Below are 57671 nucleotides of genomic sequence, written 5' to 3'. Positions count from 1 at the left end.
CATTGACCTCCGTGACAGTGACCGTGCAAGAATCCCTGACCGTCCCACCCGAGCGCCAGTTACGAGACGCAGCAGCTAGAGAGGTGGCTCAATGTCGGGACCGGATCCGGCGGTCATTGCCGACTTCCTTTACTTCCTGGAGATGCGCTATGATAGCGCCCGTAACACCCGTGAGGGTGATCTTGTCTGGAAGCTCGGAAATATCGAGCCGGGCGACCGTGTACTCGACGTCGCGTGCGGCTGGGGGCGCATGGGACGTTACCTGGTGGAGCACGGTGCCGACGTCGTGGGCATCGACATCAGCCCGGCGATGATCGCCGCGGCGAAGGCGAGCGCACCACAGGCTGAATACCACGTGCGTGACATGCGCGACCTCTCCGGGCTCGGACAGTTCGACGTGGCGTTGATCTGGTGGTCCTCCTTCGGTTACTTTGACGACGAAACCGATCGCGCAATTCTTCGACAGGTGGCCGGATTACTCCGTCCGGGCGGCCGATTGCTGGTGGAGACCATCAACGGGCCGGTGCTGTATCAAGAGGCAGCCGCCAATCCCGGCGGGAAGACAATGGCAATGACCCGCGACAACAATGTGATGATCGACCACCGGCAGATGAATCCGGACGGGCGGCGCATTGTTGGCGCCCGAACGATGTACCGAGGCGGCCGGGTCACCGAGTATCCGTACGACGTGCGCATCTTCACTCCGGCCGAACTCGAATACTGGATGCTGACCTCGGGATTCAAGCAGGTCGAGCTCTTCGACCGCCGCGGAAACGACCTGATGATGACTTCCTACGGCATGGTCGCCGTGGGCACGGTCTAGTTCCATCGAGGCACTGAGCTGCACGAACAGACACGGGGGAACGTCATGTGCGGATTGGCCGGCATCGCATACTTCGATGGACGCACCGATGCAGATGCGATGGCAGCACTGCTCGAGCGCATGGCGGACGTCATTGCCCACCGGGGCCCCGACGCGCGCGAAATCATGAACGAAGGCGCCGTCGGCATGGCGTTCACCCGGCTCTCCCTGGTCGATCCGGAGGGCGGCGCACAGCCGCTGTGGAGCGCCAACCGGGACCTTGTGCTGATCGCCAACGGCGAGGTCTACAACCACCGCGAGCTCGCCGCCGAGCTGGGCGTCGGCGCGATGCTCTCGACGGACTCGGACTGCGAAATCCTGCTGTATCTCTACCAGAAGTACGGCCTGGACTTCCTCGACCGCGTCCGCGGCATGTTCGCCATCATCCTGTGGGACCGGGCACGTGGACAGCTGATCCTCGCCCGGGACCGATTCGGCATCAAGCCGCTCTACTACCACCGCGACGGCGCGCGGATCGTCATGGCCTCCGAGATGAAGGCGCTCTTCGCGGACCCGGGTGTCCGCCGGGAGGTCGACTGGGCGGCCGCGCTGTCGAGCCCTTTGTTCAACGCGGCCGTGGCGATCACCCATGCCGATCCCACCACCTGGTTCAAGGGCATCGAGTCGGTGCCCGCGGCAACCGTCCTGCAGATCGATCTCGCCGACGGCGCGACCAGGACGCATCGGTACTGGGACCTCCCCGACCCGCTGGAGAACCAGCCCCTTTCGGATGCCGAGCTGATCTCCGAGTACCGGAGCCTCCTGTCCAGTTCGGTCGCCGAATGCGCGACGGCAGACGCGGAGCTCGGCGTCTTCCTCTCGGGAGGCGTCGACTCCGCCGCCGTGGCTGCGCTGGCCCGCCGGACGGCCGGTGAAATTCACACCTTCACGGCGCTCAATGCCAGTACCTTGCTCAACGGGGACGGTCCGAACTCCGCGGATGTCGCCCGGCAGCTCGGATTGCCGAATCATCAGCTCGTCTTCGACAGCACCCGAATCCCGGGTGCCGACGAGTGGAGGCGGCTGGTGTGGCTGCTGGAGAACCCGATGTGCGGACCCGAGCAGTTCTACAAACACGAGTTGCACCGGTACGCCAAGGTCGTGCGCCCGCAACTGCGCGGCATGCTGCTCGGCGCGGCCGCCGACGAGTTTTCCGGCGGCTATTCCACGACGATCGCCGCGGAGCCGAGCTGGTCGGGTTTCATGGCCAGCCTGCGGGCCATGGCCCGCAACGAGGGCTTGCGCAGGAACCCGTCGCTGGCGCCTTGGTTCAACGGTGCCGGAGAGTCCCTGGTGTCCGAGGGGGCGCTCGGGGTCGCCGCGGATTCGTACGCCCAGTACCTGCGGTACGAGTACCAGAAGCTGCAGCAGTACAACTGCTGGCACGAGGATCGCACGGCGGCCGGCAGCGGCATCGAGGCGCGCGTGCCGTTCCTGGACCATCGCCTCGTCGAACTCGTCGTGTCGTTGCCGAGGGCTCGGCGCGAGGCACTGCTGTGGGACAAGCGAATCGTGCGTGACGCGGTGGGTGACGTAATCCCCGCGGTGTTCGCCCAGCGGGAAAAGGTGCCCTTCTTCTGGGGTCCCTACGAACGCTTCACGTATCAGGTGTTCCGTTCGATGCTCACCCAGGGCGACGGGCAGCTGGTCGAGGAGGCGCTGGCCGCGCCGGACGCGGAGCGCTACCTCGACGCGGGGAACATCCGGGGCGCGCTCGATCGTCTGGTCGCCGCACCGGACGCGGCCGGCACTGAGCTGCTCCTGCGGCTGGTGAACCTCGGACTGCTGGCCTCGATGACCGCTTCGATGCCCGCGCCACCGCTGCAGACAAGGCAGTCGCTGACCGTGATCGCACCGGACAGCGCCGATCCGGCCGATCCCGCGATGCCCGCGCGGCTCGGATGCGCCGCGGTGAGCTTTACCGACGACTCCATCGCGGCCCTGGAGGATGAGGTGCTGGTGCTGACGTCGCCGGCCGAACCGGGGACCCTCTACCTGAGCGTCCGCGGGGAGACGGAGTTCGTCATCGACTCCGATACCCCCTCCTGGATGACGGTGTTCAGCCGGGTCGACGGCCGGGCCAGGTTCGCCGACATCGTCGCGGGCCTTGACGACGAGACGGCCGACGAAGTTCGCACGGTGCTTGCCGAGGCGGCCGGGATGGGCCTGATCCGGGTGACGGCCTGACGGTCGCCTCGGCGGTTCGGAACGCGGCTACGGGGGTAGTTGGCCAATGAGCCTTCATGATCTTGACATGGTTCCGGTGCGAACGCGCGAGTCTTCGGCGGGCACCGCCAGATCCGCGCCGGTCGACGCGCCGCGGGACGCTCGGTCGATCGCCACCCTTGCGTGGCCGCACATCGACGGCCGGCGCAGCGTCGCGGATCTCGCGGCCCTGCTGGAGCAGCGCGGCGCCGGGACCTTCCGCCAGCTCGCACACTCACTTTCGGAACAGCTGGGGTGGCTGGTGGAGGCGGGTGAGATTGAGCTCGTCCGGGCCGAGTCGGACAACCCATGGAAGTCGGCCCGGGCGACGCTCGTGACGAAGGCCCGGGCGCCGCAACGCGAGCCCCAGGACTCGGCCGCACCATACCGCAGCGGGTTCGCTGGCTGGTACGAGCGCGCGAGTGTGCGAAGCAAGCCACGCCGGATGCTGGAGGGCGGCGAGCCGGTCTACTTCAGCCCCGAGCTGGTGCCGATCGCCGCCCACCCGCTGGTACTCGAGCGGGGAGAGCAAGCGGTGCGGCAGATTCTGGTGCATCGGCTCTTTACGTATCTACACTTCACGACCGAGCTCGAGCAGGTGGCCGTCCTCCCCGTCGCCTCGGCGATCGCCCGGGGCCGGGCAGGCATCGACCTGCCGGAGCAGATGCGCTCCGACGCCTACAAGATCGTGACGGACGAGGCGTGGCATGCCCAGTTCTCCTACGACCTCGTCCGTCAGGTCGAGGCCGAGACCGGGATCCACCTGCCGGAGCTGCCACTTCCGGCCTTCATCGGTCGCCTCGACACGATCGCGTCAACGCTGCCGGATCGCATGCGGGGATTGACGGCGCTGCTGTTCTGCATCGTGAGTGAGACGCTCATCTCGGCGATCCTGTCGGATCTGCCCCGGGATTCCCGTCTTCCGTCGGCGGTTCGCGAGGTCGTCAGGGACCACGCGGTCGACGAAGGGCGCCATCACACCTACTTCAAGGACATGCTCTCGCGGCTATGGCCGGAGCTCTCCGTCGCGGAGCAGCGGATCGTCGGTCCCGCCGTGCCGCAGATCATCGACGCGTTCCTGAGGCCGGATCTCGCCGCGCTCGTCCCGGGCCTGACGCGGATCGGGCTGACGGCCGAGGAATGTCGCGGCGTCATCGCCGAGTCGACGCCGGAGCACCTCATCCGGCGGGACATCGCGGCGGCGGCACGGCCCGCGACGAGGTACTTCACCGAAGTGGGTGCCCTGGATCATTCGCGCACTCGGGAGGCGTTCGAGAGCGCCGGACTCCTATGACCCAGTCGTAACCGGTTCTTCGTACAACGCCGCACCGCAGGCGGTCGAGAACAAAAAGTCGCGGGGAACCGGAATCGATCCGGTCCCCCGCGCTCAATCAGCCCAGCATGCGCAGGACGCTGCTCTGGGAAACCGGCCTCGCCGGACGCTTGGCGCGCTTGATCATTGCGTTCACCCCCTCCCCCTCGTAGACGGGAGACAGGAGCATGAAGCACTGTTGCCACACTTCAAAGCCCCCGTCACCTTCAATTTTATACTATGACGTTCATGTATGCGATGAGCAACGAGTAATTGTCTTCCCCAGATATTCTGGCCCCGCGCGCAGGACGTCGGCCGGCCACGCAAAACGAGCTGGGGATTGACGTAGTCAACCGCCCAGCTCGTTTCGTTCGGGATATGGACCGGCAACCGCGCGTTTATCGCGCGGACGGAAGGACCATCTAGTCGCGATTGAGGATGTCGTCGATTTGGTCCTCGTTGTCGTAAAGGGTGCGAAGCTCCTCGCGAATGAGTTCCTCCGGCATTCGGGCCCGATCGACAGAATTGTAGGCCGATTCGTCGCCAGCCGTCACGATCTCCAGGCGCAGGCCCGACGGATCGAAGAGATTGATACTCGTGTGCCCGTCTCCCAGATACAGCGGGCCCAGGTACTCGATGCCGAACTCGTCGAGCCGGCTGCGCACCTTCTCAAACTCTGGCCGTTCGGCATGAAAAGCGATGTGCTGGAGTCCGGCGACGGAGTCACGCACGGCCGTGGGGGTTCCGGGCGGGTATTCGAAGAGACTGAAGACGCTGTCGTTGCCCATGTCCAGGCAGTAGTGCCGGATATTGTCGTACTGCGGCGCGCCCGGCGGCCGCCGGAACGCGGCCTTCTCCTTGTCGGGATCGTCGTCGGACACGAGCGGGTGGTCCGCGTCGGCGGCCGGGTGGGTCTTGCGGGCCATGACCAGCTGGAAGCCCAGAACCTTCACGTAGAACTGGAGGCTCGCCGCCATGTCGTGGGTGCCGACCGCCAAGTGGTCGACTCCGCGAATAGAGAACTGCGGCGTACCGCTACCAAGCATGTAGATTCCCCTTAGAATGCGGTCAGGCAGCTGTTATACGGGCGAACCGCTTCCCGTCGATATCCACGATCCGGCAGTCCACGCGGTCGAACCCGCCGCCGCGGAGGATCTCCTCGAGCTCGTGCTGGCCGTACACCACGGTCCGCTCCTGGTGCTCGGCGAAGTACGCGACGCGCTCCACCAGCTCGGCGTGGGGCAAGGTCGACAGCCCGTCCCAATGCCTCCCGGCCGCCTCCGCCTTGCGCCGCCACGCCTCGGCCGCCGAACCGCCCTCGCCGGGCGCCGCCTCCGAGCGCTCCCGAATACGCACGGTGGTGACAATTGAGCCGCCGTCGCGCAGCGACTCCCGCCATCCCCGGACGAGCTTCAGCATGGCGTCCGGCGCGAAACGGGGCAGGAAAGAGTCGCTGACAATCAGGTCGTAACCGCTTTGCGGCCGATGCGCGATGGCATCCTCACACAACAACTCGGGGGCGGGCAGCGCGGCCCGTCGGGCATACCACGCCGTAGCGCCGAGCGGTGTCGGGCACCAGTCCAGAACCGTGAATGCTGGCCGCCCGCCCAGCGCGAATGCGGCATGCGCAAACAACGAGTAGTCGGCGCAGCCGCTCACCATCACCCGCGGGGCGGAACGGCCGCCGACCGCGGCCGGTAGGGCCTCACACAGGTAGGCATGATGCCACGAGGGGTTGGAGACCAGATTCAGCATGCGCAGGTACTGCCACGTGCCGTGATACCAGCCGCAACTGCCGTCCGAGCTGTTTCGGCAGCTCCATTTGGAAAAAGCGTCCAGCCAGGCAGAACTCTCGGACAACGGCTCTGAAAGCAAGGATCCCCCCGTTGAGAACCAGCTGCCACGGCGTCCGGTTGCGGTGGCCACTGCGCAGTCTAGGCCAACACGTCCGTCCACTCAATGGCCGAGTCGCGTGGGCCAACTTCCGAGGCGTTGACGATCGTCTCTACCTGTTCTAGAGTCCCCCACGAATACACGGGGATCGTACGGCTTCATGAGGGCATGCGCTGTACCGCCACCGTGCTCAGCCTCACCCTCAAGCCGAACGGGGTTGATCTTGGCTACGCCGCTACGCTTCGGAACGATGCTTTTCCCGCTGAATCCGGTAGGCCAGAGCCCCACCGTCGCGCTCGAAAAGGACCTCGAACTCATCGAGTGGATAGACCGCTGGGGCTTCGCCGAAGCCTGGGTCGGCGAGCACCACTCCGGCGGATTCGAACTGGTCAGCTCCCCTGAATTGTTTCTCGCATTCGCCGCCGAGCGAACGAAGCATATCCGGCTCGGCACGGGCGTTCTTTCGGTGCCTTATCACAACCCGTTCATGACGGCCCAGCGAATGGTTCTGCTGGACCATCTGTCCCGCGGGCGAGTCATGTTCGGATTCGGGCCGGGCCAATTGGCCTCGGACGCGCGGATGCTGGGTATCGAGGCCGGCGAGCAGCGGCGGATGATGCGTGAAGGCATCGAAGTCATCCTCAGCCTGCTGACGGGCGAAGAGCCGGTGACGTTCAAGTCGGACTGGTGCACGCTCAACGAGGCCCGGCTGCAAATCGCGCCGTACACTCAGCCCCTGCCGGAGATGGCGGTCGCGGCGTCGATCTCGCCCGCCGGGCCGGCGACGGCCGGGCGGCACGGGCTGGGCCTGCTGTCTATTGCCGCTTGGCACCCGGACGGCTTCGGCAAGCTCCGCGACCATTGGTCGGTCGTGGAGGAGCAGGCGGCACTGCACGGCAAGACCGTCGACCGGGCGAACTGGCGCATGATGGCGCCCGTCCACATCGCGCGCACGGAGGCCGAGGCCCGCGAGAACGTCAAGCACGGCCTCGGCCGGGTGTTCGACTACCTCAGCCACATCATTCCGCTGCCAACGCTGAATGCGACCACGTTCGACGATCTGATCGATCAGATCAACGGATTGGGCGGCGGCGTCATCGGTACGCCCGCCATGGCCGTCGACACGATCGGCCGGCTCCAGGAGCGCTCCGGCGGGTTCGGCTGCTACATGCTGCAGGGGGCCGAACTGGCCAACCGGCGAGCCACGCTGGAGTCCTACCAGATCTTCGCGGAAGAGGTCGCCCCGCATTTCCAGGGCCAGCTGGACGCTCCTGTCGCCTCCAATCGATGGTTGATGGAATGGCCGTCGGCCACTCCCGGCATGACCCAGTGGGTAAGCGACACGACCGGCGCGATCCGGCGCGAGATCCAGGAGTACGAGCGCTCGCAACCAGACGCCGTGGACCGCTAGCGTGCTCGCCCTGCGGGCCGACCGGCTGTTCGACGGGCTCTCGACGCCAGCCATGATCGACCCGACCGTCGTCGTCGACGGCGGGCGCATCGTCTCGGTGACGCCGGGCGGAACCGTTCCGCCCGGCGCCGAGGAATTGATGTTTCCTGGCACGACGATCCTCCCGGGCATCATCGACACCCATGTCCATCTCGGGTTCGACGCCGGCTCGGATCCGGTAGGCCCACTGCTGCGGGCCGACGAGGACGAGCTCCTTGCGACAATGCGCAGGAACGCATCGCGAGCGCTGTCGGCCGGCATCACGACACTTCGTGACCTCGGCGGACGGGGCTTCACCACGCTGGCCCTGCGGGACGAGGCCCGAAGCCGGCCCGGGCACCTGCCGAACATCCTGGTCGCCGGACCGCCCATCACCTCACGCGGCGGCCATTGCCACTTCCTCGGCGGCGAGGCCACCGGCGAGGACGGGCTGCGGGCCGCCGTCCGCGAGCTTGTCGCGCGCCGCGTCGACGTGATCAAGGTGATGGGCACCGGTGGCTCGCTCACTCCCGGCAGCGACCCGCTGCAGGTCCAATTCGAGGACGGCGAACTGCGCGCCGCGGTGGAGGAGGCCCACGCCGCCGGCGTGAAGCTGACCGTCCACGCGCATGCGCGCAGCGGCGTCCAGTCGGCGGTGCGATCGGGAGCCGACGGCCTTGAGCACGCGAAATTTTGGGTGGAGGACGGCATCGCCCCCGATCCGGCGACGCTCGACGACATTGCGCGGCGCGGCATCTGGGTGTGCCCGACCATGGGCGCGCTACCCGGCTCGCCGCCACCACCGCCGGCCGTGGCGCGGCGACTGGCACTGGCCGACGATCTGATGCGCGAGATGCACCGGCGCGGGGTCCGTCTCGTGGCTGGCTCCGATGCGGGCATCTCGCCGGCAAAGCCCCACGACGTCCTGTCGTACGGCATCGAGGAGATGGCCCGCGCCGCGGCGATGACGAACGGCGAGGCGCTGCACTCGGCGACCGCGCTGGCGGCCGACTGTTGCGGGCTGCCCGCCAAGGGAAGGCTGGCCCCCGGCGCGGACGCCGACATCATTGCGGTCGGTGGCAACCCGCTCGACGACCTCGGCGCGCTGCGTGACGTCCGAGCCGTTTTCCTCGGCGGCCGTCGGGTCCGCTGAGCCTCGGGCAGCCGTCGCCGACCGCCCTCCGGGCGGGCACCGCGGTACGGTCATGACGTCGTTCCCACGCTCAGAGCTGGCCAGGATCGACCTTGAATCCGAGCATTAAGCGCCCAACCGTCTCCATGACCGTCTGGCCGACCATGACGTGTTGCGTGACCGCGTGCACGTCGCGGAATCTGCGCTGCAGCGGACTGTGCTCGAAGTTCGACGTGCCGCCGCCGAGCGTGTACATCAGATCCACCGCCTTGGCCGCAGCACCGGTCGCGTGCGCGGCCGCCTGCCGCAGGGCGGCCCGGGCGGGCAGGTCCACCCCGCCACTGCTCACCGCGCGGCTCCACGCCTCGTCGACGGCCTCGCGCAGGAACGCCCGCGCCGCCCGCACCTCCGCCTGGGCCTGGCCGATCTGCAGCTGCACCAGCGGCCGCTCCTCGAGCCGGCGGACCGCATACGTGGGGGTCTTGACGCCAGCCAGGTCGAGGATGTCCTGCACCGCACCGCGGGCCAGGCCGAGCGCCGCGGCGGCTATGGCCGCGGCAATCATGCCGAGCACCGGAAACCGATACAGCTGACCGTCGGCGAACGGCCGGTCGCACTGCAGCGGAATGGTGTACTCCTGTGGCACCCAGTGGGATTCCACCTCGATGTCGTGGCTGCCGGTCGCCCGCAGACCCATGACCTTCCAGGTGTCATGGATCCGGGCCCGATCCGCCGGGAACAGGAACAGCAGCCGCCGGCCGTCGTCGGTGACGCCGCCGCCCATGAACCAGGTTGCGTCCTGGCACATGCTGACGTACGGCCAGCGGCCGGTGAGACGGAACCCGTCACCTTCACGGCCGGCCTTGCCCAACGGCGCGAACGGCCCGACCGAGATCGCCTCCCGGTCACCGTAGATCGACCGGGCGACGTCCGGCGCCAGATGGCCCGAGGCCATCCCGCTGGTGGCCCCGATCATCACGGACCAGGCAGTCGCGGCGTCCGCCGTGGCCAGTTCCTCCACCACGGTCAACAGCCTGTCCGGCGTTCCCTCGAGTCCGCCGATACTGCGCGGGACGCAGAAGCGGAACAGGCCGGCGTCACGCAGCCGCGCCATGATCTCCGGCGTCACCCGGCGCCGCTGCTCGGCCGTTTCGGCCGCCGCCCGGACCGCCGGAAGCAGGTCCTTGACCTGATCCACGACGTCGACGGACTCGCCGTTCGGCTGATTGCTCGTCACTGTGCTCCCTCACTCCCTTCGAAGCGGGCAAGATTGTTCAGCCGGCCGGTGAGTACGGTGATCGCGCGCCCGCCCAGAAGGACCCGGTCGGCCTCGACGACCACTTCCAGATGACCGCCGCGTGCGGACGCCTGCAACGCCGTCAGTCCGGGCCGGCCCAGTCGCTCGGCCCAGTACGGCCCGACCAGGGTGTGCGCCGTCCCGGTGGCCTGATCCTCGATGCCTTCCCGGGCGACGAACCATCGGGTCGTGATGTCGTACCGCCCGCTGCCGGCCGCCGTCACGGCCAGGCCGATCGTGGGCAACCGGCTCAGGGCCGTCAGGTCCGGGCTGGCGGCGAGCACGTCGGCCACCGACGCCACCCGGACGAGACAGTGCCGCTCGGATCTGCGTACCTCGGCCGGCTCGACGCCCAGCGCTGCCACCGCCCAGTCCGGCAGTTCCCAGGGCTCGGTGGCCTGAGCGGGAAAGCCGAGCCGGAAGCCGTCGGCCACGCGGTCGACCGTGACCGGGCCGAGCTCGGTGTCAAAATTGAGCGGCGGCCGCAGTCCAAGCGCGTCGCACAGCACTGCGGCCGCCGCGAGGGTCCCGTGCCCGCACGACTTCATCTCGACGGACGGGCTGAACCACCGCAGGCGCCACCGGCCGTCCGGCTGCCGCTCGGCGAACGTCGTCGCCGGCGCGCCGAGGTCCGCGGCGACGGCCTGCCGCCAGGCACCGGATGCGGGTTCGTCCATGAGGACCACGGCCGCCCGGTTTCCGCCGCCCCGGTCGGTGACGAAGGCATCCACGAAATGGACCGCCAGTTCCGCCGGGCTCATCGCTCGTCCGCCGTGAGCGGAGGGATGTTCTGATTGTGGCGGAAAATGTTTTCCGGATCATATGCGGTCTTCAGCCTGCGCAAGCGCATGAGCCGGTCGCCCTGGTATGCCGCCAGGACGCCCGCCGGGTCGTCGCGCTCGCTGAGAAAGTTGACATAGACCCCGCCGTTGCTGAACGGCCGCATGGCGGCGCCGAACGCACGGGCCCAGGCGACCTCGCGGGCGCGGTCCTCGCCGGGCTGCCAGGTGGCATCGATCTGTAGGTTGTAGCGCGCGTCACGATGCCCGAACGCGGTCGCGTCCGCGGGAAGACGGCTCGGCATCCCGCCGCACGTGTGCAGGACCACGCGGGACCGCGCCGACACCGCCCGTCGGGCGTGCTCGACCATGGTCTCGATGGCCTCGTCGCTCAGATCGGGCAGGAAGTGCGACTTCGAGTAGTGCGCCAGGCCGAAGCGCGCGCCGCCGTCCAGCATCGTCTGCAGTTCGCCGTACCGAATCGTGGAGTACCTGGCCGCCTCGGGCCGATGGACGCTGGTGAACGCCTCGATCGCCAACCGTGCGTGCTCGGTCGGGCCGGAATGACAGAAGCCGACCCGCAGCACCCGTGTGCCGGCGGGCCAGGCGAGCTGCTGCGGCGGCGGTCCGATCGATATGACCATGCAAAACGTGTCGGGCGCGGTGTCCATCACCTCGTGACAGTGGCGCAGCACGGCGGCCGCGCGGGCGAGGTCGTAGACCAGGAACCCTGCGTACACGTGGCTGACCGGGTGCAGGCGGTAGGTGAAGGACGTGACCACGCCGAAGTTGCCCCCGCCGCCGCGGATGCCCCAGAACAGGTCCGGGTTCTCCGCCTCGTCCGCCCGAATCCGCTCGCCGTCGGCGGTCACCAGTTCGACGGACTCGAGGTTGTCGCACGCCCAGCCGAAGCGCCGCGACAGCCAGCCGAAACCGCCACCGAGCGTCAGCCCGGCGACACCCGTGCTGGACACCACTCCGCCAGGCGTGGCCAGGCCCGCCAGCTGGGTGGCACCGTCCAGATCGAGCCATGTGGCGCCCGGCGCGGCGACGGCCCGGCGGCGCGCGGCGTCCACGTCGACGCCGCGCATCAGTGACAGGTCAATCATGACGCCGTCGTCGCAGAGGGCCGTGCCAGCGATGTTGTGGCCGCCGCCGCGCACCGAGACCTCCAGCCCGCGACGGCGTGCGAACGCCAGCGCGCCCACGACGTCGCCGGCGTTGCGGCAGCGCAGGATCAGCGCCGGACGCCGCATCACGTCCGCGTTCCAAATCGTTCGGGCGGCTTCGTAGCCGGGATCCGATGCGCTCAGCACCTCACCGGTGAAGGACCTCGTCAGGTCGGCCATCGCGTGCACCGGTACCTCGAGCGTCATGACCTGCTCCAATCTCCGCCACGCGCGGAGCGTTGCCCGCTCATGCGACGACCACGTTCGTGTTCGTGCGGATGAGGTTCGCCGATGCCGCGTAGTCGACGCCCGGCACGCCGAACCCGTAGATCGCCTGCATCTCGCGCTCGAAGGCGGCGACGTCACCGACCTCGGCGACGTCGGCGGTGCTCACCATGTCCCACCGCTGCCACAGGTCCGCCTGCACATCGGGACGCGTCTCGATGTCGTCCAAGCGCAGGCGACCGCGCGCGTCGGTCGGCGCCAAGCCGGGGTCCAGCATCGCGTCCAGCAGCCGGCGGCCCTGGTCGAACGTGTCCTCACCGGCGTCCCGTGCTGCGGCGACGCGCATGAGCAGGATCATGTAGAGGTTGCTCATCGGGATGACCAGGCTCGACTGGGTGATCAGCGCCCGCATGACCGCGATCCGGGCCGCGCCGCCGCACGAGTCTCGCAGGCGGTGGTCGATGAGCTCGGCCGTGGACTCAAGGTGGTCCTTGGCCCGGCCCATGGTGCCGTCGCGATAGGTCGGCCGGAGCCGGGGCGGCCCCTCGTAGGACAGCGCGACGGTCCGCATCCCGTCGGCGGCGAGGCCGCGTTCCCGAAGGGCGTCGATCCACGCCGACCAGTCCTCGCCGCCCATCACGGCCACCGTGTCCGCGATCTCGGCCGGGGTCGCCACGTCCAGCGTAGTCGTCACCACCCGCCGGTTTTGCAGGTCGAACGACTTCTCCCGAAACGGCGTTCCGATGGCCTTGAGCACGGAGTGCCGGACGGCGCCGTCGCGGCGGTCGCGGCGACGGCCAGCGGCCAGCGCATACACGACCAGGTCGACCTGGCCGAGCGTCCGGCGGACGAGTTCGCACACGCGGTGCTTGGTCTCGTCCGCGAAGGCGTCACCGACGACCGTCGCGGACACGAGCCCCTGTCCGGCCGCCTCCTGCTCAAAGGCGACCGCGCGGTACCAGCCGACGGAGCCCGTGCGCTCGGCGCTGCCGGGGCGTTCCAGGCAGACCCCGACCGAGGCCGAGCGCAGGCCGAACGATGCGGCCACCCGCGCCGCCAGCCCGAGGCCGCCCGAGGTGCCGATGACCAGCAGCCGAGGAGCGGTCCCGGCCGGCCGGCCCGGAACCGCCCGGCGAATCCAGGACCGGACGTGCTCCGCGCAGCCGTCCGGGTGGGCCGTCGCGGACACGGCGCCGCGGAACAACGGCCGGATCGGGGTCACGACGCGAGCGCCGGATCGTCGTCGGCGAGCAGCTCCGGGCGCCGCACAAGCTTGCCGTTCACGGTGCGTGGCAGGGCCGGGCGGACCGCGATTGTCCTCGGCCGCTTGAAGTTGGCGAGCCGCTCGGCACACCATTGGTGCAGCGAGCCCGGGTCCACCGCGCTGCGGCTGCCGACGTACGCCTCGACGGCGCCTCCACGGTTGAGCACGACCACGTCGTCCACTCCAGCGGCCGCCGCGAGCACGGACTCGACCTCGGACAGCTCGAACTTGAGCCCACCGACGACGACGACTGAGTCGGATCGTCCGAAGACCCGCAGGATGCCCCCGTCGAGCGACCCGCGGTCGCCGGTGTGCAGCCGGCCGTCGCGGTATCGCCCGGCTCCGCTGTCCAGCAGGTAGGGCGAGGAGGGCAGCGCGACGGTCACCTCACCCTCGTCCACGACGATCCGGTGCCGTCCGACGACCGGGCCGACGGCCGGTGCGTGGTCGCCGGCCACGTCCATGGCGACGACACCGAGCTCGGTGAGGCCGTACGACTGCCCGGGCACCAAGCCGTGGGTCGCGACGAAGCGGTGGAACGTCCGGTCCGGCATCAGCTCGCCGCCGGACACGACCGCCCGCACGCCCCGCAGCGTGTCCGCCGGCAGGGTGGCCAGCAGGTCGACGTGGGCCGGCACCCCGCTGATCAGCGTCGGTCGCAGTTGCTCCAGCGCCGCCCGCAGATCGCGCGGTACCGCCGACCTCGCGAACGCCAGCGTCGCGCCCGAACGCAGGCCGTGCAGCACGGCGCCGATCAGCCCGAAACTGTGTGCGAGCGAGTTGAGCACCAGCAGGATGTCGCCCCGAACGGTCCAGCCGGGCACGGCGGAGAACACGGTGAGTTCTTCGAGCAGGGCGTCCGCGTGCCGACCGATGACCTTCGGCTCGCCGGTCGAGCCGGAGCTGAACTGCACGAGCGCGCGCCGCGACACCGGCTCACCCGCCGGTTCCTGGCCGATCACCTCGAACTCGCAGCTCGGCGTGAACCTGGTCATGGCGTGGCCGGTGCCACCGGCGATTATCGTGGCCGGCCGCACATCCCGAAGGTATCGCCGGCGCTCCGCCTCGGTGAGCCGCGGGTCCATCAGCTGCAGCTGGGTCCCGCGGCGCAGGACAGCCAGCATGAGCCCGACGGTCTTGACGCTCGGCCCGAGTTGTACGCAGACGGCGCCCTTCGGCGTGGCGTCGAGGAGCTCGTCCCACTCCTCGACGATCGAGCGCAGGTCCCGGTAGGTGACCGAGCCCCCGGGAAAGACGATGGCCTCCGACCGATCCGGTTGTGCGGTGAGCAGATCATCGAGCCACTCGAGCGTCATCGTTCCACACAGAATTCTTCGACGGGGTATCCGACGTGCCGCCGGTCTTCCGCCAGGTAACCGAGGATCTCGGTCCCCGCCTCGAGTTCGGTCACGTTGCGCACCGCGGCGCCCGGGCCCAGCACGCGGACGTGCCAGTCGTCCTGCACGGTGAGGCAGACCTGCCGCCCGTCCGCGGAGGTCGCCGTGATCTGCAGCAGCGGCCGGCGCTCCAGCTTGGCCCGGCCGACGACGAGCCGCCGCGTCACTCCCTCGGTGTTCACGGCCAGCACGGACATGCCCGAGCGCAGCTCGGAGAGGTAATTCGTGCGGTTGTCGCCCTGCATGACGTACGAGTGCAACGCGCCGGCGTTGACCCGGAACGGCCGGGTCGGCATGTACGGCAGCGGATGGGTCTCGCTGCAGCACAGGATGAATCCATGCGCGAACGAGCCGATCAGGATGCCCTCGTTCTCGTCGAAATGGCTGCAGGTGTCGATGCAGACCCGGTCGCCGAGACCGACGTGCTCGATGCCCTCGACGCGCAGCGCCACGAGCTTGAGCGGTGGCGAGACTTCTGCCACGACGGACCTGAGGTCGATCACCTCGGCCGGCTGTTCGGCCGCGAGGAGCAGGCCCTCAGACCCCTTCTCCAGAACGCCAAGCACGATCTCCGCTTCCACGGCGTCCTTGACCACGCAGATGAGCTCGCCGCTGGACTTGTCGGCGGCGGCGATCACGATCTCCAGCGGAATCTTGGTGGGATCCGTAAACTCGACAATCGTCCGGGCCATCCGGGAGGCGCTGGTACAGGCCAGATCGAGGGAACTTTGATCCCGCACCCGCACGAACACGGCCACGGCCGTCTGCAGTTGCTGGGCGGCGGCCAGGTCGTCCCGCGAGTCGACCGGCAGCAGCACGACGTCAGCCTGATAAGCGGCCGGATCGGCGATCGCGGCGGGATCCGTCCGCCAGTCCTCGACCACCGGCCCGGCGTAGACCCGCAGGACCGTCGGCGGCAGCTCCGCGAGTCGGTCGGGGTCGGCGTCGACGATCGCTTCGACGCGTGCGTGCAGTGCGGCCTGGCGCACCGCGGCGGCCGCGTCCGACGCCTTGCGCAGATCAATCCAGGTGCTTCTCATCGATTTTCCTCCGGTCTGGAAGTGATCAGCGGGGCGTGGAGGCCGGGTGGACGACTCCGGCCAGCGCGCGGACGACGCCGGCGGGATCAGGGTCCGCCCATACCCGCCGGCCGATGGCCAGGCCGGCCGCGCCGGCGGCGATGGCGTCCTGGGCCAGCTGGACCAGGCCGTAGTCGTCGTCCTCGTTGCGGGGGCCGCCCGAGATGAGGAGGTGCGCGGCGCAATGCTGCACGAGCATCGACAGGTTGTCGATGGCGTGCGGCGGCGACGTTTTCACGATGTCGGCGCCCAGGTCGACCGCCACGTTGGTGATGTGCGCGAGCACGTCCGGGTCGAACGGATCGGCGATCTTCGGCCCGCGCGCGTACACCATGGCCATCAACGGCATCCCGAATCGGGCGCAGGCCGTCGCAACCGTGCCGAAGTCACGCAGCTGTTCGGCTTCGGTGGCCGAGCCGAAGTTGACGTGGATACTGACCGCGTCGGCGCCCAGCCGTACCCCATCCTCGACGGTGCCGACCAGGACCTTCGCGTTCGCGTCCGGCCCGTGGCCCGTGCTGGCCGACAGGTGCACGATCAGCGCGCACCGGCCGAGCGGGACGCCGGCCAGCGACGCCGCACGGCCCTTGTGCACGATGATGGCGTCGGCGCCGGCGTCGGCGACGTCGGCGACGATCCGGCGGAACTGCCGCACCGTGGCGATCGGACCGTCGGAGACCGAATGGTCCATGGGAACGAACAGGAATCGGCCGTCGGCGCCGAGGCGCTCCATGCGGCGCCGCTTGCCGAAACCAACACCGCCGGTCTGCTCGGCATCGACGTCACGGCGGCCCAAATTGGCCCGTGTCTGCGCAGTTGAGGTGCTCATGCTTACCCCCATGTCGGTATCGCCGCTCGACTAGGCAGCGGGTCGGCCAGCAGGAATCTCCGAAAATGCGCCGGCCAGGGCGAGAAAGCCGGCGAGCGGCCGAGGAAGCTGAACACCGGCCGGTAGCGCAGGAGCCGTCCCGGCGGCCCGCAGGTCCCCGTCCTCCGGTCGGCCGCCGACCAACACCGCGACGCAACACTCGTAGTCGGGTGCCGGCCGCTCCCCGTCGAGGCCCGTCAGCAACCGCAGGAGTTCGTGAGGGCGGTGCTCGGTCGCGATGTCGACGTAGATGAACAAGATCTGCGTCACGTCAGGTTCGAGAAGCAGCAGCTCCCCGCTCTCCATGGCGTCCTCGAACAGGTCGGAGGTGCCCGAGACGCAGAGCATCGGTCCGGTGATGCCGTACCTGGTGCTGACGTGGCCGAGCACGGAGGTCGGCACGGACTGGTAGAAGAGGACCGGCTGGGGTCGCCGCCGGGCGCCGACGGCCGCGCTGGCCCGGTCGGCCGTCGTCGTGTCGCCCAGCACAGTGCTCAGCACGACACCGAGCGAGGAGAAGTCCTTCCCGGATACCGTATCCAGGCAGCCGACCATGGCGCGGGCGACGAGCGGATTGAACCTCGACTCGAAGAAGCCGTGCAACATCGGCAGATCAAGCGGGCTGCGTCCGTCGTCCGGCACCGGGCAGCCGCCCGCGATCCAGGCGTCCACGTCCGCCGTGTCGTCCCCCCACGGCCCGATCGCCACCGCAGCCCGTACGTCGAAGCTCATGCCGGTCGCCTCAGGACCAGGGCGGCGTTGACGCCGCCGAAGGCGGCCGACACGCTCATCACCTGCCGCAGGTCGGCCGGGCGAGCTTCGTTGGGCACACAGTCGAGCGCGCAGTCCGGATCGGGGCCGAGAAAGCCGGCGGTCGGCGGGATGACGCCGTGCCTGAGGGCCAGCAACGAGATCACCGCTTCGAGCGCTCCCGACCCCTCCAACGCGTGCCCAGTCATCGACTTGGTCGACGTGACCGGAGGCATGGCGTCGCCGAACACGCTGCGCAGCGCAGCCGTCTCGGCCGGATCGTTGACGGGCGTGCCGGTGCCGTGGGCGTTGACGTAGTCGATGTCCGGACCGGAAGCGCCTGCGCGGGCCATGGCGGCCGTCATGGCCCGGGCCAGACCGGCGCCGTCCGGGTGCGGCCGGCAGACGTGGTGTGCGTCCGAAGCCTGTCCCCACCCGGCCACGACGGCGAGCGGTTGCCCGCCGCGGGCCCGTACCGCGTCGGCCGGTTCGAGGACGAGCACGCCCACGCCATCGCCGAGCAGCAGGCCCGATCTGCCCACGCTGAAGGGTCGCAGGGCGTCGCCGGTGGAAAGGGCGTGCCCGGAGTCGAACTTGGCGAAGAACTCCTCTTCCACCAGGTATCCCCCGCCGGCGAGCACCACCTGCTCCCGCCCGGCGGCGATCAGTTGACAGCCGTGGATGATCGCGGTGGTCGCGGCAACGCATCCGTGGATGAAGGCGCGGCGCCGCCCGGCCGCGATGCCGAGGCGGCCGGCGATCTCGGCCGCGTGGAACGCCGCCGTCGCGGCCGGCAGGCCGTCCACCGCACCGGAGCGCCAGTACCGGGTCAACCCCGTCCAGTCGCCCTGGGTGCCGAGCAGGACCGCCGCTCGCACGGTCGGGTCGAGGCCGGCCATCCCGATCGCGTCGCGGGCGACACGCACGAAGGTGTCGGCGAGCGAGGCGGTCGTCGGCTCAGCGCCGACAGCGGCGTAATGCGCCCGGAACCGCGTCACGTCGAATCGCTGGATCGGCCGGAATCCGGCGCTGCCGGCGAAGAGGGCGGCGCCCAACGGGTCCGGGCCGAACCCGAAGGCGCTGAACACCCCGAAGCCGGACACGGCGATCTCGGTGGTCACGAAGGCGCCGTTTCGGCACGGGCCGCCCCGTTGATGAGCTCCGCCAGCTCGTTGAGCGTCAGCTCGTCATCGAGCTGCGGCTCGTCGCCCGCCAACGCGACACCGTGACGCTCCTCCAGCAGATGCAGCAGCCAGGTGAGCATCAGCGAGTCGAGCACGAAAGGGGTGTCCGGGTCGGTGATTCTCGGCGAGTCCGGAATGACCTGGGCGAGCAGTTCCGCCAGGTCGGCCGCGGTTATCGACGGCGGCATCCTCACACCTCTGCGACGGCACGGGCGTCCAGATATTCAGCGAATTCCCGCACCGTCATCCGAGGCAGGCGCCCATAATCCTCGTCGGGTATGACGACGCCGAGACCCTCCTCGCAGTGCGCGCCCAGCTCAATCAGTGCAATGGATTCGAGATCAAGTCCACTCGATCCCAGCGCGACATCGGCCGACAGTTCATCGGCCGACAACTGCAGCTTTTCCTCAAGAACTCGAATTACAAAGTCCGTCGTAGACGCCATGAGATCCTCCCAGCAGGATTGGACTCATACCCCGATCACGTCAGCGCACGACGGCAGCCCGATCTGCGCCGTCGTACGCAATCTGCCTGGCCGCCGTGTGGCCGATGAAGGGCAGCAGCCACCGCGGGATCCGACCTAGATCAGTCGCAGGGACCGGAGTACACGATAGACCAGTTTCGCTCGCTGCATAGCCCCCGATCGCGATGTCGTCAGGCCGGATGGTCGTCAATGTCCTCCTGCCGAAGCTCTCGGCGGCAGTAGCGCGTTGACGAACACGGATGTACGATGCTGCCGAACGGATCTTCGCCTCGGACGCGATGACACTTGGTAACCGCATTAGGCGAGAGCAGGCGATGCGTGGAAACAACGGGGGATTACGCGCAGTACCGGGATGAACTGGTGGCCGCGGCGACCGCGGTCGCTAACTCGGAGTTACTGTCGCTCAGCGGCCACGGCAATGTGAGCATCCGGCCGGCGGGCACTGATCAGGTCTATTACACGGCAGCCCCGACGCTACGGGGTTTCGGCGCGCAATCGGTCGTCCGGCTCGACCTGTCCGGCGAGGTCCTGCAGGGAACCCTTCCGCCACTTTCCGCGGCGGCCGTCGAGATGCACCTCGCGGTGTACCGAAGCAGGCCCGATGTCGGCTGCGTGCTGCACACGCATTCACCGGCGGCGACCACGTTCGCCGTCGCCGGTCGGCCCATCCGCGCCTGGGCCGAGCCGATGGTCATCTTCGGCCTGGACGGCGGCGTCCCGGTCGTGCCCTACGCGTTGCGCGGCATCGCTGCCGCGAAGAACATCCGGGCGGCGATGACACCTGGCCACTACGCGATGCTGCTGGAGAATCACGGCGTCCTGACCTTCCACGAGAGCGCGAAGCAGGCCTTGCATGTCGCGATCCTGGTGGAGGAGGCGGCCCGGCTGGGCCTTAGTGCGGCCGCGCTCGGTGGACCCAAGGACATCCCCGGTCGTCCGTCATGACCGGCGGCGCGATTCAGGCGCCGAGCGGCCGCAGTGCACCGCTGGCCAGTCGCGCCGCGGCCGACGTGACGACCGCGCCGACCATGGCCCGGAGCCGATCGCGAATCGCATCCAGCGTCGCGGGCGGCAGCAGCGAGCGCAGCGCGCCGTCGCCCAGCGTGGCGAATGCCGCCGCCGCCGGAGAGCCGGCCGCCATGGACAGCCGGTCGGCGGGAGCAATCGCGGCCGCGGTCATCGTGGTCGCCGCGGACATCTCAACGACTCCGGACAGATACCGCACCATATCCGGCGCCGGGTCGGGCGCTAGGAAACGGTGGCCGGCCAGCATGTCCGTGGTATCGCTACTCGCCCATCCCTGACGTTCCAGCACCGCCGCGAGAGGCTCGCGGCGCCAGTCGCCAGCACCTGATGTCTCCCGCGTCAGCAGCCATGTCTTGCCGACGCGCCACTGGTAGAACGGCACGGCCGCGACGCCTTCGACGGTTCGTTCCGCCGGAAGCCCACCCGACCTATCGAAATGCACGGAGCGCCGGGGCCCCTGCCACGCATTACCCGTCATGCTGGGGAGGTCCAGGTGCTGCGCGAGATTGGGAGCCGCCACCAGGTGGCGCAAACCCTCGCGCCGCAGGAATTCCAGCACCAGCACGTCCTCCGGCAGCAGGGAGTCGCGCCGATCCTTTAGGTAGCCGCCCAGCGCCCGTGCCGACGACGCGGGCATGAGCAGGGCCTGCGTCTGCACGTACTTGTCAATTCCCTCCACCCATCCGGCCCCGATCAGCGCGGCCACGCGAACCAGAGAGGCGGTCTTGCATCCCCACTCCGCGAAGAATGAGATCGCACAATTCGGATGGATTCGCGCGGCCGCCTGCAGCGCGCCGACGAAATTGTCACCGAGCTCGACATCATCCTGCACGACCACATGATGTGTGGCCGTTTCGGGAACGTTTGACCAGGCGATGGCGGCCGACTGCAATACCGTCGGATCAGGGTTCGGCGCGTGTTCATACGAAACCGAAACATTTGTTGCGGCCAGCTCCGAGCGCAGGCGCTCGATGGTGGCGCCCCGCTCCCTCACACCCATGATCATCGATGAGATTTCGATACTCGCGGCGGACTCGGATGACGACTTGATGAGCATGAGGCGTGACCCTAGTGTCTACCGCGGGTATGGTCAAACATGCGATACTCGACCCACGCCGTGACGTGTCAACTTCAATTTCTCCTCATTTCACAGAGAGGCGGATGTGGTGCTCGACGAGCTTCTGCAAGGATGGGAGTCGGTACTGAACCGCCCGGTGAGCCCAGACGATCACCTGTTCGACGACCTGCACGCCGAATCGCTCGAGATTCTCGAGCTCCTCGAAGTCATGGGCGACCTGCTCGACTTGTATGTGACGATCGACGACCTCTATGCACATCCCACGCCGCGCGCCGTCGCGGGGCTCGCGATGCGTGGGGAAAGTCATGCCGGATGACCCGCTCAGCGCCGCGTTGACGTGGGGTCAGCGCGCGATTCTCGGCACGATCGACGACCTGGGCCCAAAGGCGAACTATTTCACCATTCGCCGGGTCCTGCCCTTGCCGACAGGCGACGAGGATCGCATTCGCCGCATGCTGCGCGACCTCGCCCGGGAGCACGAGAGCCTGCGCACCATCGTTGTGCGATCTGGCGGAACGCGGACACAGCGGGTCCTCGACGAGGGACCCGTTCCGGCGGCTGCCGAGGAACTCGCGCACGGCGAGGACGCCGTGCGGCGGGCCCGTGTCACCGCGGCGAACCTCGCCGAGACACCGTTCGACCTGACCGTGGAGCCGCCGATCCGGTACTCGATCGTGCGCGCCCACGACGGCGACGCCGTGCTGGCCCTGGCGGTGTCGCACTTCGCCGCGGACGCGTATGCCCTATCACTGCTGACCCGGCGCATCGGCCGCCTCGGCGGCGGGGACGACGGCGCGGAACGCCCGAGCGTCCAGACGGTCGACTGGCAGCCTCGGATGCAGGCCGCCGCCGAGGCCGCTCGATCGGCCGAGCGTCGCACCGAGCGAGCCGTCGAACGATGGACCAAGGTGCTGGCGGCCGCCGCCGCGCCGCAGACACTCGACGCCCGCCCGGGCGAACGCGCCGACCGCTTCGTCGAATGGAGTCTCGAGTCCGCTGACGTCCAGGACGCCACGGAGCGCTCGGCCCAGCGGACCCAGACCTCGCCGGCCAGCGTCGTTCTCGCAGTCTGGTGCCTCACCATCGCCATGCTGGACGGCCGCGACGACGTGGCACTCACGCTGATCTCGGGCAACCGGCACCGTGACCGGGAACGCGGCTACGTCGGTCCGCTGGCCCAGGACACGCCTATGCTCGCCCGCCTGTCCCGCGGCCAGTTCGACGACTTCGTGCGCAACGTCCATCGCGAGGCCCTCAACGCCTACGCCGACGGACGGTACGACCCGGCCGCACTGGCGAACGCGCTCGGCGCCGTGGACGACTCCGTCCGTCCGCCAAGCAAGGTGCTGACGTTCTTCAACGATGCGCGCGGCGCACACCCGGCCTCGACCGCCGGCCGCCCGCCGGCCGGGCCGGCCCTGCGCCGGATCGGCCAATGGGCACAGCTGGACCTCCAACGCTTCCTGGTGCTGCAACAGATCGGTCCGAGCTGCCGGCTCCGTTTGCTCGTCGACACCGATCTCGTTGCCGCGGAACGGATCCCGATCGTGCTCGCCGCCATGGCGGATGCCTTGACCGCCGCCGCGGACGGCACCACGGTCGAGCGGCTGACACGCATGCTCGAGGTGGCATGCGGCTCCCGCGAGGTACCGCAGGACCGGAGGACGATGTGACCAGCGACGTCGAGCTCGTCGTCGATCTGCACGCACAACTTGCCGAGGCGCCATGGTGGGACGAGGAGCACCGGCAGCTCGTCTTCGTCGACATCGTCGCGGGGATGTTGTACCGCTACCGCCCCGAGGACGGCGACCTGACCGCGCGCGACATCGGCGAGCCGGTCGGCGCGGCGCTGCCGCGCGCGCAGGGCGATGTGGTGCTGGCGCTGGGCTCGGGGCTGGCGCTGTGGGACGAGCACGGCGAGCACCGGATCGTCTGCCCGATCGAGGCGGATCGGCCGGACAACCGGCTCAACGACGCAAAGTGCGACGCCGCCGGCCGGTTGTGGGTCGGCTCGATGGCCAAGGACACGACGGCCGGCGCGGGCAGCCTCTACTGCGTCACGCCGGACTACACCTGCCGGCGGGTGCTGAGCGACGTCAGCATCTCCAACGGCATGGACTGGACCGACGACAACACCCTGATGTACTACAACGACAGCCGGACCCACCGCGTCGACCTGTTCGACTTCGATCTGGACACCGGCGCATTGTCCGGACGCCGGCCGTTCGTCGAGCTGGCTGCGGACGAGGGCGAACCAGACGGTCTGACGCTCGACGCCGAGGGCGGTGTCTGGATCGCGACGTTCGGCGGTGGCACAGTCCGGCGGTACCGGCCGGACGGGACCCTCGACGCCGTCCTGCGGGTGCCGGCGCGCAAGGTGACGAGCCTCGCGTTCGGCGGCCGCGACCGGGACGAGCTGTACATCACCACGGCCGCGATCGACCTCGACGCCGAGGAGCGGTCGCGATACCCGTCCGCCGGTGGGGTCTTCCGCTGCCGTCCGGGCGTGCGAGGCAGACCGCCCCACGCCTTCCGAGGCTAGTCAGGATCGTGCCGCTGACGTCCCCCAGGAGCGCCATGGAGCAGAACCCTTCCGCCCCGAGCGGATACCGTCTCTCAGCCGTCGTCATGACGCACCCGACCCGACGCCCGTTGCTGGACCGGCTCAGACAGGCCTGTCCGAGCATCCACTTCCGGGCCGTGGAGGACGCCGACGCGATGCCGTCGCCAGACGCGGCGCTGCGCACCGCACTGCGGGCCTGGCAATCGGTGGCCGACGGCGCCACGCATCACCTGGTCCTGCAGGACGACGTCGTGCTCAGCCCAGCCTTCGACGACAAGCTGGCGCGGGCGGTCGCCACCGACCCGTCTCGGACCTTCTCGCTGTTCTCGGAGTGGGGCTCCAAGACCGCGCAGACCATTCGCATGGCGTCGTTCAGCGGCTGCGGATGGGCGCCGGTCGCCGATCCCTGGCTGCCGGCGCCGGCCGTGCTCATGCCCGCGGCTCGCGCCGCGGAGTTCGGGACGTTCCTGGCCGCCAGTATGGCGCGCGGCGAACGACGAGACGCCTTCCTGCTGCTGCACTTCCTGCAGTCCCTCGGCGAGCCGGCCCTCGTGTGCGTCCCGAATCTGGTACAGCACGACGACCCCCTCCAACCCAGCCTGCTGCCCAACGGCAAGGTGCGCGGCCCCCGTCGCACCGCCTGCTTCTCCAGCGATCCGGCGCCCATGACTCGCTGGGCCGAGCGGGTCTTGCAGTTGCCGGACCACCTGCCGTACCACTCACCGCACGACCTCGTCGCGAGCGTTTGCTTCGATCGCGACCCGAGCTACGCATGGCGGACCGAGCCCGTCTTCGCCTGGCTCGCCCACCGCGGCTGGTCCCTGGAGCGGCTCGACACGGCATTCCGGCTCCTGGCCCGGCAGCATCGCCTCGTCGTCGACGAACTACCCATCGGCCACGACTCCCTCAAGGAATCGGTGCTCGGCGCATTTGCGACCGGCTGGATTCTCGCCGACCTGGGCGGCCCGCACTCGACGGCCCCGGACGTGCGGTCGGCCTCCGCGGTCGCCTCCCTGCAGACCATGGCGGCCGGGCCGTTCCGGCGGGTGCTCAGCGACCGGCATCTGCGCTCGCTGTCCGAACGGATGCTACCGCTGCTTGCCGACGCGATCGCCGCCGGCCGGAACGCGGCCATCACCACCGAATCCTGGGACGCGAGAGAACTCGTCGCATGAGCACCTACGTGCTGGACACCGGAGAGACCATCGTCGACGAAACGGCTCAGTGGCTCACGTGGGCGTCGTGGATCGGCGTACCGCCCTTCACCCTCATCGCGACGCTAGGTGGTCTTCTCGAGCGGGGGCGGCCGTTCAAGGAGGTGTTCGCGGCGTTCGACCCCGGCTTCGACATCGACGAGGAGATCGAGCGCCGGCGGGCGGCCGGCGAGACCGTACCGCTGACCAGGGACAACCTGCATCATGACGTGATCCCCGCCGTCGCCGCACTGCGCAGCGCCGGTCATTCGGTGCTCATCGCCGGCAACATGACCGCCGCCGAGCAGACCGAACTGGTCGCATTGGGCCTGCCGGTCGACGCCGTGCTCTCCCCGGCCGACCTCGGCGCGCGCAGCTCCGAGCCGGAATTCTTCGCGGGCCTGACGCGGCACCTCGGAGGGTCCAACGTGGACGCGCTGTTCGTGAGCCACCGGCTCGACACCACCGGCAAGGCCGCAGCGCGCGCCGGCATGCCGTATCTGTACCTCGAACGCGGACCGGTAGCGCGGCTGCGGAAAGGATCGGCGGCCGATCTTGCCGTGCGGCACCGAATCACGACACTCGCCGAACTGCCGCACCACGCCGGGCGCCCGGTGGTTGGCGCTGCCGCCACCATCGTCGAGCACGGCTGAGGCGGAGGAGAGCAATGACAGACACGGTGGCAGCGCCGGACGTCCGCCGCTTCCTGTTCGTCCTGGGCAGCAGTCGCGCCGGCAACAGCGAGGCCCTGGCCCGGCACGCGGCCACCGCGCTGCCCGCCGACGTCGAGCAGGACTGGAAGCGGCTGAGCGAACTGCCCCTAGCGGCGTTCTCCGACACGGACCACGCGGAGCACCCGGAACCGTCCGGCAACGAACGCATCCTGCTCGACGCGACCCTCGATGCGAGCGACATCGTCGTGGTGTCCCCGCTGTACTGGTACAACGTCTCGGCGAGCGTGAAGCTCTACCTGGATTACTGGGGCGGCTGGATGCGGCGGCCCCAGCTGCGATTCCGCACACGGATGCAGGGCAAGACGATGTGGGCCGTCACCACGACCGGTGTCGAGGACGCTGTGAAGGCCGGCCCGCTGTTGGAGTCGCTGCGGCTCTCTGCGGAGTACCTCGGCATGCGGTGGGGCGGCGACGTCGTCGCGCATGCCCGCCGGCCGGGCGGCATCCTCGCCGAGGCCGATGCGCTGGAACGGGCGCGGACCCTGTTCCAGGCGGGGCCGGCCTGGTGAGGCTGGGCCCGCGGACCGGGGCCGCGGCACCAGGCGCCACAGCAGCTCCGAGGCCTCCGACATGCGCCGGACCCCATATTGAGCAGGGCGTCGCCGTACGGGAACTTGGTCGCGATCAGGTGCCCGACGAGCTGCGCGAACAGTTCACTGGCGCTGGTGCCGAGCCGCAGCCACGCGGCCGGCGGCCCGTCCTGGAAAACGCCGGACCGGCTTCGATGTAGTCCGCGAGAGTTGTACCGCGACCTCGTCGCCAAACTCAACCACGACCTCAGCCGCCACCGCGGCTACGGCATGGTCGTCATGGACGGCGCCGACGACCCCGCTTACACCAGCGGTCACCGCGCGCTCGGCCACGACAACCGCCGGGTCATCGAAGCACCCTGCTTCCGCCACGCCGACCTACGCCAGCGACGGCGGCACGACGCTGCATCGGGTAGCGTCACCAGCCTGCGGACCACGCAGAGAAGTCGGCTATTGCATATCGGCGGTCAAGAATACTGTCCAAATAAAGTGAATTGTGAACTCTGGCGCAATCCTGGCCCAGCGGGTTCGATAGAGAGTCCCTGCAGCTCAGAGGCCATTCATTCACAGATCAGCCGGTTTATGCTGGAGGTGACCTGGGAGAACGTTGCTGAGCACGTCACTGAGGCCTCCGGCTCCCCTGAGGGTCAAGGGTCGTGGGTTCAAATCCCGCTGTAGGTGGATAGCTGATTGGCGTCCCACGGGGCCCAGTCCTTGAGGCCGAGGCGCTGCGCGTACGCGATGAGCAGGTCCTTGACGCGGTCGATGCCACCGCGCCGCGGAACGCTTAACAGGCGAACGTTCGTCGCGACGATCAGGAACTGCGGCATCCGGCCGGCGGCGACGCGCCACCGCCGCGGCTCCAGCCATTGGTCCAGTTCGCTCGAGAGGCTCTGGCACAGCCATTGGGCATCAGCGACGCCGCCAGCGATCCGGCGGCACTTCGCTTGGAGGACGCCGTAGCCGTTCCAACCCGCAGGAAACGACACCTCGCCGTCGAACGTGGCCTCCCGACCGCCGTCCGGGCCTGCCCCGAAAGCCTGGATCGCCGGCCCAACACCCGCACCGCAAGGGCCCGACACAACTCCTCGAACCGCCGCTCGTCGAGTCTGCTCAGCTCGTACGCCACCGAACCATCATGGCCTAAACCGTGAGATGCTCCGTCCCAGGCGGACGACGCACAGATCGAACCAGGTCGGGTCAGCGAGCTCCACAGGGACCGCCGATAGGACGCTGGCAGCTCAAACGACACGGAGCAAGGCACTTGCAAGGCTTGCGTCTGGCGGTCAAAGCGATGTTTGATTCGCAGGCATCCTTCATGCTCTCGGGCTAAAGTCGGCTTCGCCAGCCTTGACAACGAAAGCAACACTATGCCTGGCCCGGGTCACCGCGACGTAGAGCCGGTCGGGTGCCTTAAGGACGGACAGGTCGGCGGTCTTCAGGTATCTGAGCATCGGTTGAGTGGGGAAGATCAGGACGCGGTCGTAGGTGCTGCCCTTAGATATTCCGATATTGAGGGCTGGCAGACCGAGGGTTGAGGTGGTCACCCGGTCTCGCAGCACTTGGGCCCGTATTTCGCCATGTAAGCGGGTACATCCTCGGCGACGATCCTGAAGATGCCGTCGTGGCCTGCACGGCGAGGCTCCCGGTTGGGGCATCGAATCTTGGTCGACTGCTGTCTTACCGGAGCCTCGCCCTCATCGATGCCCGGGTCCGCCGTACCCACCCTGAGCTGCAAGGTCAGCTTGGAAATGGCTCAATGTGCGCTCAACAGTCCTGAAGCCCCTGATCCGCTACCCACGGCTGGCCGGGTTCACGCCAACCAGCACCGAAAACATGACGGTGACGAGTCGCGCATCTCGGGCACATTTCAGGCCCGCAGGTGGTGCTGTCATGATTCCCGGACCACCTCGTCCGGTGAGTTGTCGGGGCGCAGACCGCGCCGGGTGCCGGCTGCCGACCTGCTGCAGCGCCTCGATCTGTTGGTCGCTGAGCCGGGGGAACGCCCCCGGAGACGTCGGGCGTCTCGGCAAGGCAATGGCGTGCGGCACCGTTCACGACGAGCCCGCCAGCGCCTGCTCGACCCATCGATGAAGCTCGGCGGCCAGCGCGGCACCGGCCCGGCGGCAGATGACGCGGCCGGCTGCTGTTGCGCGGCCGCGGCCGCCGATCCGGTCCCGTCGAGTTGACGCACTCGCCGTCGACTGGGATGGACGGGGAAGTCAGGCCGATGCGCGGGGCCGGCTCAGCAGGTGGATCGCGTCATCCAACAGGGCGAGCAGCTGTGGCCGCACGTCCGCTTCTGGAACGGTCCAGCGCGCACATGGCCGCACATCGGGCGCGTCGTTTTGGCTAGATCGGAAGTCACGCGGAGTGACGAGATCGACGCCTGTCGGTGTGCTGAACTGCCGCACCGGTCCTCTTGTCAGGCGTGACCCGTCGGTACGGGCGGCGAGAAAGCCTGCGGCCAGGGCAGTCTCCTAAAGGTTCCGGGCATGCTACGGCGAGCTGGGTGGGCTGCTCAGCACCTCGTGCATCCGGCGGCGCAGCCCGAAGACCGCCACCACGAACAGCGCCGCAAGGGCCACGCGGGCCAGCAGCAGCGGAATCATCCACTCCAGCCGTAGCTCGAACCAGTGCCCGTCGACCAGGCTCGCGTGCGGCAGCGCGAGCCCGGCCGCCACGGTGGCCACGACACCGGTCCGCCAGGCCACGACCGTCCACGTCGTCAGGACCGGCACCGGTTCGGCGCCCCGGCTGCGCACCAGCGCGGCGCACATGTAGTACCACACCCCGGCGAAGAGCAGATGGAAGTAGAACAGCAGCGTCTCGTACGTGCCGAGGCGCTGTCCGAGCTGCAGGTCGCCCAGCGGCGGCGACGGTAGCACCGCGATGATGCGCAGCAGCGCCACCACGTCCGCGACGGCGACGAACGCGAAGATCGCAGCCGTGGCGAGCACGAACCACATGGCGTTGTCCAGCCGCGCGGCGATGCCGCCGGCGGCGGTCCGGAAGGTGGTCATGCCCACCACCCGCCCGTCTTCGCCGCCAGCCGGTCGGCGGCGGCGAGGTCGTCGGTCAGTACCGCCCAGCCGTCGCCCTTCACCACGGCCGCGGCGCCCGAGGACACCGTCCACTCGGTCTGCTTCGCCTGCAGCCACTCGTCGCGCTGCCGCCCGCCGTCAAACGTCACGATGGTGGCACGGTGGTGAGCCGGGAGCGGGCACGCGGCCGTCTCCAGCGCGCCCCGGTCATTGGGCAGCTTGTCCACGGTGGCGCAGCCGACGGCGGACCCGATCTGGGCCGCGGTGAGCCGCGACGGCCCAGACGCGCTCTGCGCCACCCATCCACCCATTCCTGCGACCAGCAACGCCCCCGCGATGACGAGCTGGGTCTTCATCGAGATCACGCGCGGGACTGTAGCGACCGCCGTTGCGCTCGGCAACACCGTCCGCGGCGGTACTTCCGCGGTCCGATTTCTGGCTTCGTGCGGCCGTCCATCTATGGCATCGACCCATCCGTGATGATCAAGTCGGGATGCAGCTGCCGAGCCTGGCCCAGGGCCTGTTCCCCGCCAGCCAATCAGGCGCTCGGCCATGGCGGCGACGCCGTTACGTTCGGCCGGCACGCCGAAGTGCCCGCGGATCTCTGGATCGAGGTAGTCGCGGATCTCGTCCCGTCGGCACGGCACCGCCGCCAGGCACGGTGAGCAGCGACGTGAGCATGCAGTCGTATTCGTCGACGTTCGTCTCCGAGTCGAAGACACCAATGACGTCCCACGCGTCGAGCAGCTGCTGCTTGAGCGAGGCGTCGAGGTTGACCACGTCACCGTCTTCCGCTGGGTACAACGCTTCACGCCGCTGCTGGCTGACGCGGCCCGGTTCTGCCGGCACGCACCTGGTGACAGGTGGTTCATCCGAGCTCAACCCCCTTGGCGAGCACCTGCCGCGTGCTGATGCGCCCGCACGATCGCCGCATCGGCCTGGGCAGCGCCAGTCCAGGTCGCCGGCAGCCCGGTGCTTGAGCCGACTGTGATCGGCCTCAATCGGGGTATTGGCGTGCCGCTCGACGTGGTGCCACGCCTGCGGGATCAGCTCATCCAGGACGCCCGGATACACCGCGGCAGCATCGGTGAGCACCTCGCTGGGCGTCACCTTCAACATCGACAGCGCCCGCCGGAAGAACCGTCGGGCCGCGTCGGCGTCGCGGCGAGCCGAGACCAGCACGTCGATGACCTGCCCGTACTGGTCGACCGCCCGGTATACGTACCGCCAGACTCCGTTACTCGAGCTGCACGGCTGCGCCGGCCTCACCGCCGCGAAGATTATCGCCGAGACAGCCGGCGTGACCCGATTCCGCTCATCCGCAGCATTCGCCATGCATGCCGGCGCCGCACCGATCCCGGTCTGGACCGGCAACCGAACCAGATACCGGCTCAACCGCGGCGGCAACCGCCAGCTCGACACCGCCCTGGTCTGCACCACCCTCGGCCTCCATCGCGGCGACGTCGACGCCGCCGGGCCGGTGGCACGAGACCTCGGAGGCAGCGGCCGAACGTTGCGGCAACGCCCGGCACGCATTGCGCTTCCACGACGAGCTGGAATGGATTCCCGCGCCGGCGCTGCTGCTGATTGTGCTCGCCGACGGGGCGGCGGCCGAGCGGCAGGCGTCGGCTGGCCGCCTTGGAGCACGAGCTGGATCTCGTCATGGACCACCTCGGCATCCCGTGAGCCCGAGCCCGCCGCTCTCGCCGAGTCCTCGAGGAGCTGCCGGCCGGGTGGAAGATCCAGGCGATCAAGGTGTCCGCAAAGCCACCGGCGCCGGCCTCAAGGACGCCGAGGACGCCGTCGGTCTGCTCGCCGGGCGCCACGGCCTGGACTCGCACAGTGCGGGCGGCGCCGGGGGATCGGCGCGGCCCGCACTGTCCGGGTCCGCGTTAGCGGGTCAGGACGGTGATCCGGTCGAGGGCCATCGAGCCGTTGTCGAGGCGCAGGCCGACGGCCGGGGACCAGGAAGCCAGCGTCGTGGCGTCGAGCGCGTCGCTGACGGGGGCCGTGTGGATCTGGCGCCACACGCCGTCGTGCTCGTACCACGTGGTCAACTGGCCCCACCGGACCACGACGGCGAACCGGTCTCCGGGCTGCCACTGGACCTGCGCGCAGCAGCCGCCGGTCGCGTCGCCGCGGCCACCGCCGTCCACCTGCACGTCGACGCCGGACGTGCCGAAGTGGTTGTTGTACCAGGCCATCGCGTTGTCGCGGTTGCCCGCCGACTGGCCGATGAACAGGCTATCCTCCGGCGCCGAGCCGGCGAACCGCTGCGGCTGCACGATGATCGCGGTGCCGGCCACCGAGCCGGTGACGGGTGCGGCGAGGACGCCGAACGCGCGGCTGCTCGCCTGTGCCGTGAGGGTTCCGCCGGCCACCGAGAAGGCGGGGGCCGGTTCGCCGCCGGCCGGGCGGTCGATGCGGTACTGCGCGCTGCGGTCGGTGCCGAAGTCGTCGTCCCACGCCGTCGTCGGGAAGTCCGACGGCGAGAACTGGTACCGGGTCGTCGCGACGGCGCCGCTCGTGCCGTCATCACCCGTGCCGGACCGGGCCAGCACTCTGATGGGCCGACTGTTGCCGAGGTCGGCGTCGGCCGGGACAGTGACCTCCCAGGTGGTCGTCAGCGGCCGGCCGGGCGTGACTTTCTTGGCGGAGGCCGGCGTGACGGCGCGGGTCGTCCACCCGCGCGGCACCTCCAGCGACACCTGCACCGCGGTCTTCGGCCGCTCGGCGGAGACCTTCGTCGTGACGGTGACGGTCCGGCCGGCGTCGACCTGGAGCTCGCCGCCGGTGAGTCCGGCGAAGGCGGCGGTCAGGTCGGGATCGGGCCGGCGCCATACCTGCAGCGCGGCGATGCCGACCGCTCCACGGTCGCTGCGCGGCGCGACGACCCGCAGCCGGTCGGTGGTGATCGGCGGGTCGACGACGACCCGGTTGATCGCCCGGCCCACCGGCACCGCGGGCTCGCGGCGCTGGCCGGGCACGTCCCGCCACGTGCCGTCGGGATCCTGGGCCTGCAGGGCGAAGGACGTCGGGGTGCGCACGCCGCCGCCGTCGTCGTAAAAGTCGATACGGACGTCCGACACGAGGGTCGGGGCGCCGAGGTCGACCTGCAGCCAGTCGGCGGCGTTGGGCGAGCCGTATGAGGTCCAGCGGGTGGTCGGCACGTCGAGGTGGAAGTCCTGACCGTCGATCGCGTTGACCGCGGCGTCGCCGGGCCACGTGTACGAGGCGGTCGCTGTCGGGTAGCCCGTCTTCGCCACGTTCGCGGCGTCGTCGACGAGCTCGGCCGGCGCCGTCACGCTGGTCGGCCGGCCGCGGACGTCGACGGTGAGGTCGGCTAGTGTCGCCCGCTGTACCCGCAGCGAACCGTCGACCCACAGCCGCAGGCCGTTGCCCTGGCCGTATGCCGTGCCGTCACGGTCCCAGACGATGCTGAGGTTGTGGCCGTGGTACGCGAGGTTCTCCACCGCGAAGTGGCTCCAGTCCGCGGGCACCAGCGGCGAGATCCGCACCGAGTCGTCCTGCTGCGGGCGGATGCCGAGCAGGCCGGAGAGCACGATGTCGTTGAACGTGGAGTGGTTGTAGTCCTCGCTGTGGCCGCGCCCGTCGTAGATCCAGCGGTTCTCGTCGGGGTGGTGCGCCTCGGCGACGTAGGGCTGGCCGTTCTTTCGCTGGGTCAGCGCGTAGCCGCGCAGGACCGAGTAGAAGTCGTCGCGGTCGACGTAGGACTGGGCCGGGTAGTCCAGCAGCTCGTTGGCGAGCGCGGTTAGCGTCTGGCTGGTCGCGTAGGGCCAGCTCGGTCCGTCCCAGCGGCAGCAGCCGTCGAGCGCCTGGTGCATGAACCACGGGCTGCGCCGCTCGGTGGTCGTTGGCCCGTAGGCCGCGGCGAAGCCCTGCGGGTCGGTCAGCTGCGTCCAGGCGGCCGCGTTGTCCTGCGGCGCCATGTGGAAGTACCAGGGAATGAACCCGATCTCCTCGCGGTCCGCGATCGGCGTGAGCGAGGGGTTACCGTCCCGCATGACGTGCTTGTAGAACGACGACGACGGGTCCCAGAGGTGCCGCTCGACGTTGGCGCGCAGGTCGGCGGCCTCGCGCTCGTAGCGGGCCGCCGTGACCGGGTCGCCGGCCTTGCGCAGCAGGAGCGCGATCGCGCGGGCGTCGCCGTACTGGTAGGCGTTGATCGTCGGCCGGTAGCCGTCACCGCCGTGGTAGGGGTCGGCGCTCTGGTAGGAGCTCGCGGTGAACTCCATGGCGTCCCAGACCGGGGTCTGCCAGTACAGCCCGACCTGGGCGTCGAAGTTGGTGGTCTTCCATCCCTCGTATTGCCGGCGCAGGTCCGGCAGCCGGTCGACGAGGAACCGCCAGTCCCCGGAGACCTCGGCGCGGGCGACGGCGGCGTCGGCGGCCCAGAATGAGTACTGATGGGCCCAGTCGTTGGTGTTGTCGTTGAGCCCGTCCGTCGCGGGCTTGGCCTCCGAGCCGGAGCCGCGCAGCCAGTAGTCCAGGTAGTCATCGACATAGCGCTGGTCGCGCAGCCAGCGACCCTCGTAGATGTGGTGCGCCGCGGCCGCGTCGATCCCGCCGTACGGCGCGGAGTAGCCGACCGGTCCGAGGAACTCCGAGACGATCCAGCCGTCCTTCGGGCCGGTGTACTTCAGGGCTTCCTTGTAGGTGCGCCACCGGTAGTAGTAGGTGGCCTGGATGTCTTTGTCCGGCAAGTCGACGAAGGGGATGTTCGCCTCGTACCACGCCGGCTCCGGAACCCCGCCGAGCAGGGCAGCGTGGTCGAGGATGTGGGTGGTCGGGCCGACGGCCGGATAGACCGCCGGCGGCGGCGCCACGGCCGTGGCGGACGCGGGCGTGGTGCCCGGAACGACGATCGCGGCGAGCGCCGCGATGCCTGCCACTGCTGCCGCGAGCCGCGGCTGGACCAACGCCATGGTGACTCCCTGTGGGCACTCAGCTCGTACTCCGCCGAAGCTGTCAAAGTCAAACAAGAACACACATGGAAGTCAAGGAATTGCTCGATCGATTGCGTAATGAACTGTTGGATCGTGTGCGTTCGTGGCGAATCGACGCTGGCAGGGCGACTCCGCCCACAGGACCTTCTCGCCGTTGCGGCGCAGCACCCACAGCGCGAGGACCTCGAGCAGCCACGGCCCGCCCGCCGTGTCGCGCTCGTAGCCGAACAGGCGGCCCCCAGGGGGCAGGTCGCGACGAGGGCGACAACCGCGTCACCGTGGACGAGGTCGGCGTCGCGGCACCGAACGTGCCGGTCCGGTGCGGCGCTGTGCCGCCCGTCGACGCGGTGCGGCCAGTCCCGCGTGCGGGGCCACCACGTCGCGACGGGGACGCGCGGGCCGAGGTCGATCGGCAGGGTCGGGGCCCGCCCTCGTCGCTGTGGGGAGAACACGGATTCCGTCACAGGTAAGCAAGCGGGGACGATTTCCGTTGCGTTACAGGTGGTGACACGACGAATTCAGCGGTATAAGGTCACCGGCACCAATTCCGGAAGGCGAAGACATGGCTCGTACCCCGCTGCATCGTCGTCGTCGGCGCCGGCCTGGCCAGCCTGTGCGCGGCGTACACCTTGAAGAAGGCCGGCTACTCGGCCACGGTCTACGAGGCGTCCGACCGGCTCGGTGGCCGCTGCTGGTCCGACCGGGGCAGCTGGGCCGGCGGCCAGGTCTGCGAGCACGGCGGCGAGCGCATCGACCAGAACCACGACCAGATCCGCAACCTGGTTCAAGAGCTGGGGCTGGACCTGGTCAACCTGCTCAGCGCCGAGCCGAACGGCAGCGAGGACCGCTACTTCTTCGACGGGTCCGTGTACCCGTACGACCAGGGCTACCGCAACGGAGCGGTCGAGTCCGGCCAGCGCGCCGGCGCCGAGATCATCGCGGCGCTCGGCAATTGACCTCACAGGGCGACCCGGCCGGCCGCCCGTCCTCGGACCCGCCACCGCGGCGCGGCGACGCCAATCACAGGACAACAGGAGCTGACGTGAGCATCCCGGCGATCCGGCTGACCAGTCTGCGCAAGTCGTTCGGCGCGGTGACCGCCGTGGACGGCGTCGACCTGGAGATCGCGGACGGGGAGTTCTTCTCGATGCTCGGGCCCAGCGGCTCCGGCAAAACGACCGTGCTGCGGCTCATCGCAGGATTCGAGACCCCGACCACCGGCGCGATCGAACTCGGCGGTGTCGACGTCACCCGCCGCCCGCCGTACGACCGCGACGTCAACACCGTCTTCCAGGACTACGCGCTGTTCCCGCACATGTCGGTGCTCGACAACGTCGCCTACGGCCTGCGGGTCCGCAGGGTTCCGCGCCGGCAACGGCGCGAACAGGCGCAGGAGGCGCTGCGTTCGGTGCGGCTGGACGGCTTCGGCGACCGCCGGCCCGGCCAGCTGTCCGGCGGGCAGCGGCAACGCGTCGCGCTCGCGCGGGCGCTCGTCAACCGGCCCAAGGTGCTGCTGCTCGACGAGCCGCTCGGTGCGCTGGACCTGAAGCTTCGCGAGGAGATGCAGGTGGAGCTGAAGCAACTGCAGCGCCAGGTCGGCATCACGTTCGTGTTCGTGACCCACGACCAGGACGAGGCGCTCACCATGAGCGATCGCGTGGCCGTCTTCTCGCAAGGGCGCATCGCGCAGGTGGGCACCCCCGCGGATATCTACGAACGTCCCGCCTCTGCCTTCGTCGCGGGATTCGTCGGTACCTCCAATCTCCTCTCCGGCGCGATCGCGCAGACGGTGCTCGGCGATGAGGGCGTGTTCTCGGTCCGGCCGGAGAAGATTCGCATCGACGGTCCGGAGGCCGGACCGGACGAGGTGAGCACCAAGGGCCGCGTCGCCGAGGTCATCTACGCCGGCGCCACGATCCGGCTCCTGGTCGACCTCGACGGCGGCGTCCGGCTCACCGTCGTGCAGCAGAACCTGGCGGACAGGCCGCCTCATCAGGACGGCATGCGTGGCCGCCCGGTACGGCTGACGTGGCACCGCGCGCACGTCGTAACCATCCCTTCGGAGATCTAGGAGCGCACATGCGTGGGTTCAGGTTGCTCGTCGCTGTGTCGGCCGCGTTGCTGGTGTTGTCGGGTTGTGGCGGCAAACAGAACGGCGGCGGGCAGTCAGCGGGGCCAGGCGGCGCGAAGCTGCCGAAGATCGACAAACTGGCCAGCCTCGGGCCCGGCGAGGGAGCGGTGAACATCGTCGCCTGGGCCGGCTACGCAGAGAACGGCTCCAACGACCCGAAGGTCGACTGGGTCACGCCGTTTGAGAAGCAGACCGGCTGCAAGGCCAACGTCAAGACCGCCGGCACCTCGGACGAGATGGTCACGCTGATGAAGACCGGCGACTACGACGTGGTCTCCGCGTCCGGCGACGCGTCACTGCGACTCATCTACGGCGGGGTCGTCGCACCGGTCAACACCGACCTGATGAGCAACTACAAGGACGTCTTCGACGGACTGAAAAACAAGGCCTGGAACTCCGTGAACGGGATCGCCTACGGCATCCCGCACGGCCGCGGCGCCAACCTGCTCATGTACCGCACCGACGTGGTCAAGCCCGCGCCGACGTCGTGGTCCGTCGTGTTCGACCCGAACTCGCCGTACAAGGGCAAGGTCACCGCGTACGACTCGCCGATCTACATCGCCGACGCCGCGCTGTACCTGATGAAGACCAAGCCCGAACTCGGCATCAAGAATCCGTACGCCCTCGACGACAAGCAGTTCACCGCCGCGGTCGACCTGCTCAAGGCACAGAACAAGGTCGTCGGCGAATACTGGTCCGACTACACCAAGGAGGTCCAGGCGTTCAAGGCCGGCAACTCGGTGGTCGGCACGACGTGGCAGGTCATCGACAACCTGGCCAAGGCCGACCAGACCCCCGTCGAGGCGGTGCTGCCCACCGAGGGCGCGACCGGCTGGTCCGACACGTGGATGATCGCCGCGAAGGCGAAGCACCCCAACTGCGCGTACCTGTGGATGAACCACATCATCTCGCCGGAAGCCAACGCCGCGGTCGCCGAGTGGTTCGGCGAGGCACCGTCGAACCGTCTGGCCTGCGCCAAGACCGCCGACCCGCAGCACTGCGCGACGTACCACGCCGACGACGAGGAGTACTACAGCCACGTCTGGTACTGGACGACGCCCGTCGAGGACTGCCTCGACGGCCGGACGGACGTCAAGTGCAAGGACTACAGCGAGTGGACCAAGGCCTGGACGAGCATCAAGGGCTGACGTCGTCCCCTCCCGACGGGAGGGGATTCCTTGAACGCCCGCTGCATGACCCCGGCCTGCGTTTCGCGCCCCCGCTGACCGCGCAGGCATCCACGAGAGGAGTCCGATGAGCGCGACGGTGCACCGGGTGGCGGCGTGGTTCCACCGCCACCCGCGCGCCCGGCTGGCGGCGCTGCTGGCGGCACCGCTGGCCTGGCTCGTGATCGCTTACCTCGGCGCCCTCGGGGTGCTGCTCGTGTCGTCGCTGTGGAGCGTCAACACGTTCACCGGCGACGTCGTCTACGAGGCGACGCTCGACAACTTCCGCACGATATTCACCGATCCCGTGTACGGCACGGTGGTACTGCGCAGCGTCCTCGTCGCGGCCGCGGTGACGGTCATCGACGGGGTGCTGGCCCTGCCGATGGCGTTCTTCATGGCAAAGGTGGTAGCCGCGCGGTACCGTCAATGGCTGCTCGTCGCCATCGTCACGCCACTGTGGGCCAGCTACCTGGTGAAGGCATACGCCTGGCGGGTGATGCTCGCCAACGACGGGCCGCTCGACCGACTGTTCGGCGGCCCCGGGTACGGGCTGACGGCGACCGTGCTCGTGCTGTCCTACATGTGGCTGCCGTACATGATCCTGCCCGTCTACGCCGGCCTCGACCGGCTGCCGGACTCGCTGCTGGAGGCGTCGGCCGACCTCGGCGGGCGGCCCGGGCGCACGTTCCGCTCGGTGGTGCTGCCGATGCTCGTACCGTCCATTGTGGCCGGTTCGGTCTTCACGTTCTCGCTGTCGCTCGGCGACTACATCACGGTCCAGATCGTCGGCGGCAAGAGCCAGCTCATCGGCAACCTCGTGTACGCGAACATCGGCGCCGCCAACGATCTGCCGTTCTCCGCGGCGCTCGCCACGATCCCGGCACTCATCATGGTCGTGTACCTGCTCGCGATCCGCCGTACCGGTGCCCTGGAGCGACTGTGACACTGTCCCCCCTTTCCCGTTGGCTGCTGCGCGGCATGATGGCGCTCGGCCTCGCATTCATCTACGTGCCGCTCGCGATCGTGCTGCTCAACTCGTTCAACGCCGACCGCACGTTCGCCTTCCCACCGCGGCGGTTCACCGTCGACTGGTGGTCGCGGGCCTGGGGAAGCAGCGGCCTGCGCGAAGCGCTGTGGGCATCGGTCCAGGCCGGGCTGGGCGCCACGACGGTGGCCCTCGTGCTGGGCACGTTGGTGGCGTTCGCGGTCCAGCGGTACCGCTTCTTCGGCCGGGAGGCCATGTCGCTGCTGGTCCTGCTGCCGATCGCACTGCCCGGCATCGTCACCGGCATCGCGCTGGACACCGCGTTCCGCTCGGTGTTCGCGCCCCTGGGCATCGGCAAGGGTCTGCTGTCGGTGGTGATCGGCCACGCAACGTTCTGCGTGGTCGTGGTGTACAACAACGTGCTGGCCCGGCTGCGGCGCACCGGCGCGTCGTTCGAGGAGGCGTCGGCGGACCTGGGCGCCCGCCCGGCCCAGACGTTCCGGCTCGTGACGTTTCCCCTGATCCGTTCCGCGCTGTTCGCGGGCGGGCTGCTGGCGTTCGCGCTGAGCTTCGACGAGATCGTCGTGACCACGTTCACCGCGGGCCCGAGCACACAGACACTACCGATCTGGATCTTCAGCAACCTGTTCCGCCCGAACCAGGCGCCGGTCGTCAACGTGGTCGCGGCGGTCGTGATCGTGCTGTCGATCGTGCCGATCTACCTGGCCCAGCGCATCTCGTCGGACACCGCCAGCGGCGGCCGGCTCTAACTTGAGTTTCACCTTCGGCGGTTCGGTGTCGATGGCCGTTCAGGCCCCGGCCGGCATGTTCAGTGCTCGGGCGATGGCGTCGATGTGCTCGCTGCCGGGCTCGAACGGGTCGGTGGTGGTTTCGAACCACCACAGGCCCGGCCACGTCCAGCGGGTACCGCCGCCGCGGTCGTTCCCCGGCGTCGGGCCGCTCCCGCGACTCCTGCCGCGACTCCTGCCACGGCCACGGCCATGGCAGGTGCGAGTCCGGGCCGGGGCCCGCCTGCCGGATCTCCGTCTCCGGCCCGAGCGCGCCCAACTCGGCCAGCGCGGCGAACAGCCCCTTCTCGGCGAAGACGTAGCCCCGCACGAGGATGTCGTCGAGCCGCCCGCCGTCGCCGCCGGCAAGCCCGGCCGCCTCCGCCCGGGCCAGCATGGCCGCGACCACCGGTGCGCGCTGAGCGGCCTGGGTCGCCTCGTCGGGCTCCTCCGCCCAACCCGGCAAGCCGTAAGCGGGCCCGGACTCCTCGTTGAACAGCCACCGCAACCGTTCCTGGCCGTCGTGCCAGCGACGCGTTGTCGACAGCGCCCGAGCCCGGCGCAACAGCCGCGGCGGCCGCCACGCCGGCGAACTGCTCATCGCGGCCGCCCGCGCCTTCTACAACGTCACCATCGCCGACGGCCTCATCGACGCCGCAGACAGCCCAGCCCACCGAGTCCGCAAACCCCGGCGGCTGCCCACCACCCGACGGGCGCTCACACCGGCCGAACTGACCGACATCAACCTCGTCGCCCGCACCACCGGCAACGACACCATCCTCGACGCGCTCCTGCTGCGCCTGCACACGGAAACCGCATGCCGCCGCGCCGGCGCCCTCGGATTGCGGCTGCAGGACCTGGACGCCGATCGCGGCCTGCTACAGCTGCGGGAGAAGGGCGGCACGGTGCGCTGGCAGCCGATCAGCCTCGACCTCGCCGCCAGCACTGTGCGCCGTCCCGACCCGCGTCTACGGCACCTGGTACTCCGGCGGCGGCCGGATGACGTCGGCCGCCGCCTGCGCCCGGCCGCACCAGGTCGCCGCCATCGCCCCGGTCGCCGGCCTGCGCGCCGGCCCCCGACCCGCGGAACCCCGCCCAGCCCGACCCGTCGTCGTGCGCCCCGGCCCGTCCGGTCCCGGTCATCACCTTCCGCGGCCAGCAGGACGCCAGCAACCCCTATCAGGGCGGCGGCGACGTCTGGCGCTACCCGATCCCGGGCGCCCCGGGCCGCTGGGCGGCGATCAACCGCTGCACCTCGGGCCCGGCCGCCGTCTCCGTCACCACCCACGTGACGAGGACCCGCTACCCGAACTGCGCCGCCGACACCGTTCTGTACACGATGAGTGACGGCGGCCACACCGGGCCCGGCACCCCGGCCGCCTTCCCCGGCAACGGCACCACCACCAGGAGATCAGCGCCAACACCCTGATGTGGCAGTTCTTCCAGCACCTCACCCTGCCCGCCTCACAGCGGAGCATCGTCGGGCTGCTGGCGCACACCGCCGGTTCTCCGCACTGGACTGCCCGGCGCCTCGTCCCGGGAAGCCGCGTTTTCGCAGGTGGGCGGTGGTGCAACGTCCCACCGTCCCAGGTGTGCGTCACGGGCTGGTCCGCGGGCGCGCCGCCGTGCCATGATCCCTGCCGCCGGGCCATACAGGGAAAATCCGGTCCGGACCAAAGCGCCAGTTGGCGCCACGCCCCGCCATCTCCGCACTGCCGTGTTACGCGCCGTCACTATTCGTGACAACCCGCCGATCTGGGCTCATCGGCGGGACGGCGACGGACGGTGAGCACGGGCGTGGTCCGGCAACTGTCCACCGACACGTGGAGCTACCCAATGACCGACGCCGTACCCGACGAAATCGATCCAACCGTCCAACCACCCGTGGCCGTACCGTATCTGCTGGTCATGCCCGGCGGCGATGGACGGCCGCAGCCGGTCGCCTGGCCCGGCACCGCCGAGGGGCAGACGACGTGGGCGATTCCGGTGACGATTCCCGCGGGAACCCCGGGATTCGCCGTGTTCGTGCCGCTGGTCCCGGGCGCGGCGGTCAAGCCTGTCGAGGGCATGACGGCCGCGCCCGTCGCGGCCGTGCCAGTCACGCCCGTTGTGGCCACAGCCGCCGCGCCTGTTGAGGAACTGCCCGACGACGAGCTCGAAGAAGACAAGGAACACGACGAGGAACACGACGAGGAGGCTGTCGCACCGCCGCTGGTGCAGCACCAGCCGGCTCCGCGGCCCTTCGCACCCCCGCCCGGCGCGCCCTACCCGCCGCACCCCGCGCCGCCCCCATTCCCGCCCTTTCCGGCCGTTCCACGAGTCATGGGGCCACCGCGACCGCTGCCGCCCGGGTTCCTGCAAGCACGCTGGCCCGGGCCGGAGCCCGCGAGCGGCTGGCGCGTACCGGTCGCCGTGCTCGCCGGCGGACTCGTCGCCGCGATCGTCCTGCCGGGCATGCGGGTCGGCATCGGCTGGTTCCTCGGCGGGTTCGCGCTCGTCGCCGCCGTCATCGCCGGCATCTGGCCGGCCGCCGCAGCGCTGCCGAAGGCCGACCGAGGGATGCGGGCCGTCTGGGCCGGCGCCGCGGTCGTCCTGCTGTCCGTGCTGGCGTTCCGCAACGCCTGGTGGCTCGTCACGTTCTGCGTGCTGGGCGCGCTCGGCTGCGCCGCCCTGGCCATCGTCGGCGGCCAACGCGTCCGCTCCATACTGTTCAGCCTCGTGGCGGCGCCGTTCGCGGCGTTGCGCGGCATCCCGTGGGCGGCCAAGCACCTCAGCGCCACCAGCGAACGGCACGGCAAGCCCCGCCACACCCAGCGCGTCGCCTGGTCGGCCATCATCACTGTCCTGTTCATGCTGGTCTTCGGCGCGCTGCTCTCCTCCGCCGACGCCGCGTTCTCGCAGGCACTCTCCGCCGTCATCCCGACGATCAGCTCCGGCCGCGTGTTCCTGTTCATCCTGTGCGCGCTGATCGCCGTCGCGGCCGTCTACACCGTCGCCGCACCGCCGGACCTGTCCACCATCGACAAGCCGGGCACCGCACGGCTGCGCCGCCTGGAGTGGGGACTGCCGATCGGGGCGCTGGTCCTGCTGTACAGCGGATTCGTCGTCGTGCAGGCCACCGTCCTGTTCGGCGGCCAGCACCACGTGCTGCAGACCGCCGGCCTCAGCTACGCCGAATACGCCCGCAGCGGCTTCTGGCAGCTGGCGACCGTCACCGTGCTGACGATCGCCGTGCTGGGCGGCGTGACCCGCTGGGCCAGCCGCGAGGACCGGGCCGACCGCATCCTGCTGCGCACGCTGCTCGGCCTGCTCTCCTCGCTGAGCATCGTGATCGTGGTGTCGGCTTTGTCCCGCATGTACACCTACCAGAAGGTCTACAGCTTCACCGGCGAGCGCATCTTCGTGATGGCGTTCGAGCTACTCCTCGGCACCGTCTTCATCATGATCATGGTGGCCGGCATCCGCTGGCGCGGCACCTGGATCCCGTCGACGACCGTCGGTCTCGCGGTCGTCATGCTGCTCACCCTCGCGGTGCTCAACCCGGAGGACTACGCGGCCCGCCGCAACATCGCGCGCTACCAGGAGACCGGCAAGATCGACGCCTGGTACCTGCGCGCCCTGTCCTCCGACGCCACCCCGGCCCTGTCAACCCTCCCGGACTCGGTCCGCCGCTGCACGCTGAGCTGGATCGTCGACGACCTGGCCGAGCCGGACCCGTGGTACGGCTGGAACCTCGGCCGCGAAAACGCCCGCGACGCCCTGAACCGCGTGGGCTCGTCCGCCATCGGCGGCTCGAGCGACTGCCAACGGGCCGACCAGTTCGACCTGCCGAAGACACGCTGACGCGCCGCCCCCGGGCCGCCCCAGCACGGCGGCGGCCCGGTCCGGGCCGTTCGGCTGGTTCAGACCGTGCGGGTCGCCTTCGCGAGGTTCGCCTCCAGCTCGGCCTTCGTCTGCTTGACGACATACGCCGGCCGGTCGCGCTCGACGCGCCACGACTCGCTCAGCGGGCTGACGTCGACCGTGTCGAAGCCGATCCGGTCGTAAAGGTCCCTGGCGAAGTCGGCCGCGTCGGGATGGTCCGAGGACATCACCAGGGCGCGCCGGCCCGGCGTGCCGGACGGGGAACCGTCGGTCGTGATGTCGGCGGCGCCGATGTGGTTGAAGGCCTTGACCACCTTCGACTTGGGAAGGTGCTCCTGCAGCAACCCTGATGTGGTCGCCTCGCCCCGGTCGAGCTCGGCGAACCTGCCGTCGCGCTCCCAGTAGTAGTTGTTGGTGTCCAGCACGATCTTGCCGGCGAGCGGCTCGACCGGACGTCCCGGAACTTTTCCGAACGGTACCGTGACGACCACGACGTGTGCGCCCCGTCCCCCCGCTCCGGGCTCCGGATCGTGTACCCGTGTGCGGTGCCGTACTCCGGGTACCCGGCCGGCGGCACGGCCAGCGGACCGTCGGCCCGGGCCGAACCGGTGAAGGCGCCGTCCTGGTACACGTGCAGATCCAGCGCGCCGGTCGTGTCGCCGTCGACCGCCCAGCCCTTCAGGACCAGGTCGGTCCCGGACCGGTCGAACTGGTCGACCGCGCCGACCGGGTCGACCGCGACGGCGAGCGCGATGCAGCCGATGTCGGCGCTCCCGACGATCGGGCCCATGTTGTGCGCGTCGGCGCACACCCGGTCTCCGGCCCGCGCCGGCACCGTCCCGGTGAAGCCCCCACTCGTACCGGTGGTCACCGTGCCGACGAAGGCGCCGACGACCAGGACACTGATCGTCACCGGACGCCGGTCCGGGTGGGTGGCCCACCCGACGACCCTCACCGCGGCGGGCACCCAGGTCGCCCCGGTCAGCGCGCCTGACAGGTCGATCGGCTCGGGCGGGTCCTCGCACTTCGGCGGCGGGTCGGGGACGTTGCAGTTCAGCGCCATGTGCCGGGACCGCCGGCTCCACCAGGCCCCGCGCCGAGGGCCAGCAGCGCCGCGACGGCAGCGTGCAGAAATTGTCGCAAAATGATGGTCCTCGAAGTCTCGGACGCACACTGCAGCTTGCGCCGCCGGCGTGGCCGCCTCCGGTTTCAGCACCCGTGCATTCGCGTGCAAACCCGTCGATGCCGCGCTCGAGACGGACGGTGACCGGATGCCCCCGTTTCGCATCCGGTCACCGTCGCCGGTGGCCCGGACCGCCGCTCCCCCAACGTCCGGGCCACCGCGCTGGCAGTCTGTCAACGCCGCGGTACGGGCGCCAGATGCCGGGACCGATCTGGGACGGCGGGACGGCGGAAACGAGCTGACCTGCGGGGATGTTGCGGTCTTGGGACGGCCGATAGGATGCAGCCCGCCCCGACACCTGGAGAGATGACGGCGATGCCGCACCGTCCCGGCGAGCTTGCCGCGCTGCTGACCGCGCTGAAGGACCGCAGCGGGCTCAGCTATGCCCGCATCGGGCAGAAGACGAACCTGAGCAAGTCGACGGTGCACCGGTTCGTCGCCGGGGCGGCGGTGCCGCAGGACTTCGGCACGGTGGAGCGGATCGCCACGGCGTGCGGGGCGGACCGTGACGAGCTCGACCGGCTCTATCCGCTGTGGGCCGCGGCCCCGCGACAAGACCCGGCCGCCACCGCAGACCCGGCCGCCACCGCAGACCCGGCCGCCACCGCAGACCCGGCCGCCACCGCAGACCCGGCCGCCGGCTCAGAACCCGCCGCCTCGTCGAAGGCCGCCGTTGCACCGAGGCCGCGGCGCCTCGCCCTGTACGCCGGGCTGGCCGCGGCGCTGCTGGTGCTGGCGGGTGCGGTCGCGGCGGTGTGGTGGCGGGGCAGGGAAGACCGGCCGCAGACCGCGCCGTCGAGCGCGACCCCGCAGTGGATCAGCGGCCCGAGCTGGACGCTGCCCGCGCGACCGGTCCCGCCGGAGTACTTCGGGGTGACGATCAACAGCGCGACCGGGCACATGCCGGGGTTCACCACCGGCGCGGTGCGCCTGTGGGACAGCGAGACGGGCTGGTCGCGGGTGAACCCGGCGCGGGACCGGTTCGACTGGACGATCCTGGACCGGCTCGTCGAAGGGGCCACCACCGCCAGGCTGCCGGTGCTCTACACGATGGGCGGCACGCCGGCCTGGGCGGCGCCCAACGGCAAGCGGTCGGTCTACCCGAACAACGCGAAGTCGTCGCCGCCGGACGACCTGGCGGTGTGGGACGCGTACGTCAGCGCGCTGGTCGGCCGGTACAAGGGCCGCATCGCCGCCTACGAGCTGTGGGTGCTCGCCAACGACGCCCGGATGTACAGCGGCAGCGTCGAAACCCTGGTCGAGATGACCCGCCGGGGCAGCGCGATCATCCGCGCCACCGATCCCGCCGCCACCGTGGTCTGCCCGGGCATGGGCAACCTGTGGAGCGCCGAGGGCCAGCAGGTGCTGCGGGAGTTCGCCCGGCTCGGCGGCTACGAGTACTGCGACGCCGCCGCCGTCAAGCTGCACCAGCGCTCGCCGGAGGACCCGCCGGAGACGATGCTGGAGCTGACCACGCAGATCGACCGGCTCTTCCACGAGGCCGGCCTGCACCCGCCGCTGTGGAACACGGGCACGACCTACGCCATCCCGCTGGAGGGCCAGCTCGACCGGGCCCGCGCCCGCGACTACGCCGTCCGCTTCTACCTCGTCGGGCTGCTCGCCCGCACCACGAACCTGGACCGCATGTACTTCTACAACTGGGGCGGCACGAAGATCCCCATCGTGCTGCAGGCCGACGAGGGCGAGCCGACCGAGGCCGCCCTCGCCGTGCAGCAGTTGCAGCGCTGGCTCGCCGGAGCGCAGATCCGCTCCTGCGGCCACGGCCAGCCCGCCGGCCTGCCCGAGCAGGCGTGGCAGTGCGAGTTCGTCGTGCCGACCCCGGCCGGCAACCGGCGCGCCGTCATCCGCTGGACCCACACCGGCTCGGTACGCCTGCACGCCGAGGCCACGGCGGAGGCGCTGCTCCGACTCGACGGCACGACGGAGCCCCTGGCTGGCGGCGCAGAGCTCACCCTGACCGAAACCCCCGTCATGATCCGCTACAGCGACCTGTGACGTTACTCCCAGACCTCCGGCACCCTGCGCCGCGGCGACCTGGACCAGATCGAACGACACCGCTGTACCGCTGATCGCATTCGTCAAGAGAGAGTCAAGCCCGAAGAACCGCACCGGCGGGATCAACTCCGATCTCGCCGGTGCGGGCAGCGATCGAGCAGTCCTCCGTCGGCTGTGCGGGTCAGCGGCGGTTGCACCGACATCAGGTCAGGGTCTAGGCTAGCCGCCCACGGCGTTGGTGCGCTGCCGAGTGCTCGGTGACTCGATCGGGTGACCAGCCCGTTTGTGGCACACGCTCCTCGATCGCGGCGCCGTCCCGATGACCGCCATGAGACGCAGCGGACCAGCCGTCGAGCAGCTCATCGGCGCGCTGATCCCCAGGCCACTCCCTCGGCCCCTCCCGGCGCCGGCACCGCTGCCGACCCTCCCACCGCCCCAGGCACCGACGATCAGCAGGCTGGACCGCCCCGATGGCGGAGCGGCAGTGCTCACCGCGTTTCGTCGGCTGCGACCGTGTCGACGGCGGCGTCGCCGATCTCGAGGGCGGCCTGGCCGTCATCGGTGCAGTACGGCGCGATGAACTGCTCGTAGTGGTGGCAGATCTCGTCCCGGGTGTGCCGGCCCAGGAACGCCTGCATGTGCGTCACCGCGATCTCGGGGCGTTCCCGAATGGTGCGCAGAGCGCGGCGGTGGGCCCGGACCACGGCGTGCAGCGCCGGGGTGTCGAAGGGGACGTAGGCCGGGGTCCACGGCCACCCCGACGGTCGGAATCTGGAAGTGGTCCCCGACGAACGCCAGGACCCGCAATCCCGCCTCGGCGGCCACCTGGTCGGGTGCCATGGTGCTACCGACGGGTGCGGCGTCGATCGAGCCCTTGCGCAGCCCGCGGAGGTCCAGTCCGTAGTCACGGGGCTCGCGGGCAATGCATTCGACATCGCGGTCGGGGTCGAGGCCGTTGCGGCGCAGTGCGATGCGCGCGAAGCAGCCGATGTCAGTGCATCTGATCTTGCAAAGCCCGGCTACTACCGGACTGCTGTGTTGTCACCTGCGCGCGGGCTCGGGGACGCCGGACAGCAGGGCCAGCCGCAGTTTGGTCTCGTCCTCGGTATCGGCGGCTGCGGTAAGGATCACGATCTTCAGTTCTGCGTCGCCGTCGATCATGACGTCACAATCCACCGCGATCGGCCCGACCGTCGGGTGCTCGACGATCTTGTGATCTTCGCGGTGTGCACCGACCGCGCCGGCGGCCCACAGTTCGGCGAAGCGTTGGTTGCCCGCGGTGAGTACCTGGATCAGCCTGGTCAAGCGGTTGTCGTTCGGGAAGCGTCCGGCGGCGCGGCGCAAGTCCGCCACGACGGCGGCTTCAACTGTGTCGCGCGTGAGCGAGGTCACCGGCCAGTGCGACAGCCGTGGAGCGTCGCCATTGATCGGGAAGCTGTCACGGGCGAAGTTGCGAAGCGCCGGCGGCGTTGATGACGGGTCGCCGAGGAGCGCCGCCCAGCCACGGTTCCACCAGATCAGCTGCCAATCCGCGGCGAAGACCGCGACGGCGACGTCACCGAGCCGGTTGAGAACGCGGTGGATGCCGGGCGGGAGGTGGTCAGAGATCTCCCCTTCGGCGGGAGGGACGAGCCGGGCCAGCCGAAACAGATGATCGCGTTCGGCGATGCGAAGTTGCAGGGCACGAGCGAGTGCGGCGATCACCTGTGCCGAGGGGGTGGTGGACCGTCCCTGCTCCAGGCGTACGACGTAGTCGACTGAGATCCCGGCGAGCTCGGCAAGCTCCTCCCGGCGCAAGCCCTTCGCTCCGCGCGCGCCCGCTTGGCAGCCCCACGGCTGCTGGGGAGACGCGGTCGCGCCAGGCGCGCAGAGTCGCACCGAGCTCCGTGGCGTGAGTGACCATACGACGATTGTCCCGCGCGGCCAGCTGCCGAGGGTGGTAACCGCTTTCCTACCGTCGCGCCTTCCCTGGCACACTCCGCGGCGCGAGCGAACGATGGGCGCATGACGATCACCTTTATCACCGGGGCCAACAAGGGCCTCGGCTACGAGACCGCCCGTCGCCTCATCGCACAGGGCCACACCGTGCTTCTCGGCGCTCGCGATGCGCAGGCCGGCGCTGCGGCGGCCAAGAAACTGGGCGCCCGCTTCGTCCAGATCGACGTCACCGACGACGAGTCGGTCGCGGCGGCGGCAGCCGACGTCGAGCAGCACGAACGCGCCATCGACGTGTTGATCAACAACGCTGGCGTTCACGGCCCGCACGGTGACCCGAGCGGCTTGACGGGCGCAGACATCCTGACCGTGCTGGACGTCAATGTGGTCGGCGTGGTGCGCACCACCACGGCGTTCCTCCCGCTCCTACGACGCTCGGCCGACCCCGTCATCATCAACGTCAGCAGCTCCATGGGATCTCTGGCCGCCACGCACGATCGGTCGCGACCCGAGTCCCGGGTGATCGCCCCCGCCTACACGTCCTCCAAAGCGGCGCTCACCATGCTGACGGCCCAGTACGCCAAGGCGCTGACCGACATCCGCATCAACGCGGCCGACCCGGGTTACACAGCGACTGATCTCAACGGCAACACCGGCCCGCAAACCGTCACCGAAGGCACCGACGCCATCGTCGGCCTTGCCACCGAAGGACCGGGACACCGCTCCGGGCGGTTCGTCGACCGTGCCGGTGAGATCAAGTGGTCTTGAACCACTCATCGCCGCTGGGCGCGTCTGCGGGCAGCGCCTCCTGTCGACCGACGAGACCCCTCGACGCCGCCCGGCCACTCCCAGCGGATGAATGAAAGCGATCGTTCTCAATCGCACGTCTTGGCCATGCGTCAGACGATGCCGGCGATCCTGCCTGCATCGAACACGTCATTGACGACGTGCGCCAGGAACACCACGCCGAGGCACAGGCGGCCGAACAGCAGACCAACGTCGGTGGATCGAGCGCCCCGGCCATGTCCGCACAGCCGATGGACGAGCACCCTGAGCGTCGAACCTGACGTGTACTGCACCGGCTCGACGTGTGACGGCCCAGCGCCGGCGGTTCAGCTCAGGCCGTCGGGCAGTGGCCCGGCGGTGAGCAGGGCGACGACGCTGAGCAGTGCGTGCCGCAGTGCGTCGTCGGAGACGCCGGCGTTGAGGCCGATCCGCACGCCGTGCGCCGGCGCGGCCCGGCTGGCGGCGTAGTCGTCCCCCGGTGAGAGCAGCACCCCGAGCTGGCGCGCCGCGGCGACCAGCTGTCCGGAGGTCCACGGCTCGGGCAGCGGCAGCCACAGGTGTGGGGCGCCCGGGTCCGCCGTGACCGTGTACGGCGCGAGCAGGCTCGTGGCAACGGCGTGTCGTGCGGTTGCCGCGGCGGCCCGGGCGGCGGCCACACGCGTCGCGGTGCCGTCGGTGACCCAGCGGGCGAACACCTCGCCCAGCAGCGGCGCCGCGAGCCAGGCGGTGGCGCGCACGGCCGCGAGCAGGCGCGCCAGGGCGGTCGGTGCCGCGGTGAGCACCCCGACTCGCAGGCCCAGGCTGAGCGCCTTGGCGGCGCTGGCGACGTGGCAGGTGCGGGCCGGCAGCAGGGCGGCGATGGGGTCGGGCCGCCCGGGCGCCAACGGCGCGAGGGGATCGTCCTCCACGACCCAGACCCCCGCGCGGTCGCAGGCCTCGGCGAGCGCGGCCCGGCGTGCCGCGGGCATGATCCGGCCTGCCGGGTTGTCCAGCGTGGGCTGCAGGTGCACCACCGAGATCGCGCCGTCGCGGCACGCGGCGGCGAGGGCCTCCGGGATCATGCCCTCGTCGTCGGCGGCCACCGCCACCACGGGCAGGCGCAGTTGGCGGGCCGCCGCGAGCAGCCCGGGGTTGGTCAATGGCGTCGTGGCCACGGCGGTTCCCGGGCCGGCCAGCGCGCTCAGCGCCGCGGTCAGCGCGTGCTGGGCACCGGCGGTGAGCATCACCTGGCCCGCGTCCGGGCGGAACCCGCCGTGCGTCACCCAGGCCGCGGCGGCCTCCCGGTGAGCGCGCGCGTCGCCGCCGTGCTCGGTGTCCACCACCGTCCGGAGCGCGGAGGTGTCGGCGGCGAGGGCATTGAGCGTCTGAGTGAGCAGCTCGATGGTGTCAATCCGGTCGATCGGCGGGTGCAGGCTCGCGAGGTCCGTCGACGCACCGGCGCCGCCCGGGCTGATCCCGAAGCCCGCGCGGATGAACGTGCCCCGCCCGACCTCACCGCCCAGCAGCCCACGCCGCTCGGCCTCGGTGTAGCCACGGGCGACCGTGCCGACGGTTACCCCGAGCGCGCGGGCCAGCGCCCGATGGGTGGGCAGCCGGTCGCCGGGGTTGAGCCGGCCGTGCGCGACGTCGGAGGCGATGGCGTCGGCCAGGGCCTGGTACGCGGGGCGGTCACCGGGCAGCGGCCGCGGTCGCCAGGTGCTGGATGAGGCCACGCACCGATCCTCTCACAGTGAGATTGAACCCATCGACTTTGCGATTGACTCCATCAAATCAGATATATACGGTGTCAATCGGCGTCATCTGGAGGAGGAGTCATGGCATCGCAGGAGCAACGCTGGGTACGGCGGCTGTGGGGATCGGTCGGGGTGAGCCTGCTGGGCACCCAGATCACGGTGCTGGCCTTGCCACTGACCGCCCTCGGCGTGCTGCACGCCTCCGCCGGCCAGGTCGCGGCGCTCGCCGCGGCCGGCACAGCGCCGTTCCTGCTGCTCGGCCTGCCGGCCGGCGCGTTCGTCGACCGGTGGCCGCCCCGGCGGCTGATGGTGTGGGCAGATGTGGCACGGGCGGTGCTGCTGCTCAGCGTTCCGCTCGCGGTCGTGGCCGACGTGCTGACGCTGCCCCACCTGTTCGCCGTTGCCGCGGGCGTGGGCGCGCTCAGCGTGCCGTTCGACGTCGCCGCCCTGTCGGTGCTTCCGGCGTTGGTCCAGCCCGGCCGGGTCGCGGCCGCCAACGTCAAGCTCGAGGCCGCGCGTGCCGTCGCGCAGACCGGCGGCCCCGCCGTGGGCGGTGCCCTGGTACAGGCGATCACCGCACCGGCGGCGCTGGTCCTCGACGCGCTGAGTTATCTGGCGTCGGCGGTGCTGCTGCGCGGCCTGCCCGCCCTGCCCCGCGCCGACAACGCCGGACGACAGGCTCGGCTGCTGCGCCAGATGCGCGCCGGCATCGGCTTCTGCCTCACCCACCGCTACATCCGGCCGCTTGCGCTCGGCGCCGGGTGGATGAACTTCTGGACCGAGGCGCTGATGGCGGTGTTCATCACCTACGCCGTGCGGGACCTCCACCTGCCGGCCGCGGCCGTCGGCGCGGTGCTCGGCATCGCCAACCTCGGCTACCTCGCCGGATCGATGCTCGTACCGTGGCTCAACCGGCACCTCGGCGTGGGCCGCACGATCGCGCTGGGGGTGCTGCTGCACGGCGCCTACCTACTCGCCGCGCTCGCCCCGATCGCGCACCCCCTGCCCTGGATGACCGTGGGATTCATGGTGGCCGCGGCCGGCCAAGGCATCTGGAACGTCGACGCGGTGACGCTGCGCCAGACCACGACCCCCGGGCCGATGCTAGCCCGGATGAACGCGACCAACCGATTCCTCATCTGGGGCACGATGCCGCTCGGCGCAGCCGCCGGTGGCCTGCTCGCCAGCGGTGGCCTGGGCCTGCCGGCGACGGTCGCCGTCGCGGCGGGAGCGGTACCGCTCGCCGCCGTCGCGGTGCTGTTGTCGGCGGTACGGACGCTGCGGGCGATGCCGTCCGCGCCGGTCGACGGTGCCGGGTCACCTTGGCACGACTCCGGCGAGCAGGCCGGCCGCCGTCTACCGGATCAGCCGGCCCTGGTCACCGCGGCCCGGCACGGCTCGATGAACGCCACGGATGACAACGGCGCGAACGGGTAGATGCCGGTTCCCGGATCAACTGGTACCGGCCGGTGGATTGGCCGGGCGAGGAGGAAGGCGAACCGACATGGTCGATACAAGGTGGGCTACATCGTCGGTAGCCTGGCGACCGCTTCGACCAACCGGACGCTGTCCAAGGCGCTGATCCGCCTGGCCCCGCCGGACCTGGAGTTCGTGAGATCCCGATCAAGGACCTCCCGTTGTACAGCTACGACTACGACGACTTCCCGGCCGAAGGCAGGGCGCTCAAGGACGCCGTCGCCGCCGTGTACGCCGTGCTGTTCGTAACCCCCGAATACAACCGCTCCGTCCCGGGCGGTCTGAAGAACGCTATCGACTGAGCGAGCCGCCCTTGGGGCGACAACTCGTTCGCGCGCAAACCGTCGGCCGTGATCGGCGCATCCCCCGGCGCGATCGGGACCGCCGTCGCCCAGCAGAGCCTGCGCAGCGTGCTCAGCTACTGCGACTCGCCGCAGATGAACTCCCGGAGGCGTACATCCGGTTCACACGGGGGCCTGATCACCGACGCCGGCGAGGTCACCAACCCCGCGCACGTGCGGACCTCCACCCGCAGGACTCGATCGTTACGATCGCCCTGCTCCTCTGGGCGCTGCGCCCGGAACGGACCGCACCCGTTCGGTCGGCGGCTTCCCGGCCGGTGGACGAATAGTCCGGCCCGGCCCGGGACGGCGCGTGCTGTCCCCGGCCGCGCAGCCGTCCACAGCGTCCGTGCGTAGCGGTGGTCACCGGCGCGGCAGTAGCGCCTCGATGCCGGCGATGAGGATGTCCAGTCCGCATTCGAACTCCTGGTCGGGGTCGCAGGCTGCCAGGCGCGGCCCGATCTCGGCGACGGCCGGCAGGAGCCGGTCGGCGGACGGCTGGTCCAGCGAGTCGCCGGGTGCGCGAGCCGCGGCGTGGACGGCGAAGTATCCGCCCAGTTCAACCCCCTGGATACCGAGCGAGTAGGCGACCAGGGTGCGGTAGGTCGTAGCGGTGGCGGATGCGGAGAACCCGGCGGCGAGAAACGACCGGAACCCGGCCTCGATGAAGGCCAGTGCGTCCGGGGTGCGCGGGGGGAAGCGGGCGATCAGCGGCGCGGCGTTGGGGTGGCGCAGCGCGACGGCACGGGCCGAGCGCATGATCCGGCGGACGGTCTCCCGCCACTCGAGGCCCGGTGGCGGTGCTTCGACCTCGACCAGCAGCAGCTGCGCAACCGCCTCCAGGACGGCGTCCTTGTCGGGCAGATGGTGGTACAGCGCCATCGGCGAGGTCGACAGACGCCCGGCCAGGCGGCGCATCGTGAGCGCGTCGATGCCTTCGGTGTCGATCACGGCGAGGGCAGCCTCGGCGATCGCCCGCTCGTTCAACCTCGCCGTTCTGGGCACCACTCACGCTCCGTTCGGATGACGCGGCCTGACTTCCACGGTCCTATTTTTGTACGCCGTACGTTTATGAGATAACGCCGTACACATATGAAAGGCTACCTCGCACATGTCCATCACCAAGTCCCCATCCGACATCCGCGCTGCGGCTCGGGTGGTCGGGGCCACGAAGCTCTACGGTCGGGGGGACTCCACGGTCCGGGCCCTCGACAACGTGAGCTTCGAGTTCACGGCCGGGGTCTTCACCGCCATCATGGGACCCTCCGGCTCCGGCAAGTCCACCCTCCTGCACTGCCTCGCCGGTCTGGACACGCTGACCTCGGGCCAGGTCCTGATCGGCGACACCGACGTCGCGAAACTCTCCGACGGCGACCTGACGGTGCTGCGCCGCAACCGGCTCGGGTTCATCTTCCAGACGTACAACCTGGTGCCGACGCTGACGGCCGAGGAGAACATCGTGCTGCCCCTGCGGCTTGGCGGCCGCAAGGCCGACCCAGCGTGGCTCGCCCAGGTCGTCGCCGCCGTCGGGTTGGCCAACCGGCTGGGGCACACGCCGGCCGAGCTGTCTGGTGGCCAGCAGCAGCGGGTAGCCGCAGCCAGGGCACTGATCACCCGGCCGGAGATCGTCTTCGCCGACGAGCCGACCGGCGCGCTCGACTCCCACTCCAGCACAGAGCTGCTGCGCTTCCTGCGCCAGGCGGTGGACGAGTACGGCCAGACGATCGTGATGGTCACCCACGACGCGGTCGCCGCCAGCTACGCCGACCGGGTGCTGTTCCTGCGCGACGGCCGCATCGTCGCCGAGATGACCGAGCCGACCGCGGAGCGGATCCTCGACGCCATGAAGGGCCTCGGCGAGTGATGCTCACGCTCACCCTCAAGGGGCTGCGCGCCCGCAAGGTGCGGCTGTTCCTCACCGCGATCTCGATCATGCTGGGCGTCGCGTTCGTGAGCGGCACACTCGTGCTCACCGACACGGTCAATGCGGCGTTCGACCAGCTCTACGCCGGGCTGACCAAAGGCACCGATGTGACCGTGCGTGCCACGTCGGCGTTCACCGACACCAGCACGCTGCAGTCGACCAAACCATTGCCGCAGACCCTCGTTGACACGGTCCGCCGGGTGGACGGTGTGGCGGCCGCCGAAGGCTCGGTCACCGGGTACGCCCTGATGCTCGACAAGACGGGCAAACCGATTCAGCCCGGCGGCGCGCCGACCCTCGGCTCCGGCTACACCACCGACCGGGAGCTGGCCGGCGGCTTCAGCCTGCGCAGCGGCCGGGCGCCGCAGGCGGCCGACGAGGTCGTGGTGGACGCCGCGACCGCCGGCAAGTACTCCTACCGGCCCGGCGACGACATCGGCATCATCTTCGCGTCGGGCGGCCAGCGGCGGTTCACCGTCGTCGGCATCGCCGGCTTCGGCCAGGCCGACAACCTGGCCGGTGCGACCCTCGCGACCTTCGAGATGACCGCGGCCCAGCAGCTGCTGGGCAAGGTCGGGCAGTACGACACGATCGACGCACGCGGCCGGCCCGGCGTCAGCGCGGACGAGCTGCGGTCCCGCATCTCCCGCGTGTTGCCGGCCGGTGTGGAGGCGGTGACCAGCGCGACGATCGCGAGCGAGGCCAGCAAGTCGATCCAGAACGCGCTGAGCATGTTCACCAAGATCTTCCTCGGATTCGCGGCGGTCTCGCTGCTGGTCGGCTCGTTCATCATCTGGAACACGTTCTCGATCCTGGTCGCCCAGCGTGGCCGGGAGCACGCCCTGTTGCGGGCCATCGGCGCGGGGCGCCGGCAGATCCTGGGCAGCGTCCTTACCGAGGCGATCGTCGTCGGGCTGGTCGCCTCCGTCCTCGGACTCGGCCTCGGGCTGGCGGTCGCCGGCGGTCTGCGTGGACTGCTGGGCGCGGTCGGCATGGAGCTGCCCAACACGGCGCTGCAACTGCACAGCCGTACCGCGATCGCCGCCTTCGCCGTCGGTGTGCTCGTCACGCTGGTCGCCGCCCTGGCGCCGGCATGGCGGGCAACCCGAATCCCGCCGATCGCGGCACTGCGCGAGGCGGCCGGCCCCGTCAAGAGAGTCGCCCCCTGGCGGCTCGCCGTCGGCGGCCTGCTCCTGGTCGGGGGCGTAGCCGGTCTGGCACGGGCGATCAGCGCGGACTCCCAGACAGCCGCGGCGGGCCTCGGCACGCTGGCGACCGTCCTGGGCGTGATGATGCTGGCCCCGGTCGCCGTCCGGCCGCTGGTACGCGTGCTGGGGGCGCCGATCTCCCGCAGCGTCACCGGTGGCATGGGCCGGCTCAACGCAGCGCGTTCCCCGCGCCGCACCGCCTCGACCGCGAACGCCTTGATCATCGGGCTCGCACTCGTCGTCGCTGTGACCGTCGTCGCGTCCTCGATCAAGGCGTCGGTAGGGGACGTGCTGGACCGGGCGAACCGGGCCGACCTGATCCTGAAGGCCAACAACCAGTTCGCACCCGGCATCCCGGCCGGCGTCGCCGACAAGCTACGCGGGCTGCCGGAGGCCGACACCGTCTCGGAGATGCGCTGGGGCACGGCACGGGTCGACGCGGCGAGCACGCCGATGGCAGCTGTCGACCCCGCCACCGTCGAGCGCGTCGCCAACCTCGGCATCGTCTCCGGGTCGGTCAGCGCGCTCGGACCCGACGCCATCCTGCTGTCGGTCGACGTCGCCAAGGCCAAAGGGCTGCACGCCGGCTCACCGCTGACGGTGACGTTCGCCCAGACCGGCGAGCACCAGCTGCGAGTGGCCGGTACCTTCACAGACACCACCCTCATCGGCACGCCCTACGTGATCAGCCTGGACACCTACGACGCCAACTTCAGCGACCGGCTCGACATCGCCGTGCTCGTGGCGGCGAAGAAGGACGTCAGCACCGCGCAGATCAAGCAGCTCGCGACGACGACGCTGGCCGAGTACCCGAACGTCGCGATCTCGGATGCCAACGATCTGAAGGACACCCAGAGCAAGAGCGTCGACCAGCTCCTCGGCATGGTATCCGTGATGTTGCTGCTGGCCGTGGTGATCGCGCTGCTCGGCGTGGTCAACACCCTGGTTCTGTCCGTGCTGGAACGCACCCGCGAGCTGGGGCTGCTGCGGGCGGTCGGCATGACCCGCCGGCAGGTGCGCTCGGCCGTGCGCTGGGAGGCGGTACTCATCGCGGCGGTCGGCGCCGTCCTCGGACTGGTGCTGGGCCTGGCGTTCGGCGCGGCCTTCTCGCGAGCGTTGGCGTCCATCGGCATCATCACCGTTGACGTGCCGGTCGTCCAGCCCCTCGTATACGCCGTCGTCGCGATCCTCGCCGGCGTCATCGCCGCCATCGCCCCGGCACGCCGGGCCGCAAAGGTCGACATCCTCCGGGCCGTCGTCACCCAATAGCCGGCCCGGCACGAGGCGGTACCCGGTACGAGGCCGGTACCCGGTACGAAGCGGGATCCAGAGCTTGGCCCGCGCGGTACCGGGTACCGGCCGGCGGATGCTCGCGCGCCGGTACTCACCGCGAACGCCACACAGCGACGCCATCCGCCGACCAGCGCACCGCAGTGGCCGATCCCATGAGGGAGCGGTACTCCCCGAACTCCTCATGGACCTCACCGCCGATCGCGCGACGACAGACGGCAAATGAACCCAGTACCCGACGTGGCCCTATGTCGTGGTGGAGGCCGACGAGCTGGCCAAACGCTCACCGTGTACCGGAAGCGACGCGCATGGGCGGTTCAGTTATCCTCCGCCGATGGCATCGAAGCGCAACGCGACGCTCGAAGCGATGATCGAAGA

General features: G+C 69.9%; 49 protein-coding genes and 3 pseudogenes (1 of these 52 cut by a window edge). 27 read left to right on the top strand and 25 right to left on the bottom strand.

What is annotated here, in order from left to right; all coding sequences use genetic code 11:
* Window positions 1-91: 91 nt before the first annotated feature.
* From ACQP2P_RS15510 to ACQP2P_RS15500, 3 genes are all read left to right on the top strand, one after another.
* A complete protein-coding gene (locus ACQP2P_RS15510; protein ID WP_433616690.1) occupies window positions 92-823 on the top strand; it encodes an SAM-dependent methyltransferase in 732 nt (243 codons plus the stop codon).
* 99 nt (window positions 824-922) lie between these two features.
* Window positions 923-3049, top strand: coding sequence for an asparagine synthase (glutamine-hydrolyzing) (gene asnB / locus ACQP2P_RS15505; RefSeq protein ID WP_433616688.1), 2127 nt, complete (start codon window positions 923-925; stop codon window positions 3047-3049).
* Between the two features lie 67 nt (window positions 3050-3116).
* On the top strand, window positions 3117-4361 hold the full coding sequence (locus ACQP2P_RS15500; RefSeq protein WP_433616687.1) for a diiron oxygenase: 1245 nt from the start codon (window positions 3117-3119) through the stop codon (window positions 4359-4361).
* A 440-nt stretch (window positions 4362-4801) separates the two neighbouring features.
* On the opposite strand, the gene ACQP2P_RS15495 is transcribed toward ACQP2P_RS15500, so the two are convergent.
* Window positions 4802-5377, bottom strand: coding sequence for a VOC family protein (locus ACQP2P_RS15495; protein ID WP_433616686.1), 576 nt, complete (start codon window positions 5375-5377; stop codon window positions 4802-4804).
* 70 nt (window positions 5378-5447) lie between these two features.
* Entirely contained in the window at window positions 5448-6305 is an 858-nt protein-coding gene (locus tag ACQP2P_RS15490; RefSeq protein WP_433616684.1) for a hypothetical protein, read from the bottom strand.
* A 217-nt stretch (window positions 6306-6522) separates the two neighbouring features.
* Between ACQP2P_RS15490 and ACQP2P_RS15485 the strand changes: the two genes are divergently transcribed.
* Both ACQP2P_RS15485 and ACQP2P_RS15480 read left to right on the top strand, forming a co-directional pair.
* Complete coding sequence (locus ACQP2P_RS15485) at window positions 6523-7683, top strand: LLM class flavin-dependent oxidoreductase (RefSeq protein WP_433616682.1); 1161 nt, start codon at window positions 6523-6525, stop codon at window positions 7681-7683.
* Between the two features lies 1 nt (window position 7684).
* Window positions 7685-8854 (top strand): amidohydrolase family protein, encoded by a 1170-nt coding sequence (locus ACQP2P_RS15480; RefSeq protein ID WP_433616680.1) that lies wholly within the window; start codon window positions 7685-7687, stop codon window positions 8852-8854.
* A gap of 70 nt (window positions 8855-8924) precedes the next feature.
* Here ACQP2P_RS15480 and ACQP2P_RS15475 read toward each other — a convergent pair whose 3' ends face one another.
* The 11 genes from ACQP2P_RS15475 to ACQP2P_RS15425 all read right to left on the bottom strand — a co-directional run bounded on the left by ACQP2P_RS15475 (window position 8925) and on the right by ACQP2P_RS15425 (window position 19290).
* The gene (locus ACQP2P_RS15475; RefSeq protein ID WP_433616678.1) at window positions 8925-9962 is read right to left on the bottom strand and encodes an acyl-CoA dehydrogenase family protein; all 1038 of its coding nucleotides are present in this window, start codon (window positions 9960-9962) and stop codon (window positions 8925-8927) included.
* 104 nt (window positions 9963-10066) lie between these two features.
* Window positions 10067-10891 carry a PhzF family phenazine biosynthesis protein gene (locus tag ACQP2P_RS15470; RefSeq protein WP_433616676.1) on the bottom strand — a complete coding sequence of 275 codons (825 nt, stop codon included), beginning with the start codon at window positions 10889-10891 and terminating at the stop codon, window positions 10067-10069.
* Entirely contained in the window at window positions 10888-12297 is a 1410-nt protein-coding gene (locus tag ACQP2P_RS15465; RefSeq protein WP_433616675.1) for an FAD-binding oxidoreductase, read from the bottom strand. Before ACQP2P_RS15465 ends, ACQP2P_RS15470 begins: the two co-directional genes overlap by 4 nt.
* Window positions 12298-12325: 28 nt before the next feature.
* Window positions 12326-13525: an enoyl-[acyl-carrier-protein] reductase FabV gene (gene fabV, locus ACQP2P_RS15460; protein ID WP_433616673.1), complete on the bottom strand. Its 1200-nt coding sequence runs from the start codon at window positions 13523-13525 to the stop codon at window positions 12326-12328.
* On the bottom strand, window positions 13522-14883 hold the full coding sequence (locus ACQP2P_RS15455; RefSeq protein ID WP_433616671.1) for a class I adenylate-forming enzyme family protein: 1362 nt from the start codon (window positions 14881-14883) through the stop codon (window positions 13522-13524). Before ACQP2P_RS15455 ends, fabV begins: the two co-directional genes overlap by 4 nt.
* Window positions 14880-16004, bottom strand: a complete 1125-nt coding sequence (locus ACQP2P_RS15450) for a 3-dehydroquinate synthase II family protein (protein WP_433616670.1) — start codon at window positions 16002-16004, stop codon at window positions 14880-14882. Before ACQP2P_RS15450 ends, ACQP2P_RS15455 begins: the two co-directional genes overlap by 4 nt.
* 25 nt (window positions 16005-16029) lie before the next feature.
* Entirely contained in the window at window positions 16030-16872 is an 843-nt protein-coding gene (locus ACQP2P_RS15445; RefSeq protein ID WP_433616668.1) for a 2-amino-3,7-dideoxy-D-threo-hept-6-ulosonate synthase, read from the bottom strand.
* 30 nt (window positions 16873-16902) lie between these two features.
* On the bottom strand, window positions 16903-17643 hold the full coding sequence (locus ACQP2P_RS15440; protein WP_433616666.1) for a hypothetical protein: 741 nt from the start codon (window positions 17641-17643) through the stop codon (window positions 16903-16905).
* Complete coding sequence (locus ACQP2P_RS15435) at window positions 17640-18716, bottom strand: beta-ketoacyl-[acyl-carrier-protein] synthase family protein (RefSeq protein ID WP_433616664.1); 1077 nt, start codon at window positions 18714-18716, stop codon at window positions 17640-17642. Before ACQP2P_RS15435 ends, ACQP2P_RS15440 begins: the two co-directional genes overlap by 4 nt.
* Before the next feature lie 62 nt (window positions 18717-18778).
* Entirely contained in the window at window positions 18779-19033 is a 255-nt protein-coding gene (locus ACQP2P_RS15430) for a phosphopantetheine-binding protein (RefSeq protein WP_433616663.1), read from the bottom strand.
* Between the two features lie 2 nt (window positions 19034-19035).
* The gene (locus tag ACQP2P_RS15425; protein ID WP_433616661.1) at window positions 19036-19290 is read right to left on the bottom strand and encodes an acyl carrier protein; all 255 of its coding nucleotides are present in this window, start codon (window positions 19288-19290) and stop codon (window positions 19036-19038) included.
* 357 nt (window positions 19291-19647) lie between these two features.
* Between ACQP2P_RS15425 and ACQP2P_RS15420 the strand changes: the two genes are divergently transcribed.
* Entirely contained in the window at window positions 19648-20274 is a 627-nt protein-coding gene (locus ACQP2P_RS15420; RefSeq protein ID WP_433616659.1) for a class II aldolase/adducin family protein, read from the top strand.
* Between the two features lie 13 nt (window positions 20275-20287).
* Here the strand turns inward: ACQP2P_RS15420 and ACQP2P_RS15415 are convergent, their stop codons facing one another.
* On the bottom strand, window positions 20288-21412 hold the full coding sequence (locus ACQP2P_RS15415) for a hypothetical protein (protein ID WP_433616658.1): 1125 nt from the start codon (window positions 21410-21412) through the stop codon (window positions 20288-20290).
* Window positions 21413-21518: 106 nt separating this feature from the next.
* On the opposite strand from ACQP2P_RS15415, the gene ACQP2P_RS15410 reads away from it, so the two are divergent.
* From ACQP2P_RS15410 to ACQP2P_RS15385, 6 genes are all read left to right on the top strand, one after another.
* Window positions 21519-21749, top strand: coding sequence for a phosphopantetheine-binding protein (locus ACQP2P_RS15410; protein WP_433616656.1), 231 nt, complete (start codon window positions 21519-21521; stop codon window positions 21747-21749).
* The gene (locus ACQP2P_RS15405; RefSeq protein ID WP_433616654.1) at window positions 21739-23106 is read left to right on the top strand and encodes a condensation domain-containing protein; all 1368 of its coding nucleotides are present in this window, start codon (window positions 21739-21741) and stop codon (window positions 23104-23106) included. Before ACQP2P_RS15410 ends, ACQP2P_RS15405 begins: the two co-directional genes overlap by 11 nt.
* A complete protein-coding gene (locus ACQP2P_RS15400) occupies window positions 23103-23975 on the top strand; it encodes an SMP-30/gluconolactonase/LRE family protein (RefSeq protein WP_433616653.1) in 873 nt (290 codons plus the stop codon). Before ACQP2P_RS15405 ends, ACQP2P_RS15400 begins: the two co-directional genes overlap by 4 nt.
* Window positions 23976-24133: 158 nt before the next feature.
* Window positions 24134-25171, top strand: a complete 1038-nt coding sequence (locus tag ACQP2P_RS15395; RefSeq protein WP_433616651.1) for a hypothetical protein — start codon at window positions 24134-24136, stop codon at window positions 25169-25171.
* Window positions 25168-25842 (top strand): HAD family hydrolase, encoded by a 675-nt coding sequence (locus ACQP2P_RS15390; RefSeq protein WP_433616649.1) that lies wholly within the window; start codon window positions 25168-25170, stop codon window positions 25840-25842. Before ACQP2P_RS15395 ends, ACQP2P_RS15390 begins: the two co-directional genes overlap by 4 nt.
* 14 nt (window positions 25843-25856) lie before the next feature.
* Window positions 25857-26432, top strand: coding sequence for a flavodoxin family protein (locus ACQP2P_RS15385; RefSeq protein WP_433616647.1), 576 nt, complete (start codon window positions 25857-25859; stop codon window positions 26430-26432).
* A gap of 683 nt (window positions 26433-27115) precedes the next feature.
* Here ACQP2P_RS15385 and ACQP2P_RS15380 read toward each other — a convergent pair.
* The 3 genes from ACQP2P_RS15380 to ACQP2P_RS15370 all read right to left on the bottom strand — a co-directional run bounded on the left by ACQP2P_RS15380 (window position 27116) and on the right by ACQP2P_RS15370 (window position 29862).
* Window positions 27116-27442, bottom strand: coding sequence for a hypothetical protein (locus ACQP2P_RS15380; RefSeq protein ID WP_433616646.1), 327 nt, complete (start codon window positions 27440-27442; stop codon window positions 27116-27118).
* Between the two features lie 1509 nt (window positions 27443-28951).
* A complete protein-coding gene (locus tag ACQP2P_RS15375; RefSeq protein ID WP_433616645.1) occupies window positions 28952-29476 on the bottom strand; it encodes a hypothetical protein in 525 nt (174 codons plus the stop codon).
* Window positions 29473-29862, bottom strand: a complete 390-nt coding sequence (locus tag ACQP2P_RS15370) for a hypothetical protein (protein WP_433616643.1) — start codon at window positions 29860-29862, stop codon at window positions 29473-29475. Before ACQP2P_RS15370 ends, ACQP2P_RS15375 begins: the two co-directional genes overlap by 4 nt.
* Before the next feature lie 373 nt (window positions 29863-30235).
* On the opposite strand from ACQP2P_RS15370, the pseudogene ACQP2P_RS15365 reads away from it, so the two are divergent.
* Window positions 30236-30370: pseudogene (locus tag ACQP2P_RS15365) on the top strand (IS6 family transposase); the annotation flags it as partial.
* Window positions 30371-30466: 96 nt separating this feature from the next.
* Here the strand turns inward: ACQP2P_RS15365 and ACQP2P_RS15360 are convergent.
* Window positions 30467-30733, bottom strand: a pseudogene (locus ACQP2P_RS15360) (DDE-type integrase/transposase/recombinase); the annotation flags it as partial.
* Between the two features lies 1 nt (window position 30734).
* On the opposite strand from ACQP2P_RS15360, the pseudogene ACQP2P_RS15355 reads away from it, so the two are divergent.
* Window positions 30735-30926 (top strand): annotated as a pseudogene (locus ACQP2P_RS15355) (transposase); the annotation flags it as partial.
* Between the two features lie 463 nt (window positions 30927-31389).
* On the opposite strand, the gene ACQP2P_RS15350 reads toward ACQP2P_RS15355, so the two are convergent.
* The gene (locus tag ACQP2P_RS15350) at window positions 31390-34443 is read right to left on the bottom strand and encodes an MGH1-like glycoside hydrolase domain-containing protein (protein ID WP_433616641.1); all 3054 of its coding nucleotides are present in this window, start codon (window positions 34441-34443) and stop codon (window positions 31390-31392) included.
* A gap of 650 nt (window positions 34444-35093) precedes the next feature.
* Here ACQP2P_RS15350 and ACQP2P_RS15345 point away from each other — a divergent pair.
* The 6 genes from ACQP2P_RS15345 (at window position 35094) to ACQP2P_RS15320 (ending at window position 43380) form a co-directional block, all read left to right on the top strand.
* Complete coding sequence (locus ACQP2P_RS15345) at window positions 35094-35420, top strand: FAD-dependent oxidoreductase (RefSeq protein WP_433616639.1); 327 nt, start codon at window positions 35094-35096, stop codon at window positions 35418-35420.
* An 86-nt stretch (window positions 35421-35506) separates the two neighbouring features.
* Window positions 35507-36535 carry an ABC transporter ATP-binding protein gene (locus ACQP2P_RS15340; protein WP_433616637.1) on the top strand — a complete coding sequence of 343 codons (1029 nt, stop codon included), beginning with the start codon at window positions 35507-35509 and terminating at the stop codon, window positions 36533-36535.
* An 8-nt stretch (window positions 36536-36543) separates the two neighbouring features.
* A complete protein-coding gene (locus ACQP2P_RS15335) occupies window positions 36544-37743 on the top strand; it encodes an ABC transporter substrate-binding protein (RefSeq protein WP_433616635.1) in 1200 nt (399 codons plus the stop codon).
* 106 nt (window positions 37744-37849) lie between these two features.
* The gene (locus tag ACQP2P_RS15330; protein ID WP_433616633.1) at window positions 37850-38707 is read left to right on the top strand and encodes an ABC transporter permease; all 858 of its coding nucleotides are present in this window, start codon (window positions 37850-37852) and stop codon (window positions 38705-38707) included.
* Complete coding sequence (locus ACQP2P_RS15325; protein WP_433616632.1) at window positions 38704-39519, top strand: ABC transporter permease; 816 nt, start codon at window positions 38704-38706, stop codon at window positions 39517-39519. The genes ACQP2P_RS15330 and ACQP2P_RS15325 overlap by 4 nt, the downstream gene beginning before the upstream one ends.
* 1902 nt (window positions 39520-41421) lie before the next feature.
* The gene (locus ACQP2P_RS15320; RefSeq protein WP_433616631.1) at window positions 41422-43380 is read left to right on the top strand and encodes a DUF4153 domain-containing protein; all 1959 of its coding nucleotides are present in this window, start codon (window positions 41422-41424) and stop codon (window positions 43378-43380) included.
* A 59-nt stretch (window positions 43381-43439) separates the two neighbouring features.
* Here ACQP2P_RS15320 and ACQP2P_RS15315 read toward each other — a convergent pair whose 3' ends face one another.
* Complete coding sequence (locus ACQP2P_RS15315) at window positions 43440-43892, bottom strand: NADPH-dependent F420 reductase (protein ID WP_433616629.1); 453 nt, start codon at window positions 43890-43892, stop codon at window positions 43440-43442.
* A gap of 1007 nt (window positions 43893-44899) precedes the next feature.
* Here ACQP2P_RS15315 and ACQP2P_RS15310 point away from each other — a divergent pair.
* Window positions 44900-46600, top strand: coding sequence for a helix-turn-helix domain-containing protein (locus ACQP2P_RS15310; protein WP_433616627.1), 1701 nt, complete (start codon window positions 44900-44902; stop codon window positions 46598-46600).
* Between the two features lie 488 nt (window positions 46601-47088).
* Here ACQP2P_RS15310 and ACQP2P_RS15305 read toward each other — a convergent pair whose 3' ends face one another.
* Together ACQP2P_RS15305 and ACQP2P_RS15300 are read right to left on the bottom strand one after the other, a co-directional pair.
* Window positions 47089-47238 (bottom strand): hypothetical protein, encoded by a 150-nt coding sequence (locus ACQP2P_RS15305; protein WP_433616625.1) that lies wholly within the window; start codon window positions 47236-47238, stop codon window positions 47089-47091.
* A 403-nt stretch (window positions 47239-47641) separates the two neighbouring features.
* Window positions 47642-48397, bottom strand: coding sequence for a helix-turn-helix domain-containing protein (locus ACQP2P_RS15300; RefSeq protein WP_433616623.1), 756 nt, complete (start codon window positions 48395-48397; stop codon window positions 47642-47644).
* 207 nt (window positions 48398-48604) lie between these two features.
* Here ACQP2P_RS15300 and ACQP2P_RS15295 point away from each other — a divergent pair, with 207 nt between their 5' ends.
* Window positions 48605-49303: an SDR family NAD(P)-dependent oxidoreductase gene (locus ACQP2P_RS15295; protein WP_433616621.1), complete on the top strand. Its 699-nt coding sequence runs from the start codon at window positions 48605-48607 to the stop codon at window positions 49301-49303.
* Window positions 49304-49434: 131 nt separating this feature from the next.
* On the opposite strand, the gene ACQP2P_RS15290 is transcribed toward ACQP2P_RS15295, so the two are convergent.
* The gene (locus ACQP2P_RS15290) at window positions 49435-49614 is read right to left on the bottom strand and encodes a hypothetical protein (protein ID WP_433616620.1); all 180 of its coding nucleotides are present in this window, start codon (window positions 49612-49614) and stop codon (window positions 49435-49437) included.
* A 33-nt stretch (window positions 49615-49647) separates the two neighbouring features.
* On the bottom strand, window positions 49648-51033 hold the full coding sequence (locus tag ACQP2P_RS15285) for a PLP-dependent aminotransferase family protein (RefSeq protein ID WP_433616619.1): 1386 nt from the start codon (window positions 51031-51033) through the stop codon (window positions 49648-49650).
* A 102-nt stretch (window positions 51034-51135) separates the two neighbouring features.
* Here ACQP2P_RS15285 and ACQP2P_RS15280 point away from each other — a divergent pair, with 102 nt between their 5' ends.
* Window positions 51136-52491, top strand: a complete 1356-nt coding sequence (locus ACQP2P_RS15280) for an MFS transporter (RefSeq protein WP_433616618.1) — start codon at window positions 51136-51138, stop codon at window positions 52489-52491.
* Window positions 52492-52691: 200 nt separating this feature from the next.
* Window positions 52692-52832 carry an NADPH-dependent FMN reductase gene (locus ACQP2P_RS15275; protein ID WP_433616616.1) on the top strand — a complete coding sequence of 47 codons (141 nt, stop codon included), beginning with the start codon at window positions 52692-52694 and terminating at the stop codon, window positions 52830-52832.
* Between the two features lie 402 nt (window positions 52833-53234).
* On the opposite strand, the gene ACQP2P_RS15270 is transcribed toward ACQP2P_RS15275, so the two are convergent.
* Window positions 53235-53879 carry a TetR/AcrR family transcriptional regulator gene (locus ACQP2P_RS15270; protein ID WP_433616615.1) on the bottom strand — a complete coding sequence of 215 codons (645 nt, stop codon included), beginning with the start codon at window positions 53877-53879 and terminating at the stop codon, window positions 53235-53237.
* 103 nt (window positions 53880-53982) lie between these two features.
* Between ACQP2P_RS15270 and ACQP2P_RS15265 the strand changes: the two genes are divergently transcribed.
* The 3 genes from ACQP2P_RS15265 to ACQP2P_RS15255 form a co-directional block, all read left to right on the top strand.
* Window positions 53983-54735 carry an ABC transporter ATP-binding protein gene (locus tag ACQP2P_RS15265; protein WP_433616613.1) on the top strand — a complete coding sequence of 251 codons (753 nt, stop codon included), beginning with the start codon at window positions 53983-53985 and terminating at the stop codon, window positions 54733-54735.
* Entirely contained in the window at window positions 54735-57272 is a 2538-nt protein-coding gene (locus ACQP2P_RS15260; RefSeq protein ID WP_433619142.1) for an ABC transporter permease, read from the top strand. Before ACQP2P_RS15265 ends, ACQP2P_RS15260 begins: the two co-directional genes overlap by 1 nt.
* A 355-nt stretch (window positions 57273-57627) precedes the next feature.
* A protein-coding gene (locus tag ACQP2P_RS15255; RefSeq protein WP_433616611.1) for a hypothetical protein crosses the window boundary here: on the top strand, window positions 57628-57671 show its start. It continues 268 nt past the right edge of the window; the window shows 44 of its 312 coding nt (coding positions 1-44); its start codon is at window positions 57628-57630; its stop codon lies off the right edge, out of view.

This window comes from Dactylosporangium sp. CA-139114 (assembly GCF_050955725.1).
Classification (GTDB): Bacteria; Actinomycetota; Actinomycetes; order Mycobacteriales; family Micromonosporaceae; genus Dactylosporangium.
Note: the sequence above shows the minus strand (reverse complement) of the source record. Positions and strands in the feature narration are given on the sequence as shown.

Bases quoted from the DNA above. Each gene is read 5' to 3' on its own strand.
- ACQP2P_RS15510 (WP_433616690.1), top strand. From the start codon at position 92: ATGTCGGGACCGGATCCGGCGGTCATTGCCGACTTCCTTTACTTCCTG.
- asnB (WP_433616688.1), top strand. From the start codon at position 923: ATGGCAGCACTGCTCGAGCGCATGGCGGACGTCATTGCCCACCGGGGC.
- ACQP2P_RS15500 (WP_433616687.1), top strand. From the start codon at position 3,117: ATGGTTCCGGTGCGAACGCGCGAGTCTTCGGCGGGCACCGCCAGATCC.
- ACQP2P_RS15485 (WP_433616682.1), top strand. From the start codon at position 6,523: ATGCTTTTCCCGCTGAATCCGGTAGGCCAGAGCCCCACCGTCGCGCTC.
- ACQP2P_RS15470 (WP_433616676.1), bottom strand. From the start codon at position 10,891: ATGAGCCCGGCGGAACTGGCGGTCCATTTCGTGGATGCCTTCGTCACC.
- ACQP2P_RS15455 (WP_433616671.1), bottom strand. From the start codon at position 14,883: ATGACGCTCGAGTGGCTCGATGATCTGCTCACCGCACAACCGGATCGG.
- ACQP2P_RS15450 (WP_433616670.1), bottom strand. From the start codon at position 16,004: ATGAGAAGCACCTGGATTGATCTGCGCAAGGCGTCGGACGCGGCCGCC.
- ACQP2P_RS15445 (WP_433616668.1), bottom strand. From the start codon at position 16,872: ATGAGCACCTCAACTGCGCAGACACGGGCCAATTTGGGCCGCCGTGAC.
- ACQP2P_RS15440 (WP_433616666.1), bottom strand. From the start codon at position 17,643: ATGAGCTTCGACGTACGGGCTGCGGTGGCGATCGGGCCGTGGGGGGAC.
- ACQP2P_RS15430 (WP_433616663.1), bottom strand. From the start codon at position 19,033: ATGCCGCCGTCGATAACCGCGGCCGACCTGGCGGAACTGCTCGCCCAG.
- ACQP2P_RS15425 (WP_433616661.1), bottom strand. From the start codon at position 19,290: ATGGCGTCTACGACGGACTTTGTAATTCGAGTTCTTGAGGAAAAGCTG.
- ACQP2P_RS15415 (WP_433616658.1), bottom strand. From the start codon at position 21,412: ATGCTCATCAAGTCGTCATCCGAGTCCGCCGCGAGTATCGAAATCTCA.
- ACQP2P_RS15405 (WP_433616654.1), top strand. From the start codon at position 21,739: ATGCCGGATGACCCGCTCAGCGCCGCGTTGACGTGGGGTCAGCGCGCG.
- ACQP2P_RS15390 (WP_433616649.1), top strand. From the start codon at position 25,168: ATGAGCACCTACGTGCTGGACACCGGAGAGACCATCGTCGACGAAACG.
- ACQP2P_RS15385 (WP_433616647.1), top strand. From the start codon at position 25,857: ATGACAGACACGGTGGCAGCGCCGGACGTCCGCCGCTTCCTGTTCGTC.
- ACQP2P_RS15375 (WP_433616645.1), bottom strand. From the start codon at position 29,476: ATGACCACCTTCCGGACCGCCGCCGGCGGCATCGCCGCGCGGCTGGAC.
- ACQP2P_RS15350 (WP_433616641.1), bottom strand. From the start codon at position 34,443: ATGGCGTTGGTCCAGCCGCGGCTCGCGGCAGCAGTGGCAGGCATCGCG.
- ACQP2P_RS15335 (WP_433616635.1), top strand. From the start codon at position 36,544: ATGCGTGGGTTCAGGTTGCTCGTCGCTGTGTCGGCCGCGTTGCTGGTG.
- ACQP2P_RS15330 (WP_433616633.1), top strand. From the start codon at position 37,850: ATGAGCGCGACGGTGCACCGGGTGGCGGCGTGGTTCCACCGCCACCCG.
- ACQP2P_RS15310 (WP_433616627.1), top strand. From the start codon at position 44,900: ATGCCGCACCGTCCCGGCGAGCTTGCCGCGCTGCTGACCGCGCTGAAG.
- ACQP2P_RS15305 (WP_433616625.1), bottom strand. From the start codon at position 47,238: ATGCAGGCGTTCCTGGGCCGGCACACCCGGGACGAGATCTGCCACCAC.
- ACQP2P_RS15295 (WP_433616621.1), top strand. From the start codon at position 48,605: ATGACGATCACCTTTATCACCGGGGCCAACAAGGGCCTCGGCTACGAG.
- ACQP2P_RS15280 (WP_433616618.1), top strand. From the start codon at position 51,136: ATGGCATCGCAGGAGCAACGCTGGGTACGGCGGCTGTGGGGATCGGTC.
- ACQP2P_RS15265 (WP_433616613.1), top strand. From the start codon at position 53,983: ATGTCCATCACCAAGTCCCCATCCGACATCCGCGCTGCGGCTCGGGTG.
- ACQP2P_RS15260 (WP_433619142.1), top strand. From the start codon at position 54,735: ATGCTCACGCTCACCCTCAAGGGGCTGCGCGCCCGCAAGGTGCGGCTG.